Source organism: Phycisphaerae bacterium (genome assembly GCA_012729815.1).
In the GTDB taxonomy this organism is placed as follows: Bacteria; Planctomycetota; Phycisphaerae; order JAAYCJ01; family JAAYCJ01; genus JAAYCJ01.
The window spans coordinates 1-57671 of sequence record JAAYCJ010000133.1 but is presented as its reverse complement, the minus strand read 5'-3'; the positions used below and the strand labels follow the sequence as shown (position 1 = coordinate 57671).

Below are 57671 nucleotides of genomic sequence, written 5' to 3'. Positions count from 1 at the left end.
CAGTCGTCCGCCCCGCAGGTAGGCGTTGCGGAGCCGCTTGTTGCTGCCGATGGCATGCATGGCGGTGATGGCCGGCTGAAGCGGGTGCCGGACGATGCCGGCGCCTTCCTTGATCTGGCGAAGCGGGATGGAGCCGAGATGGAAGACGACCACATCGAAGGGCATGGCCAGCTTGTTGAGGATGATTGGATCAGCGGCCGAACGGATCATGTCGGCCACGCCCATCACGAAGTTCCACGCGCCAAACCCGGTGACCTGCCGGGCGGCCGACCATCGGATGTCGTGGAAGGAAAACCGCAGGGCGGGAACGAGCCGGCGGGAGACGGCGAGGCGGACGAAGAGGCGGACCAGTTGAGCGGTGACCTCGGCCACCACCACCCAGATGATCCGTGGGCTGACGCCCAGGAGGAGCACCAGCAGCAGGGCCAGGCGAAAGAGTTCGGCGACGACGTCGATGCTATTCCAGATCACGAACTTCTGCCGGATGTACATGCCGACGCTGAACGGAGCCGCGGGCAGCCGGGCGGCCAGGGAGAGCACCAGCAGGGCCATCATGATTCGGGCGTCCCAGAGCCGTTCGGGAGGGATGCTCAGGACACGATCGACATACCAGGCGAAGGTGCAGCCGCCGGTCAGCAGCACGAGGCCCGCGGCCAGGAGCAGAGGGAACATGGTCGAGACGATCTGGCGGACCCGGTCTTCGTCGCCGCGGGCGTAGGCCTCGACGGTGTAGCGTCCCAGGCCGCTGGTCAGGATCATGGTCAACAGCGGAGCGAAGGCGATGACCGAGATCAGGACCGGATAGAGGCTGTATTCGGCATCGCTGATGTGCGCCAGCAGGTACTGGTTCATCCAGACCAGAACCGAGACATTCAGAATTCGGGCCCCCAGCGAGCTGGCCGAGTTGATGGCGGTGAGGCGTTTGCTGATTTCGACGCGTTCTTTCATTGCGGTTCCGGTTCTGCAGGCCCGTGACGAGGACGGGCACCAGGATGTCAGCGGCTCCGGTCATGGTCGTTCGTGGCCTCGACCTTCGGAGGGTGCCGACGGTCAGCCGTCGCTCCCGAGGCCGAGGGCCTCCCGGATGGCGGTCCACATTCGACGCTGGGTCAGGTCCCAGGTGAAGCGGGATTCGGCCAGCGTGCGGCCCTGCCGTCCCATTTGGCGGCAGCGTTCGGGATTCGCCAGCAGTTGGTCCAGCCGCGCCGCGAGCATATCGACATCCAGAGGTTCTACACCAAAGCCGGTCTGTCCGTCAATGATGTAGTCGGGAGTGGGACCGCGGCAGGTGCCGACGACGGGCAGGCCGTGGTGCATGGCCTCCAGATAGACCATTCCCATCGCTTCGCGGTGGGTCGGCATGCAAAAGATCGCCGCCCTGGCGTAAAACTCGGGAACAGCGGCAGGAGGCACCCGCCCGACGATTCGGACGGCCGGGTGGTCGACGTCTGGACGACAGCCGACGACGGTCAGGGTGGCGTCCGGATGGCGCGGATACAACTTGAGGAAGGCCTTGACGAGCTCCGGACCGCCCTTGGTCTCCCAGGCGATCCCCACGAAAAGGATGTTCTTGTTCTCGAACCGCTTCGGGTCGGGATGGGGATGAATGGAAACATTGGGGCCGCCTCCGACACAGACGGCTTTGTCGGCGGGCAGGCTGTAGTCCTTGACGAGAACGGATTGGGCGTGGGTGCTCATCGTGAAGACGCGGACGGCCCGCTCGAGGTACTGTTTTTCGAACGGGATGCACTCGGCCCAGTAGTCGACCCGTTCCTGTCCGATGGTGAAATAGCGGTTGCCCAGGACCGGCTGATCGGTGTAGACGAAGACCGGCCCGTGGGCGGGAGGGATGGGCGTCATCGTGCCGATGGAGACGACGAAGTGCGAAGGGTTCCGGCGGTAGAGCGGGAGGACGGAGCTTTCCATGCGGCGCATGAACCATTCGGAGTTTTTGACCGCGTCCATCAGACGGCCCTTGCCCTTGACCAGTACGCGAGGTCCGCCGCGCAACAGGGCGACGGGCAGAGCCCGAAGCTTGAAGGCCGGCCCGCCGAGAACCGTCTCGGTGTCGATGGCCGTCACGTCGGCCTCGGGGAGATTCTGCCGCCAGGCCCGGATGAGGCTTTCGGTGGAGCCGGAGAAGCGTCCGCGATGCAGGAACAGGACGCGCAGGTCGCGGCCGGTCCGCAGGTCGACGCCGGAGAAATCATCGCTGGGTAGAGACATGGTTTTCCACCTTTCGAACGACGTTAGCAATGTGTTCGGCGATCAGGCCTCGGTTGTAGAGGGCGGCGACCTGGCGGTGACCGGCCTCGGCGAGATCCCGCCGCTTCGATTCGTCGGCGAGCAGTTCGAGACAGGCGTCGGCGAACGCTTGCGGCCGGTCGGCCAGAAGAAGATGGCGCCGGTGTTCCAGGTCGAGACCCTCGTTTCCGACGGTCGTGCTGACGACGGGAGTCTTGCGGGCCAGCGACTCGAGAATCTTGAGGCGTGTGACACCCGCGATTCGCAGGGGCACGACGGAAATCGCGGCCTCGGCGACGCAGGATCCAATGTCTGGAACGGCGCCGAGCACGTGCACGTCGCGGCCGTTGTGGAGCTCGCGCAAAGCCGATGAGGGATTGTGGCCGACGATCCGGACGTGGGCGCTGGAGTTCCGGCTGCGAATCCGGGGCAGGATGGAACGAATGAAGAACCAGGCGGCATCGTCGTTCGGGCGATAGTCCATCGAGCCGACGAAGACCATGCGGCCGGGAACGCCAGGGGCAAACTCGACGGGGTCGGGAACCTCGACGGTATTGGGCACCACCGCCACCTTTTCCGGTCGGTTGAGGTAGCGGCGGTCGTCCTCGCTGCAGACCACGACACAGCCGAAGCGGTCCAGCGTTTCCAGTTCGGCCCGCCGCCACGCCCGGGCCTCGACCGTTGCCCGCAGCTTCCTGAACAGCGAGGTGTACACGGCGCGGGCCCGGAGTACTTTGCAGTGCTCCAGGTCATCGAGGTCCAGAACGGCGGCGGGCCCGCCGGGATGGCCCAGCGTCAGAGCGGTCCTGAGTTTGGCGATCCAGACCAGATCGTACGGGGTCTTCAACGCTTCCCGGATCTCCGGAAGCAGCGGGGTGGAGGCGATCTTCTTCTGATCGAGCGGATCGCCGCCCAGCTCGCAGAGCAGTTGGCCCAGCCGCGAACGGGCTCGGACGTTCGACGCGTTGGACTGGTCCGGACGGGGCTGAACGAACACGCGGCGGCAAAGGGAGGCGATCGGCGGCGGAATTGGGCGCGGCGCCCAAGGCAGGACAAGCAGATCGACGTCTCCGCATTGCGAGAGGCCCAGGAGATTCTGGTATTGCCGCTGACGGACCCCGGAATCGGCAGGCCAGGGATAGTCGGCGACGATGTAACAGATTCGTCGCACGGCCCGTTCTGTGGCGGCTGAAGCGGCGGTCAATCGGAACCCCCCTGTCCGAATGGAAGCGGTTGTTCTACCTGTAACCATAGCGATGGTTAAGGCCGCCCGCGATGGCGTCAAATCGGCGAAGGTCCTCCTCGGTGAGCATGGTCCGCCACTTCTCGTCCAGAGTGATCTCGGCGGTCGAGCCCAGGCGCATGGCGTTGCCCAGGATATGCTGCTGGACGGAGCGGAAGTCGCAGGCGGGGGCGGATTCGAGGTCCAGAAAACGGAAGATCCGGTCGAGCGTGTCGCCCGGAGCCCGGCAAAGATCCTCGTAATGGACCTTGAGAACTGAACCGGACGGCCGGGTGCGGAGGATGCGTTCGCACTCGAGATGGGTCCTGCGCCACTCGACGGCCGCCTTGTCCATGCCACAGTTGTAGTGCCGCATGTAGGAGTTGCTGACTCCGCGACCGTCGCGGATCAGGTACAGGACGCGGATATTCCATTGTGGAATGGTCAGGAGCCACTTGAGCCGGATGGGATCCTTGGACCCGTCAAGGAAGATCCGGGCGTCCTGGGCCTCGCAGACGACCTCGGCCAAGACGCGGTTCTTTTCGAGGATCTGTCGCAGGGCTCTGCGCGGTCCGGGCGCGACGGCCAGGGCCAGGCCCCGAAGGGATTCGGCGAACGGACCGCGGATTCCGGCGCGGAGCAGCCGATCGCCGAACGAGCCGGCCTCTCCGCGGATGTCGGTGCCGAAATCGGCCAGATCGAACGGCACGTGGCGGCGGTCCAGCTCCTCGGCGATGCGGGTCCAGAACCCGCACTGGCGGATGTTCTGTCCGCAGGAGCAGAGGTACTGGTCGATATCGCCCATCGAGGTGGCCTTCAACTCACCGATCGTCCCGATCGCCGGGTGGGTCCCGAGCAGGAAGGTCAGCAACGTGGAGCCGGAGTAGCTCGGCGAGAGGATGTATAGAATGTCGTTCACTGGATTCCCCCTGAATAGACGGCGGCGGTCGCAGACGCCGCCGCGGCGGTCCGGGCGCGGGCACGGCGGGCGGCGACCGAGAAACGGGCCGGATAGAGCCGGGCCATGACAGCCACCGGACAGATCAGCGAGAGCATGCTCTCCTTGGGATAGAAAAAGCTCGAAGCCAGGCCGAGAATGGCCACGTTGACGATGGCGACGAACGCCATGCCGCCGACGATGGCGAACAGCGGATCGTCGCGGACGCAGAACAGGCGGTAGCCCATCCAGGCGGTCGAGATAATCAGTCCGAGCACGACGGCCAAGCCGACAATGCCGTGGTCAACCATGATTTCAAGATACGAGTTGTGCGGATGGCCGGTGAAGCGGCCTTCGTTCTGGCTGATGCCGAAAAAGGCGTCGGAGCGGGCGGTTCCGCCCAGGCCGTAACCGATGATCGGCGATTTGGCGATCGCGTCGATGGCGGGCCCCCAGATGTTCTGCGTGCGCCCGGTCGTGACCGCGTTGAGGTTCACCTCCTCCTGCCGGGCCGCCTCGCCGGAGACAGCCAGGTCGAACCGTTCGCCGAGCTGGGGAAATACCACCAGCATCAGCACGGCGCCGGCCGGAAACGCCAGGAGCAGCCACCGCCAGCGGAGCACGCCGAGGATCCCGGCCAGGCCGATGTTGGCCAGATAGGCAGCCAGCGAGTGGCAACCGATCACGCACGGCAGGATGATCACAGCCATGGCGGCTGCGCCCCTGCGCCACCGTCCCCGCACCGCGTAGGCGACGACGATGCTGGACCAGAAGGCCATGGTGACCAATCCGGCCAGATCATTGGCGTGCAGACCGATGAGCTTGTCGAAACGGCGTTTGGCGTCCTCGTAGGTGCCGGTGAAGACGTCGGGCCCCATCGTCTTGTACATCATCAGGGCGTGGAGCAGGCCGAAGAGCAGGATGGTTCCGATGCAGATGGCGGCCCGCTTCCGGGTCCGGCAGCCGTCGTACATCATCACCCCGACCAGGATGTACTTGAGGGGGTTGAACAGGAGGTCAAAGAGCATGTGCACGGTGTCCGGAAAGACGCCGCGCTGAATGATGGTCTGGCGGTCGACGAAAGCCCGCCCGAAACCGACCGTGATCAGCAGGACATAGCCAATCAGGAACAGCAGGAAGTAGTTGGGAGGTTTGGGAAGCGGATCGCGCTGCCGATGCACGATCCACGCCAGGATGACTGCGGCGAGCACGGCGTTCCAGGGGTTCAGGCCGGGAATGCCAAAAAGCCGTTCCGGCATATCGTGGTGCTGCGAGAAGGTGGTCAGCAGCACCAGCCCGCAGAGGGAGATGAGCCAGTCCTTCCAGGCGTAGGCGACCAGGAGGGCGACGACGACGTACAGAATCGCAACGCGAATCGACATGATTGAATGCGGTCGTTAGGGAAAAGTTCTCCGGGTCTGGTCAGATGGTCCGGCCGGGCGGCCAGGCGTGCAGGATCCAGCCCATGTGATAGGGCCGGCTTTCGTAATCGATCCGGATCGGCGGAAACAGCAGGTCGGGCGCGGGCAGACGCAGGCGGGGGTGCATCCGACTTAAGCCGGCTTGAGCCGCGCGGACAAGTCGGCCAGGCTCGCGCCGGGCGACCTTTCGCCAGATCACGGCGGCCCGCTCGTCGATCAGGGACTCGGCCATCTCGGCCGGCGCGGTCAACCACTGGAGGCTGCGTCGGATGGCCGGACGAAAATCCTCGCCGCTGACCGCTGCGCACGCGAAGAGGGCCATCGGGGCCATCGCGTCCTGGTGGACGGCGTAGACCGGGTAGCGTTCCACGACGCGGCCGGTCCGCACGTCGTAGTGCCACCACCACTGTCCGGCCGGGCCCTGAAGCTCGCCCATCCGTTTGGCGCAGGCCGTCGCGGTCTCCAGGGCCGCTTTGTCGCCGGAGAAACGGTGGAAATGGGAGAGGGCCTGGATCGGGTAGACCAGATCGGCAAAGCAGCTCACGTGCCCGCGCAGCCCCGAGGCGTGCGAACCGACGGGCCGGTGAGGGAACAGGTTCGACCGGTGATTGAAAGACGCGACCAAGCGATCGGCCACCGCGCGGGCCAGGCCCGCATCGGTCGGCGCATGGCCTTCGAATGCAAGGGCCGTCAGCGACCACGCCAGTTCGACCGTCGGCACGTCGGCCCGGGCGGGATCCAAAGCCCGCAGACGACTCAGCACGCGGCCCGCTCCGTCATGGCCAAGGGCCCGGATCGCCCAGAGCGTCAGGGCGACTTCGCCGAGGTCCCGCATCGAGTCGAGGCGATCGACCAGGCGATCGCCGACGATGTCAGGACTCAGGCCGCTCAGGACGCAGCCGGCGGTCTGCGCACTCTCGCTCGCCAGTCCGATCAGGACGGTGGCGGTGTAGCGGATGCTCTCGCCCTCGAGCGCCGGATCGCCGGAAGTCCGCCGCAGCCGAAACGCATGAAGCCCCCGGTCCGGGCGGAACATCCGGGCCAGGGCGTCCAGGGCGATCCGGCGCAGACGCTCGACCGTCTGATCGGCCTGGGTCTGTCCGGACGCGGAGCCCACGGTGGCGGTTTCCGACATCAGCGATCCCCCGAAAGCGGGTGCGTCGTCGCCGTTTCCGGCGGCGTTATTTGTCCGAAGCGTGGTAGTAATAGTAGCTGTTGTAGGCCCCGCCGTACCCGGCACGGCGCTGGGCTCCGATGTAGACGGTGCCGATGAGTTTGCCGCCCGCGGTGGTCAGACAGGCGAGGGCGTCGACGATGTCGCTTCTCTGGCAGTGCCCTTCGCGAACGACCATGATCGTCCCGTCGACCATGCGGGAGAGAATGCGCGCGTCGGCCACCGGCAGGACGGGCGAGCTGTCCAACAGGACGATGTCGTACTGGCGGCGCCAGCGCTCGAGGCACGAGGAGAAGGCGCCGTCAGCCAGCAGTTCCGGGTCCGCCTGGTCGCCGTTGCCGCAGGCTCCGGCGGTCAGGACACTGAACCGGGCGGTGTCGGTCTGGCGGATGGCCTCCTGGTCGGAGGCTCGCGAGGTCAGTACCGCAGCCAGACCCGGCGCGTGGTCGATTCCCATGCGGCTGGAGACGCTGGGGTTGCGCATGTCCACGTCGACCAAGAGAACCTTCCGGCCGCAGTGGGCCAGGCTCCGGCCGAGCATGACGGCGACCGTGGTCTTGCCGGCTCCGGCGTCGGCGCTGGTGATCTGGACCACGCTGCCTTTGCGTCCGCCCATCCGCTGGAGCAGCGCCGTGCGGACCATCCGAATATACTCGCTCTGCATGGGATCGTCGGTGAGGTTGCGGCCCTTGGCGTTGCGGACCAGAGGCAGTTGCCCCAGGAACGGGCCCTGCACGGCGTGCTGCACGTCGTTCACCTCCTGAATGGTGGGACTGACGTTGGCCCGGACGTAGGTCAGCACCAACCCCACACCCAATCCGGCCAGGAGAGCCATGCCGGTGAAGACGAGGCGGCGATCCTGGGAAGGTTTGGTCGGCGGCTCAGCCTTGGCCATCAGTTCGATCGAGCCGGGCACGTTGCGTTCCATGTCCTTCTGGTCGAGGCGGCGGCGCACGTCGTCGAAGATCTGCCGCCGGTGCGTAATCAGTTCGTTCTCCTTGGCCAGCAATTGGGCGCTGCTGAAGGCCCGGTCGAACTGGTCGCGTTCTTGGTCGAGACTCTTGAGGAGAATCTGCTCCTGGTACTTGAGCAGGCTGATCCGGCGGTCCAGCGAATGCAGGTCTCCGGCGACGCGGACACCGACCTGGGCGGGCGAAGGCCCCTGTTCGGTCGGCAGCACCGGCTGTTCATCCAGCTGGCGCTGGCGTTCGTCAAGCCGCTCCTGACTGAACTTGATCTGCTCGTTGAGGGCGACGATCCGGGGATGCGACTCGCCGAACTGCTGCAGGGCCAGTTCCTTTTCGTGTCGGGCCGTTTTGAGGGCCAGGTCCAACTGGCGCCATTCGTTGTCGTAGACGTAGCGGAGCCGGTCGGCCTCCTCGAGCGTCTGCTCTTCCGGCGTTCCATCCCGCTGCTCGATCAGGCCGGCCAGTTCGCCTTTCTGCCATTGGGCGATATCCAGTTCGCGGTGCAGCGCCTCGAGTTGGGCCTGCATCTCGTCGAGGCGGACCCGGCGCTTGGAGATCAGCTCATCCGGCGTGCCGGTGCCGAGCTTCTTGCGCAGCTCGGCGGCGAGACGTTCGTGGTTCTCAATTTCCTTGCCGAGCGCGTCGTACTGCTCGGTGAGCCGCCGATACATCATGTCCTCGGTGCGGCTGGAGCTTTCGTGGCTGACGGCCAGGTAATTGTCAATCACGGCGTTGACGATGACCGCGGCGTCCGCGGGGTTCCTGGTGGACATGACCAGGTCGAGATTCTCGCTGCCGCGTCCGGTCTGCACCATCAGTTCCTCGCGCAGGCGTTCCATGTGCGAGATGGGATGGCGTCCGACGAGGGTCACCGCGGGCGTGCGGTACCATTCGGTCGCCCGGACCTTCGGGTCGTCCAGCACCCGCTGGAGCACGGCCGGCCCCTTCATCACCTGCACCTGGTGGTTCTTATAGGAGTCGTAGAAGGGCACGGCCCCGCTGTCCTCGGTCTTGTAGACCAGGTACGGCACGATCGGCCGGACGTGAATGATTCCGCGGGCCCGGTACTCGGGCCGAACCAGCAGCCAGACCGCGGTGACGGCGGGAATCGCCACCAGGAGAGACGCGAGCACCATCGTCCATTTGTAGCGCAGCATCCGGCCGAGGCGGAGATGGCCGATCGGACTTTCCTCCTCCGCGGCCAGCGGGCCCAGGCCGTTGGCGTCTTCCGATCCGCGGACGGGGCCCATCAGGTCCGACGCGACGGCCAGTCCGGCCGGCCCCGCGCTTCGCGGAGGCGGAATTCGCCGTACCGGCAGCCGCAGGGCCGACGTCTCATCCGGCGAAGGCATGCCGTAGTCGGTCTCGTCCAGACCGCGCGGCGACTCGGAACCGAACTCGTCGGCGTAAACGGTTTCCCGCACCACCGGATCGGACGCCCCGGTCTGGTCGTGGAACACGATCTGGATCGAGGCGGCGCAGACCACGTCGCCCTCGTTGAGCACGTGGGACTTGATCGCCCGACCCTGGTAGAAGGTCCTGTTCCGGGATCGCAGGTCGCGCACGACCCACCGGCCGTCACGGGTGCGTTTGAACTTCACGTGCCGCCGCGAGATCACCGTCTCATCGACCCGGATGTCGGCCTCTTCGCCGCGGCCCATGATCAGGGCCTCAGCGTCCAGGGCGAATCGCTCGATCTCGCCGCTGGAGCGGTGCACTTCAATAAACACGCGTGCGTCTTGAGTCATCTCGGTTTTTCCGTTCGGAAACGATCTGGCTCGACCCATCCGATCCCGTCGCGATCGGACGGCCGCCTGCTCAAAAACATACCATGACGGCGACGGCGCTACAAGGCGCCTCACCGAGGCGATCAGGCCCGCACTTCGCGCGACCGCCCGCCCAGGAGCCTGGCCCGGAACACCCTCAGGGCGAACAGGGGCAGCAGGACCTGGCGGCGCCAGCGTTTGGGTTCCTGGATCAGCCGGTAGAGGAACTCGGTGCCGGTCTTGCGGAAGAAGCGGGGCGCCCGCTTGACCTTGCCGCTGAGTACGTCAAAGGTCCCGCCGACGCCCATGCAGAACGGGACTTCCAACTGCCCCCGGTGCCGGTGAATCCAGTACTCCTGCTTCGGCGAGCCCATGGCTACAAAGAGCAGGTCGGGACGGGCCGCGTTGATCTCCTCAACCACCTCGTCGGAGTTCTCGAAGTACCCGTCGCGCCGGCCGGCGATCTGGATCGTCGGGTGCTTTTCGAGCAGTTTCTCGTAGGCGCTGCGGTTGGAATCCGGCGAAGCCCCCAGCAGGAACACCCGCCAGCCCTTCTCGGCCGCCACGGCGGTCAGCGTCATGAACAGATCGACTCCCGTGCACCGGGCCAGTCGCGCATTTTCGAGGATACGCGCCGCCGCGACGATTCCGACGCCGTCGCAGATGCCCATGTCCGCCCGCCCCAGAAGGTCCAGCAGGTTCGGATCGTGAAGCGCGCGGTAAATCTTCTCCGGGTTGATCGCCACGCAGAAGAGCTTCCGGCGGGTCCGAATCGCCTGCTCGACGCACCAGGCGGCATGCGCGTAGGAGTCGAAAGGAGTGACGTTGACGCCGAGGATGTTAAGAGGTGATGGAAACAGATTGTCCGATGTCATGATCATAGCCCCCCACTGATCTGACGAGTTCAATTGACCGATACCGGAACCGGCGGCCTGGCCTGGACCGTCGCCCGCACCGCTTCATGCGGCAGCACGGCCAGGTTGTGCTGGTCGATCAGCCGCACGAACAGGGCCGCCCGGCGCCCCGCCGACTCCAGTGAACCATTGATGCGAACCGCCACTTCGATCTGAAGCGGCGGGCCCTGGCGCCGGTGACGGACGGGCACGCTCATGTTGACCGTCTCGTGCACGGCGAACTCCCGCTCGCCGGTCCGCCAGACCAGCGTCCGCAGTTTGCCGTCGCGATTCACCACGTTCAGGGCCAGCCAGACAAAGTCCATCTCCGCCGCCGCCGCGCAGGCCGCCTTCCACCATTCGTCGAACGTCCGGGCCTGGCGGATCCGCAATTGGACGTGCTCGAAGCTGCGCTTCTCTTCCTTGGCGTCGCGGGAGATCGCCAGGTTCTTCCTCAGGATCAGGAAGCTCTCGCGGAAATCGACCGCGCCGACGACGCGGAAGATCAGGGCCATGAACAGCACGACCGCCGCAAAGACGACAATCATGCCCTCGTCCCGGATCACCATCATGGCCACTCCCAGGCCGGCGGCGATCACCGTCACCGCGTACATCAGGATCACCGCGTGGCGGTGGTCCAAGCCCATATCGAGCAGGCGGTGATGGATGTGCCCGCGATCGGGGGCGAAGCACGATCGGCGTTCCAGGATCCGCCGCAGCATGCTGAACAGCGTGTCGAAGATTGGGATGCCCAGGGCCAGCATGGGCAGGGCCAGACCGACCACCATCGCCGTCTTGCTCACGCACATGACACTGGTGGTGGCCAGGACGAAGCCCAGGAAGAGGCTGCCGCAATCGCCCATGAACACCTTGGCGGGATTGAAGTTGAAGAAGAGAAACCCGGTGATGCTGCCGAGAAGGGCGATCATGAGGATGCCCATCACGACCTGTCCGGTGTGGAAGGCGAAGACGGCGATGACGCCGCAGGCGATGGCCGAGATGCCCGCGGCCAACCCGTCCAGGCCGTCGATGAGGTTCACCGCGTTGGTGATCCCCACGATCCAGAACACGGTGATCGGCCAGGAGAGCAGTCCAAAATGAACGACCATGTCCTGGCTAATGTCGATCTCTTCAATGCGAACGCCGAAGGCACAGACCAGCAGGGCCGCCCCGATCTGGAACGCCAGCTTGGCCCGGGCGGGCAGGTTTCGCACGTCGTCGATCAAGCCGGAGACAAAGATCAGAATACTCGCGACGATCAGACCCACCAGTTGGGTGCGGATGCCGCGGACGGCTTCGCCCACCCCGTTGTCCAGGGCCAGGATCAGGCCGGTGGTGGTGAGCATGGCGAAGACGATGGCCACGCCGCCGATGCGGGGGGTGACCGCCGCATGCACCTTGCGCACGTTCGGAGCGTCCACGATTCCCATCCGCTGACCGATGCGGATGACCACCGGAGTGGCCAGCAGGGCCAGCAGGGCCGAGGCGAAATACACCATAATGTACGTTGTCACTTGCCCTCCCCCTGGCGTCGGGCCTCACTGGCCGACCGCCAAAGAACGACGCTACCTATCCGATCGGCTCCAACAGATCGCCGTCGATCTCCATGACGGCGCCTTGGCCGAGCATACTGACTTCCAGAACGAGGCGTGCCCGATGGGTCCTCTGGACCACCACGCCCTCAAGCCCCTTGAATGCCCCCGCCTTCACGCGGCAGCGCGTGCCGACCGCGGCGTGCGGATATGGGTCCAGTTCGGCTTGGCCGGCCAGAGCCTGCTCGACGGCCGACAACTCGGCCACCAGTCGCCGCTGATCGGCCACATCGATGGTCTGGCACAGGCGGTTGGTCCGCAAAGCCCGGTGGCGGTCCTCATCGGCCCCGCAGAAGAATACGTAGGACGGAAACAGTGGCATCAGCACCCGACGCTTCCGCCCGCCCGAAATCTTGACCCGCTCGACCATGGGCAGGAAGTAGGCTACGCCCATCTCAAGTAAGTCCCAGGCAAAAGTCTTCTCGAACCGCGCCTTGGTGTGGCCTACCCACCAGTGACCGGCGAAGTCGTCAATCGGCCGGTCCTGCGGCGATTTGAGCGGCGGGTTTTCCGACAATTTCAACATTCCCGGCTATCCAGCAAAGCCGTCCGCGCGAACTCCGTCCCCGTCGGTGCACCGACGAGGTTCGCTCCTCATTCAATCTGTCAACCGACACCGGCTCGGAACCGTTTCGCCGGTCCGATCAGTCCGTGCGTCTGGCCGACCTCCGCCGCCTGTCGGGCAGCGGCAACGGCAACATTAAAAAGCCATCGCTCCGAGCAGACGAACCGCCGCGGAACGACGCTGCACCCTCGACGAGCGCACCTGTACGACCTCACGCGGTTGATTCAGCCAGTTGAAATCCCCCTCGACGCCCGGAAGGGCGACTGCTACACCCGCCGCAGGAGTGGCGGGCACTGTTCCGGCGATCTGTTCCATCGCGCCGGATCCGACATGCAGCCATGATCCGACGCCGCCAGGGGAATGACCTATGCTTCTCAGACGTTGTCTCACCTGTCAATCATCCTCTTGACCCGCATCCGTATCCATGCACTGGACCGCTCACAATCATCCCTGAAATCGTTGCCCTAGGTCTTCCAATCGTTGACCCTGTTGAACCGCACACATCCCCACCGGATACGTTGCTATCTCTACCTCTCGCGATCCAGCTCGTCGCTCTGGCGTCCCCGGCCCGTTCCCCTAGCAATGTAGGCTACAGTATTTTAATGTACGGGAAGTTTTTGTTTTCTGCAACAGAAAAGTTGCTCCCGACGTTCGAGAGTCGCTAGGCCCCTTCGCCCAGACCGTTGTGTAAGTCCGGAAACAACAAGACTATAGGACATATGCGGATTGCCATCGGGGTTTGCCGACCGGTGAACGCGGGAAATGCCCGATGGCCGGTTTGGCAGTTCTTCCTGCGGCGCAAGTGGATAGAAGCGCCAGGCGGGAAAACGCTGCCCGGAGGGAGGGTCGGCGCGTACCATTCGAGCGGACGACGCGTGTTCCATTCGCCTTGGAACTCACCGGGATACGCCCCCGCGACGGTCAGTGCGACGGCTGGTCGTCCGGCAGCCGGGGCGGCATGTCGGGCGGGGCCTCCACAGGTCCGGTAATCAGCCGGGCCCCTTCCCGAGGCGGCCCAAAGCTGCGAAGCTCCTCAGCCATTGTCCGCAGGCGGTGGTCCACCAGCCAGTGAAACGTCCCTTCCTCGTCGGGCGAACCGGCGCGGATGCCGCTGAGCACCTCCATGCCCTGATCGACGGTCTCGACCGGGTAGACGTGGAATCGCCCCGAACCGATCACCTCACGGACGTCGTCGCGGAGCAGGAGGTTCTTGACGTTGCTGGCGGGAATGCAGACCCCCTGCCGTCCGGTCAGGCCGGCTTCGCGGCAGACGTCGAAGAAACCCTCGACCTTCTCGTTGACCCCGCCGATGGCCTGGATCTGGCCCCACTGGTTGATCGAACCGGTGACCGCGATGTCCTGGCGCAGGGGCACGCCAGCCAGCCCGGAAAGCAGGGCATAGAGTTCGGTCGAACTGGCGCTGTCGCCGTCGATCCCACCGTAGTGCTGCTCGAAGGTGATACTGGCGGAAAGCGCTAAAGGCTTGTCGTCACCGTATTTATTGCGCAGGTAACCGGCCAGGATGAGTACGCCCTTGTCGTGGGTGCTTCCGGAGAGCTTGGCCTCACGTTCAATGTTGATGACCCCCTCGGAGCCCAATCCCAGCGAGGCGGTCACGCGGCTGGGCCGGCCGAAGGCATAGTCGCCGAAGTTCAGGACGGCCAGGCCATTGACCTGCCCGACCTTGCTGTCGGACGTGTCGATCAGCAGCGTGCCGTTGTTGATCAGTTCGCGGATCTTTTCGGCGATCCGGTCGGAGCGGAAGATCCGGCTTTGGAGGGCGTCGCGAACATCCTGGGCCTGCACGGCGCGGCCGTTGCCGTTGCGGGACGCGAAGAAGTTGGCCTCCCGGATCAGATCGGCGACCTCGGAGAAGCGGGTATACAGCTTGTCCTTCTGCTGAGCGGCGCGGGCGCCGAAACGTATGATCTCTCTGACCGCTTCGCGATCGAACGGTTTGAGACCTTCTTCACGAGTCAGCAGCGAGACAAAGCGGGCGTAGTCGTGCTGTTCCCGATCGCCTCTGGGCATCTCGGTGCCGAAGTCCGCCCGCACCTTGAAGATGGTGGCAAATTCCTGGTCGTAGAACCGCAGCATGTAGTAGAGCAGCGGCGAGCCGAGCACGATGACCTTGGTCTTGATCGGAATGGGTTCGGGCCTCAGGCCGCCGGTGCTGAAGGGAAACCAGGGCTCGTACGGCTCAAACTGGATCTCGCCGCTCTTGAGGGCGCGTTTGAGTTGCTTGTAGACAAACGGCTCGGTCAGGGCGTCCTCAAGGTTGAACACGAGGTACCCGCCGCTGGCCCTGAGCATAGCGCCGGCCTTGATCTGGGTGAAGTTGGTGCTCATGCGTCCGGTGCGGTCGATGGAGCGGTCAACGGTGCCGAAGAGGTTGCGGTAGGTCGGCACCTCCTCGACGATGATCGGTGCGGTCTCGGAATGGCTGTGATCGACGATGACGTTGACCTGGTATTCGACGAAGTCGGGCTCCGGCGGCTGGCCCAACATGAGACCGGGTATTCCGGTGGGTTGGCCGCCGCCCTGCCTGCCCGCCTCGCGGAAGTCGCCGAGGTCGTCCAGCACGTGCTCGGTGACGCGGTCGAGGTAGTCGAGGACCTCCTGGCGGTCGCGGTAGGAGTCTTTGAGGGCCTCGACCATTGGTTTGACCACGTAGGCCCCAAAGCGTCGTTCGACCTCGCGGACCTCGTCGCTGAGTTCGGACATCATGTGCCGGTGGCCGTCCATGATGCGGGCGGCCTCGCGGCTGAGTTCCTTCTGGGCCTCCTGGATGCGTTTCTGTTCCGCTTCGGGCAGACCCTGGAGTTCCTCCTCGGTCTCGGGCAGTTTGCCGTCGATCAACGGAATGAAGAAGAGCTGGCCCTGGGGCCCCGGTCGCAACTCGAACCCGCGATCCCTGGCCAGCGACGAGAGCCGCTCCATCTGCTGCTGGAATCGGGCCTGGTACTTCTCGCCCAAGCGTTCCTTTTCCTGGCCGAAGTCCTCCTGGCGAAACGCCTTGGGCAGCGATTCCTGGAGGCGTTCGACGAGCCGCTCCATATCCCGCTTGAGCTGGCGCCCCTTGCCCGGCGGCAGGCACATCGAGATCGGGCGGTCGGGCTCGTCGAAGTTGTTGACGTAGACCCAGTCGCAGGGCACCTCGCTGTCCTTGAGGCGGTCCTGAAGGCTCCGGCGGATGGTCTGAGTCTTGCCCGTGCCGGTCAGGCCGGAAACGTATATGTTGTAGCCCTGCTGGTCGATTCCGAGCCCGACGTCCAGCGAAGCCATGGCCCGCGGCTGGCCGATGACGCTGTCGAGCGGCTCCACGTCGGCGGTGGTGTCAAAGTCCAGCACGCCGCCGTCGACGTCCACGTCGGTCTCTTCCGCGGTCAGTTCGCGGAGCGGACCGGCCTCCTTCAAATCGCTTCGGGTGTACTCCCCCACCAATACGCGATCATCCCCCATGACGTTCCTCCTTATCGTATCTGCGCTTCGGCAGCGTCAGCGTCAGGACTCCGTTGGCGTATTTCTTCTCCATGGCCCCGGTATCGATGGGAAAGCGGAATTCGAAGGTCCGGGCGAACTGGCCCTCCGGCCGTTCGCAGACGTGCACGCATGTCCCAGCCGCCTGGGCGCGGTGCGGGCGCCGCCCCTTGACCAGGAGCCGCCCGTCGCGCACAGCGATGACGATGCTCTCCTCGTCCACTCCGGGCAGATCGATTTCGACAACAAAGGCGTCCTGCGTTTCCGTCACGTCCACTTCGGGCGCCCACTCGGCCCGTCCCCACGCCTGGTAGATCAACTCCTCGAACAGCGAATCCACAGCGCGACGGTACGAAGGGATTTGCCCGACGGAAAACCACTGACGGTGAACGATCCGGATGTCCCCACGGCTGTCCCCCGACCCCATAGGCTTGCTCCTTCCTCTTAAATATGTATTAATGCCAACGGAAACGGAATGCAAGGAAAAAGTCGTTTCGCGGCCGCCGGACCGCAGCGATGTGGGGTTTGTCTTGCTTTTTGGCTGCGCCTGGCGTATTGTGTTAATGGGGATCGCGTTACGCTGATGATTTTCAAGGGGGCCAAGCTGCCTTTCGAGAAGCGGGAGGAACGCCATGTTCGGAAGAGGGATTCATCTTTTCACCCTGTTCGGTTTCAAAGTGAGCCTCGACCTGAGCTGGTTGATTCTGGCGGTGCTGGTGACCTGGTCGCTGGCGGCTGGGCTGTTCCCGATGTGGTTCGAGGGTTTTTCCACCGCGACGTACTGGTGGATGGGTCTGGCCGGAGCGCTGGGCCTGTTCTTCTCTATCGTGTTCCATGAGATGAGCCATTCGCTGGTGGCCCGGCGCTACGGCATGTCGATGAAGGGGATCACGCTCTTTATTTTCGGCGGTGTGGCTGAGATGACGGAGGAACCGACTACGCCCAGAGGCGAGTTCTTCATGGCGGTGGTCGGCCCGATCTCGAGCGTCGTGATCGGCCTGGCCTGCTACGGTGTTTACCTGGGCGGTCAGGCGGCCAACTGGCCGGAACCGGTCAACGGCGTGCTGATCTACCTGGCGGTGCTGAACTGGATACTGGCGGGGTTCAACCTCGTGCCGGCGTTTCCGCTGGACGGCGGCCGCATCCTGCGGTCGATCCTCTGGGCGGCCAAGCGCAACCTGCGGTGGGCCACCCGCATTTCGTCGCAGATCGGCTCGGGTTTCGGCATCTTCCTGATCGTGATGGGCGTGCTGTTTTTCATCAGCGGCAACTTCATCGGGGGGGTCTGGTGGTTCCTGATCGGGATGTTCGTCCGCTCGGCCGCCCAGATGTCCTACCGCCAGCTCCTGGTGCGCAAAGCCTTTGAGGGCGAGGAGGTGCGGCGGTTCATGAAGGCCGACCCGGTGACCGTCTCGCCGGACATCACCACCAAGGACCTGGTGGAGAACTACTTCTACCGCCACCACTACAAGATGTTCCCGGTGACCCGCGACGGCCATCTGGTCGGCTGCGTCAACTCATCGCAGATCCGCCAGGTGCCGCGCGAGGAGTGGTCGGAGCATCGGGTTGACGAACTGGCCGAGTCATGCCTCGAAGAGAACACCATTCCGCCCGACGCCGACGCTGTGCAGGCGCTCTCGAAGATGAATCAGACCGGCAAGAGCCGCTTGATGGTCGTCGAAGGCGATCGGCTGGTCGGGGTGATCGCGTTGAAGGACATGCTGCGGTTCCTCTCGATCAAGATGGACCTGGAGGGTGAAGGCGAGAGGCTCGGGCGAGACGAAGAGGAATAGACGCACCACATCGTCAACGGTCCGCGTCGCCGTTTGGCTGCACGTTTGGTCCGAGATGCTTTTGCCCAACTCGGCCGGTCAGACTTTCCGCGGCCAGAGCTGCTGGATTTCCTTGGGCAGCATGTTGACCACGTCCTCGACTTCGCCCTCGGAGATGCGATTCCCGATCACCCCGAACACGGCGCTGCAGATGCATTTGCCGTCGATGTCAGGGTAGTTGACGAAGTAATCGGCCACGACGCCGGCGAATTCGTCCACGTCGCGGATCTTGACCGGCTTGTCCGCGGGCGTCCAGCCCTCGTAGTACAGGCCGCGGATCAGCATGGGAAGTTGGGCGCCCAGGTGCACCGCCTCATCGACGGTCAGGCGGTCGCGAAGCGTGTGCAACACCGCCCGCAGCGCCACGTACGCCCGCTGCTCGTCCTCCCAATCCATCTGTCGGCGGATATCCTCGAGCCAGTGGTGCGTCTTCTGCAGCGTGGATTCGAAAATCTCGTGGGTCTTGAGCGTCATGGAAGGCCCCCTTTCAGAGTACGGACTTCACCTCCACGCCCAATTCTTAGCCGTCTGAGGTGGAATCTCAAGCAACTCGCATCCGACGTTCCGGATTCGGAGAACGGCTTGGGCGTCTACGGGAACCGCACATTCCCGCGTCCCTCCTGCGGCGTATCGATGGCCGGCGAAAGGGTGGCACTGAAATTCAATAACAGGCACTTGACCCGCGACCCGTCCGCAGACGACGAATGCGATTGCCGTGGGTCATTCGCTTGCAAGACGGCGTCCACATCGGATATAATTGGTGTCGTGGGGAATGGTACGGTACACATCGGACGCGCCAGACGGTATGGTATCGAAAGGTCTTTGCTCAAAGACCGGTTAATCCATCTTTTCGAGGGGTCATACCATGAATCTGTTGCAGATCGACGAACTCAAGACACTGATCGAGCAGGCCGAATCTCCGTGCGTCTCAATCTACATGCCGACGCATGAGGCGGGGCAGGAGACGCAGGAGGACCCGATCCGCCTGAAGAATCTGCTGCGACGGGCGGAGGGACAGCTTCAGGAAATGGGCATGGCGGCCGAGAAGGCCGGATCGCTGCTGAAGCCCGCCTCGGACCTGTTGCTCGACAGCATCTTCTGGCGGCACCAGAGCGACGGGCTGGCCATCTTCGTCTGTCCGGGCTTCTATCGGCACTACCGGTTGCCGCTGAGTTTTCGCGAGGTCGTGATTGCCGGTTCGCACCTGCACCTTAAGCCCCTGATGCCGCTGTTCACCGGCGACGGGCGGTTCTACGTGCTGGCGATGAGCCAGAACGGGACGCGGATCCTGCAAGGCACCCGCTACAGCGTTCGTGAACTGCGGGCCGACGAACTGCCGGCCAGCCTGGCCGAGGTGCTGCGGTTCGACGTGGCGGAAAAGCAGCTCCAGTTCCACACCGCTCCGCAAGCCCGCGCGGGCACTGGAGACGCTATATACCACGGCCACGGCAGCGGCATCGACGACGCCAAGCACAAGAAGGATCTGCTGCGGTACGTCCAGGCGATCGACCGCGGCCTGCAGAAGATGTTCGCGACGGACAAGGCCCCGCTGGTGATCGCCGGAGTCGAATACCTGCAGGCGATCTACCGCGAGGCCAACTCGTACCCGCACCTGGTGCCGGAAGGGATCGCGGGCAGTCCCGACAAGCTCTCGGCCAGACAGCTTCACGAGCGGGCCTGGCAGATCGTCGAGCCGATCTTCACCCAGGGACTCGATGACGCCATCGGCCAGTACGGCCGGCTGGCCGGCACCGAACGGGCCTCGACCGACATCAGCACCGTGCTGCCGGCCGCCCTACAGGCCAGAAACCAGTACCTGTTCCTGGCCCCGAACCATCAACAGTGGGGACGCTTCGACCCGCAGGCCGGAACCGTCGAACTGCACGAGAAGCCGGCCCGCGGCGACGAAGACCTGGCCGACCTGGCCGCCATGTACACGCTTCTGAACAACGGAACGGTCTACGCGGTGGATCCGGGCAAGCTGAACAACGGCCACCGCATCGCCGCGGTGTTCAGGTACTGAGACGCATCGCCGAGCGTAACGCCGGACCGGTCCGCCGTCGTTGGGCCGGTCCGGCTTCTCTCTGCGCCGGACAGGCTGAGCCGGCTACGCGGGCGTCATTTCACCGTGCCGAGGCGGATGTTGACATCTTCGCGGCGTTCGAGGCGGTCGATCGCTCCGTCCTTGATCCAGAGGATGCGATCGGAGATGTCGAGCATCTTATGGTCGTGCGTGGCGGTGATGACGGTCACGCCGGTCTCGCGGCTGAGCTGCTTGAGCAGGCCGATGATCTCCTCGCCGGTGTGCAGGTCGAGGTTGCCGGTGGGCTCGTCGGCGAGGATGATGGCCGGCTGATTGGCCAGGGCCCGGGCGATGGCCACCCGCTGCTGCTGGCCGCCCGACAGCTCGTCCGGCCGGTGGGTGACGCGATGGCCGAGGCCCACCTGGGCCAGGACCTCCTTGGCCCGCTCGACCGCCTCGTCATAACTCCTGCCGCTGAAGATCATGGGCAGCGCCACGTTGTCGATGGCGTTATAGGCGGGGATCAGGTTGAACGTCTGGAAGATGTAGCCGATGTGGTTGCCGCGGAAGTAAGCCAGTTGCCGGCTGGTGAGCTTGGTCAGGTCCACCCCAGCCACCGTAACCTGTCCGCTGCTGGGACGATCCAGGGCCCCGATCATGTTGAACAGCGTGCTCTTGCCGGAACCGGAAGGCCCCATGATCGAGAGGTACTCGCCGCGAAAGATGTCGAGGCTCACGTCCTTCAGGGCTCGGACCACGATCTTGCCGAGGTTGAAGGTCTTGTTCAGGTTCCGGATTTCGATCAGATTTTCGTCGCTCATTACGCTATCCGTCTAGAACGGCATTTGAATGACGGCCTTGCTGAGGAACGTGATGCCCACGCCGACGGTGGTGATCAGCCCCTGCCCGCAGAAGAAACCCGCCGCCACCACCGGGATGTACTGCCGCCACTTGAGTCCCAGCTTCCGCTGGAAATAGTAGCGTCCGATCAACGCCCCGATGAACTGCGGAATGATGGCGTGCGGCATCGCCTGGCCCAGGCCGCGGATAAAGCCGTAGATGAAGAACACCGGCGTTCCGAAGAACGTCATCACGGCGAAGAGACTCAAGCCAAATCCCGCCCCGGCCGCCACGTACCAACCCTTGAACGCCTCCTCGAAGATCGAGAAATCGCCCAGCGTCGAGGAGTACATGATGCTGCGATTGGCGGCGTCGAGTTCCCACCATTCCTGGGCGAAGGGATACACCGCCGAAGGCACCTCAGCCAGACCCCAGATGAAGTTGGCGAAGAAGATCGAGGTCAGCAGGATGATCGGGTAGAGGATGATCTGGGCCTTCCAGATGCTGGTGAACTTGGTCCCGGTCAACTCGCACTGGCGGTAGAAGACCGTCATCGACCCGTAGTTGGCCATCGGAATCGGTATGAACCATACCGCCACGCCCTGGTACCCGCTGAGAATCAGGCTGGCCTCGCGGATCATCGGAATTTCGACCACCTGCCCGACCATGCCCTCAAGACGGGCGGTCACGTAGCTGATCAGCGGCGTGTAGACGAAACCGAGGAAGAACAGCACCACCATCACCCACGGATGCCAGTCGATCAGGAAGCCCGAGACGATGATGTACGCCATGGTCACGATGATGTATGACGCGACGATCAGCCACCCCTTGATGTCGCCGCGGCCCTTCGGCACGGCGGAGGCTTGTCGGACCGAGACGCCCTGTTCCCGGGCCTCGCGACGGCGTCGCTTGATCCCTTTGTAGACTTCCCAGAAACCGGCCCCCGCGATCGCGATGGAAATGCCGATCCCGAAGCTGAAGTAGAAGTCCACGTTGTTGACGAACAGCGTCTCGATCGTCCCTTGGTCCCGCGTCCACGAGTGGAGAATCCGGATGTCCGGGTGGTGCAGGATCGGGTTGACCACGAACGTCGCCACCAGGGCGATGAAGCTGCCGAGCATCCCGAAGAACGGCAGCACCATGCCGGTGATGAGCTGGCCGAAGTCCCAGCTCATGCCGGTCGCCACCGCGGGCAGCCAGTCGGCCGTCTTGGTCGTAAAATCGCTCCACGGGATCGGGAAGATCATGATCGGCTCGCCGGTCAGCGCGCCGGTCAGCGTCGGAAGCAGCAGGTAGACCGCGCCGAACGCCAACCCCAACGCCCCACCGATCGCGAACACCCGCCATCGCCAGTTGCCCTCGGATCCCTTCTCAGCCTTCTCGTCAATGTCCTCAGCCAGGGCCAGAATGCCCTGGGCCCCGATCGGGGCCATCGGGAACGGCAGCTTTTCAATGTCGCTGGTCAGCCGGAACAACCCGTAACCCAGCACCATGTTGTTAAGCTGCCCGAAAAACGCCCCGAAAATCAACAATCCGATCGCGGGCAGCCAGTCCCAGTGGAAAAACGTCCGCGACGCGTATGACGGCGAATCCGCTGCGGGAGCGAACCAGGTGGGCAGCAATTCAGCGATGCCCATGTTGATCGCCGAGTCGCTGCGAACGTAGAACTGATTCCACAAGAGACCCTGAATCTGGCCGCCCATGCCCACGCTGAGCATCATCGCCCCGGCCATGAAGAACAGCACGAACACCTCAGCCCCTTTGAGCTGCCGGTGGGCCCGACGCGCGACCTCGATGAACAGGATCACCGTCACCCACTGGGCGGCCGGCCCGATCCCCTGCCCGGCCAGCAGGGCCATGTACATCGCACCGGGCACCATCAGGAACCCGATGAACAACGCGCCGAGGAACGACGACCAGTTAAAGCCGTCCTCGAAGGTGGACGGGGCCTGCATGACCCCGCGAAACTCTTCCAGTTCCCTATCGATGCGTTCCTTTGCCATTGCCTGAAGGCCTCACTGCAATCGCGCCGTCAACTCCTCGCCGCGCCGCCGCTTGTTCCCAACTCCGCCAGCACCCGGTGGCGGTACATCTCCATCGTCTCGTGAGGCAGCGACCGCCAGATCAGGAACTGCTTGCGCAGGTCGTCGAGCAGCACCTTGTTGAGCCGCCGCCAGTCCTTCGGCTGGCCCGACTTGCGGACGAGCCGGATCTTGACCTCGTCGATCCCCTGAATCTCGCTGGGCGCACTGGACAGCTCGAACCGCTGGGTGACTCCCAGGTCGAACGGAGCCAGCGCCACCTCGCTGCTCAAACCCAGGCTGCCGTTGCGGCGCACCAGTGCGGTGCCCCGCGCCATGAATACGCCCAGCCCGGTGTCGCTGTAGTTGTCGAAGTGTTCTTTGAGGAAGCTGACCACGCCGGTAATGTCGTATTCCGACACGGTGAACGGAAACACAATGTCAAAGACGTCGCCGTCCGGGCTCGGCAGCCGCCACGAACGCAGGATGCCCGGGTTGGCGCTGCGAGACGCCTTGATCGCCGGGTAGATCGCCGAGATCAGCACCGTGCACATTACGATCAGGATGGTCACCACCGCGTTGGTCGACGAGTAGTTCATCTCCGGCACGCGGACCAGACCATAGCCGGCCAGCACCGAGAGAATCTTGAGCGACCCCTGGGCCAGCATGTACCCGCCAAGCCCGCCGATCACCGAATAGACCATCGCCTCGGCAAAGAACAGGCCCGCCACGTGCGGCGGCGCCAGACCCAGGGCGCTGAAAGTGTAGATTTCCTTCTCGCGGTCGGCGACCGATCCCAGCATCGTCCCGAAGATCACCAGACCGCCCAGCAGGATCGGGAACAGCAGGTCCTTGGCCCCGCTCGCCTCGACCACCGGACCCAGCAGGTGCCGATAGACCCCGTCCTGCCGGGTGGCGCTGACCGGGATCGGCATGATCCGCGCCAGGTCCTCAGCCGCCTCGATCGCCGCCTTCGGGTTCGCGGTGTACAGCGAAATCGCCCGCAGCGACGCCCCCATCCGCATCGCCGCTGCGTTCCCCGTAATCACCACTGAGTCGATCGGCAGCGTGGACCAGTTCTGGCGGTACTGGATGATCAGCGGGTCTTCCTTGACCATCTCGTCCATATCCTCCGTGGTGGTGCTCTTGAGCTCCACCAGGTCGACGGGCAGAATATCGCTGTCGTCCATGTCGCGGGTGATCGACACCTTGACCGGGTCCAGCAGCTTGCCCACCTCCAGCCGCTGTCCGCCGATCAGAACGTGATCGCCCGGCGCGACCTTCAGCCGCTCGGCCACCGCCTGCGTCATCCAGACCCGCTCGCCCATCTCCTGGACGCCCAGCAGCTCGGTCAAATCCTCGCGGTGCGCCAACTCGCGATCGTCAAGCCCCAACACGCCCCGCAACGCCACCACCTCGGTCCCGTCCTCGCGCGAGACCAGCGGCCCGGTCACCTGGTTCTCAGCCTCCGGAGAAAGCCAATAGCGCCGACACACGGTGGCGCTCTTGCCCCACCGCCCCATCAGCACGTCCTGGACCTCCGGGTTCATCTCGCGCCAGTTCACGTGGTGCATGAACGCGCCCGAATAGCCCGGCGTGGGCATCACGAACAGCGTGATGATCCCCTTCTCCGTTCCGAACGAGGCAAAGCACAGGATCGTGAAGGTCAGCAGGATAATCGTCACCGCGGTCAGCGCCGTCCGCAGCGGACGCCGACGCATGGTCGAAATGCCCATCGCCATCGCCGCCATGATCGTGCCGAACCGCGAAACGTCGGCCGCGTGCACCGTCGAGGTCAAACCCTGAAGCACCTTCAGCTCCACCTCGAACTTGCGCATGATGATGAAGATCACCAGCGACGAAAGCACCACCACCGCGAAACCCAGGAAGATGATGATCGGGGTCTTGGACACCGCGAACGCCGGGTGCGTGAAGAACAGCACCAGGAACGTCAAGGTGAAGATGAAGACGAACCACAGGATCTGCCGGTAAACGTTGGTCGAGCCGATCAGCAGCCGCTCCAACGCGAACGCGAACGGCACCGACAGGGCCAGCAGCACCAGCACCGCCCGCACCAGGTCGTCCAGCGTCTTGCGCGTATCGACGTAAACCGGCAGCTCAGCCATGCCGCACGAGGCGGCCAGGGCCTCGCCGACCTCGATCGGCTCGGTCCCCTCGGCCGCCGTCATCAGGTCTTCCGAGCGGCCGTGCAACTCCTCGATCGAACTGTTCATGATGTCCCGCGACCGCAGCACCGCCAGACGCGCCTCGTTGAGCCGCCAGAGGTCCGAACTAAACCGCCGGCTCGCGTCCACCGTCATCCACGGGTCGTCGGTGGGCAGTCCGTCGCCAAGGTACTGATCGTCCTTGATCAGGTCCCGGTAGTTCCCCTCCAGCGACTCGGGACCGTTGACGAACAGGGCCTGCGACCGCTCGCCGAACACCTTGACCGATCTGACCTTGTCCTCGCAGTACCAGAACACCACGCCGTCGGAGGTGGCGAAAAAGGACTTGGACGGATCGAGCAGGCTGTTACCCATGCCGTCCAGCGGCTTGGCCTCCAGGATCTCCAGCAGCGGCGGCAACAGCACCCGGCCCCACCGGCAGGGGAACATTTCCAGCCGCGTCTGAGCCTCGATGGCCGACTCCTGTGTGCTGGCGTACGTGGGAAGCCCGCGCGAATCGAACATGAGGGCCATACCGCTGGGTAGCAGCGCCAGGTCGATGATCGGACCGAAGGCGTAGCAGCCGTTCTGGTCGGTCAGCATCACCTGAAAGTTGTCAAAACCGTACGATTTGCAGGGTTGGTACATGTAGCGGGCGCCCGGCTGAGGCGGCAGCTTGACCACCGCCCCGGTCATCGGCTTGGTCGGCATCGAGCTGCCCGGAGGCTTGCCCATTGCCATCGCCCCTTCGGCGCGGTTGCCGCTGAATTGCGGCCAGATGTATCCCCGTTCCTGCGCCACCGATCTGTGCTGCGAGAGCCCCTCCTCGCTGGCCACCGCCCCCAGCAGTTCCGAAGCCTCCCCGATCTGGCTCGCCATCCGCGCCAGGTCAAGCCGGTCCAGCGTGTCGTCCGGAGTGCCCTCGCGCGACAGGTCCTCCTGGACCGTACCCAGGGCCAGGTTGTAGATGCCCATCCGCCCGGCGATCTCCCCGCTGTGGATCAGAAAGGGCGCGGTCAACAGCAGCCGCGGAGCGCTCAGCATCCCGTCGGCCGAGGCCCGCTCGAAACTTCCAATCTCACGTCCGCCCGCCTTGAGGCCGTCGCAGGCCGCCAGGAAGTCCCGCTGAACGCTGCTGTAAAGGCCCGGGTTATCCTTGTCCGAATGGAAGTACGAGTCGCCTCCGATCAGCAATCCCCAGCGGGCCGTCGCGTCGCCGAACAGGAACGAGGTGTGCAGGCAGATCCAGTCGTCGCCGATCAACTCATTGAGCCGGACGTCGGCGTCAAGACCCCCCTCGTCGAAGTCGAGTTGGACCATCCGAATGCGGATGTCCTCGCGGACCTCGTCGAAGACCTGGTCGAATTCATCGCGAAGGTTCTGAGCCACCGGCGCCTTGGTATCCAGAAGAGCCCGGCGCACGTCGTTCCACTCGTCCTTGCGCTGCTCCGCCTCGTCGATCCGGGCCTGGATTTCCTGGTACTTCGGCGAGTCATTCTCAAGCGCCTGCCGCTGCTCGCGAAGCCCGGCCAGCCGGTCGGTCAGGTCATAGGCGTGTTCCTCAGCCTTCCGCTCGAGCCGCTCGGTCAGTTCTCCACGCACCGCGGACGGGGCAACGGCCTGGAGGGGCTCGGCCTGGGCAAGCACCTTTTCGATCGCGGTCAGAAAACTCCGCTCACGATCCAGATAGCCTTGGCGGGCTTCGGTGGTCACCTTCGCATGCCGTTTGTCCAAGGCCCGGTAGAACGCGCAGCTTCCCATGTGCCCGCGGGCCTGGGCGTCCAGAAACGCGACCAGCACGTGCCGCCTCGGGCGGTTGGTCTTGATGTGCTCGGCGAACGCGAGCAACCCGGCGCAGTTGGCCGCGCCGCGGGCGCCGGGACTGATCTGCGGCGCCTCGCCAAAACTGTCCAGGTTGGCCGCCGCCACCAGCACCTCATCAGCCCCCATCGCGAACCGCGGGTCGGTCCCGCGGAAAAATCCGAACACATTGCGCCCGGCCACCCGCTCCCAGACCACCTCGCTGTGGATGGTGGCCTTGGCCCCTTCGGGCAAGTCCTGCCGCGAACCGTTATAGTAGAACCGCAGCAGGTTGGTGTCGGCGGACAGCACGTGCGACTCCGAGGCCCGCAGGTCGCCCTCGCGGACGAAGATCACCGCCTTGGCCCCCAACCGAAACGCCCGCAGCCACTCCCGGCCGCTGTTGTAGTCGAGCACGACGATGCACCCGCGCGGGCTGCGGGTTCCGTAGTGCTCGGGCCGCCCGGTCCCGGCGTGGAGGATCGGCCCCGTGATCCCGCCCTCCGGAGTCACCGGCGGCACGATCCCGTTCGGGCGGATCGCGAACAGCTCCAGCCGCCGCGTCCCGCCGTCCTCGCCGCCGGCGATCTGAATCTCGCAGCGGTTGGTTCGCGTCTGGGCCGCGGGAAATTCCTGGACCACCACCGCGTCGGCCCCGATCCCCTCAAGCCGCCCACGAACGTATTCCGCCGCCTGACGGTACTCCTTGGTTCCGGTCAGCCGATGGGGCGAGGCGGTCAGCTCGGCGCAATCCTTCTGAAACTGCGCCACATCCGCGCGCCCCCGCGCCACCGGAATCACAGACAGCGCGATCGCAACGGCAATCGCCGCGCTCCGCGAGAGGGTCCCATTCGTGTTGGTCGTTTTCCGCATGGTCTCTAGTGCTCTTCGTCGTCGATCGCTCCGACCTCGATGTGGACCTCGTCGCGCCGGGCGATCCGCTCGATCTGCCCGTCGCGAATCCACATCAGCCGGTCGCAGATGTCCAGCATCCGGTGGTCATGGGTCGCGCAAATGATGGTCACGCCCCGCTCGCGGTTCAGCCGCTGAAGAATGGTGAGAATCTCCCGCCCGGTGTGCAGGTCCAGGTTGGCCGTCGGCTCGTCGCACAGCAGAATGCTCGGGTTGTTGGCCATCGACCGGGCGATCGCCACCCGCTGCTGCTGGCCGCCGGACATCTCGATCGGGCGATGGAACCACCGCTCCTTGAGGCCCACGATCTCCAGCAGCGACATGCCGCGAACCCGCGCCTCGTCCGGACCGACTCCGGCGAACGCCATCGGCGTGGTCACATTCTCCAACGCCGTCATGTACTGAATCAGGTTGTAGCTCTGAAAGATGTAGCCGATCTTGCGGCAGCGCAGAAACGCCAGCTCCACCGCCGTCAACTGCGCCACGTCCACCTCGTCGATGAACACCCGCCCGCTGGTCGGGCTGTCCAGAGCCCCGATCATGTTGAAAAACGTGCTCTTGCCTGAACCCGACGGCCCCATCACCGAGATGAACTCGCCGGTGTAGATCTCGACGTTGACCCCTCGCAGGGCCTGCGTCTCGACCTCCTTCTGCATATAGGACTTCTTTAACGCGATCGCCCGGATGATGACCCGCCGCTCATCGCCGCCGGACCTGGCCGCCGGTTGCGGCTGGGTCTGGGCCACAGTCGCGACCTGCGCCGTTCCGCCCTTTTCGCTCGATGTCCTGGTTGCTTTGTTTTTCTTCGCCATCGTCAACCGCACTTGGGTTTGGTGACCGAAGCCCTCCGAGGCCCCGGATCCGTTTCGCTACTCGATGCGCATCGCCTCCATCGGCGCAAGCCGCGCCGCCTTGAACGAAGGATAGACCGCCGCGACCGCCGCCAGCACCACGCCCACCACCGTGGCTGCAATCGCCGCCGCCGTCAGGTCGCCCGCCGGAGTCGCGCCGAACATCAATGATCCGAACGAGCCGATCATCCGGCCCAAAGCGATCAGCACGCCGCCGACCGCTCCCATCACGCCGCCCACCACGCCCAACAGGGCCGCCTCGAGCACGAACATCAGCATGATCGAACCGTCCAGCGCCCCGAGGCACTTGAGCGTCGCGATTTCCCGAAACCGTTCCGTCACCGACATCAGCATGGCGTTGGCGATGCCGACCACGCAGACCAGCATCGAGACCAGCATCAGCCAGGTCATCCGTTCGCCGACGCCCAGAAATCCGCCGCTCAGGTCGCCGCCCAGATGCTCAGCCCGCACCAGGCTCGCGAACTCAGCGTCCACGCCCGCCAGTTCCACTGTCCGCTCGACGGTCAGGCCCGCCGTGTCCAGTTCACCCTCCCGCATCTTCGCCAGGTACCACTCGGCGTTCTCGCGGCTGCCCACGAAATCCCAAAGCGTCTGAACCGTCACGTCCGCCGGCAGCACGTCCAGCCGGGATGACAGCGCCTTGCGTATCGCCGGTTTGTTCACGCTGTCCTCGAGAATGCGAACGTCCACCATCCGCCGCGCCTCGCGGGCCACCGCGCCGGCCTCATCCTCACCGAGTCGAAAACCCGCCGCCCGGACCGCCTGGCCGAACTGACCCGTCGCGTCGGTCAGCGCGTCCACCACCGGACGCCCATCCAGAACCTCCCGCACCTGCCGGATGGCCTGCCGACGACCCTCCCGAATCCGCTGAACGCGGCCTTCGATCTCCGGCCACTGACCCACGAAATCCCTGAACTGCTCAATCGTTCCCGGAAACCGCACCGACTTCATGCCGGCCAGGGCGTCCTCGAACCGCTCCATCCGACCGGTCTCACGGAGGCTTCTGAAGATATCCGAACCCTCGGCGCCGGCGACCATCCGGCGTCTCCGGCCGTAGTCCAGCTCGCCGAAGAACGTCAGGTACTCCGCCGCCCGGCAAACCTGCTCGTGAACTGCCTGCATCTCGCCGGGGTCGAATCCGGCCAGGACCTGCGATTCCTGGTAGAGTGGAGAATCCGGCTCGGCCTTGCCCAGATTCAAAATGATGTCCTCGGCTGTGCCCGGCACCGAAAGCCGCGCAGCCCAGACCGCCGCGTGCCGCAGTTCGCGCAGGCGATCGGCGCTGTTCTCCAGCACCGATTTACGGATCAGACTCTCCCCTACGATATTCATCAGAAAGGCCACCGCCACCGCAATGACCACCACCGTCACCAGCGAGCGAAACAGCCGATAGCGAATCCCGATGATGGTGATCGAAAGGGTTCGAGAAAACCCCATCGTCGGCTGCTGCTGAATGTCGATGACCTTCATTAAGTTCTGGTTCCTGTCGGTGTCGCGTGTCCTATCCGAGCACCAGGGGCCTTCGCTCCTGCGGCGTCGCCCATCCACCTCGTCCGACGGTCGGACAGGCCCTCCAGCATACCTCGCAACTCCTTCGAGAGCAACCGGTTAAATGCCCGCCATGCTGCCTCTGACGGGGCCGGACCGAAACATCACTGCAACTGCTCAGACTTCACCGCCGCAGCGGTCGCTGACCGCATCAAGCCTCTTCTACCATCGCCAACGCACCGCGCTGCACCAAAAGACGCAAATATCCGGTGATCGAAACGCGGGATTCGTGAAAAGACAGGCTATGGCGGGCGGCGAAGCAATCGGTCACCTCCTCAACCGTCCGACGGCCGTCGCACAAATCCCATACTTCCGCCCCCAGCCCTTCGAGCACCAGGGACTTGCTCGCCGCGGGCCGGACCATCCAGGAAATCGGCGGAAACAGATACCACGGCCGAAGGTTGGGAATCGCGATCCGCAGGCAGCCGTCGCTGCAGGCCGACACCTTGGCCGCTGCGTTCCGCACCGGCCGGGCCAGCAGCATCTTTTGCCACGACTGGTCCGGTTCCTGTGCCGTTACTTTTCTTTTAGCCATAAGTCTCGCTCAAGCTTTTGCAGCAACAGAGCCGGCCGCCGGCCAGGGGAAGATTGTCGGAGGTTCTGGCGGTCGGCCGCCGCTCGGAAATCCGGTAGAGACGGCCGTCGGTCGGACAAATCCACGCCGCCGTCCGGTAGCAGCCCCCCCTGCCGAACCAGCTTCGACCGCCTCGACGGTTCGTCGAATCCACCAATACCGTTTCAATCTGGTGATCGGCAATCCGGTCCGTAGCAGCCTGCGGCTCGCGCGCCTCGACTTCAAGCCGGCCCAGCAGCCACTCGCGCACCGTCCCATTCAGCCAGTGCGAGACCATGCCGATACGCTCGAAGGTCTCGCGGAACTTCTCGGAATTCGGCCGGCCGAAGACCAGCTTCGCCAGACCCGGTTCGACCTGGCAATCCTGAAGGCTCAGATCGTCCGAAGCCAGCACGTTCATCCCAAACGCCCGCCACGGCCGTAGACCGTCTGATCGGACCGGCTCTTCGCCGATGCTGGCGAGCACCAACCGTTCCAGTCCCTTGTCGCGGTCCTGCGGCCAGACAAAGACCGCCTCGAGCAGCAGCGACTCGGTCGGTGCGTACCATCCAAACCGGCTTGTCATCTGCGACCCGATCCGTCCCTCGAGCCCCTGCCAGCCGGCAGTGGCGATTCGCCGGCTGTTCTCCATCCCCCGCTCGCGCTCCAGCTTGGCTTGGTAATCCGAGAGCATCCGGTTGTAGTCCGGCGGACCGATCACCTTGCGCCAGCTCAGCTCCAACCGAAACTGATACCGGTCGGCGAAGCCGCACCGGCCCACGTCCGTCTTCCGCGAAAACTGGAGCATCTCCCAGTCGTCGGGAAGCTCAATCCGAATATGCCGCCATGTCCATAACGTCATTCACACCGCCCGATCGTCGGCCATCAGTCTGCGTGAAGGCCGTCCTGGATGCCAGTGTCCAACCAATCGTATGCCTGCCGTCACCGGTATCATCATACACTACCGTCTTGCCTCGCGACCACCGTTTTACACCGCCTATAGCGGCAGGACAAAAAACCGCCTCGGCGGTTCGCCCGTCACCAGGTAGCAGATCGCCCCGATGATCACCGGCACGAACCCGCCCAGCAGTTCACCGGCGATCAGCCCGAACATCAGCGGCTTGACCTTCTGGTAGACCGCCGCTCCGCCGTACCGGGTGATCGCGCTCTTGATGAACCATCCGACCAAAAACGAAAACGCGAAGTTGCACGCGCCATAGCTGTTCCACACCAGAAACATCACCGGGTGCAGCGGCCAGCGGGCAACCCGCAGCCGACCGGCCGTCATCACCAGCACCAGGGCCATCCCGACGCCGAATACGGCTACGTACCGCCAGCCGGGCGCCATCTCCGCAAATCGCGACCAGCCCGAAACCGCTTCCGATCGTTCGAGAACGCCCTGAGCGGCCAAACGATGCTTGACGTTGAGCACTTCCTTGTACGGCATGCCGGGCAGTTGGTCCGCGCGGGTTGCCCATGCGTCGGCCATGTTGGCCCCGCGGTCATACTGAAAGTACAGCGTCGTGGGAACCGCGATCGCCAACCCGACCACCAGCGCCACGACGGCCAAACCGGCCGTCCGACCCACGCTGACCCGCCGAAGGTCCACGATCTTGAGCGAGTTGATCGCAAACGGCATCAGCGTCTCCCGCGGATCGGCCAGCAGCACCGCCGTCAAGACCAGCAGGATCAGCAGCGCCTGCGGCCCCAGCGCCACAGCCCCGAACACGCCCCAGAGAATCACGCACGGAAAGCAATACGCCTGGATGAAGAACATCCCCGTCTCCGCGATGATCCGGCCCATCACCAGGTAGATGACCACCGCGCCCGCCGCATACAGAAACGCAAGCGGCCAGTCCAGGCCGGCCGCCGCCAGCATGGTCACGAACGCCGCCAGGCACGCCAGAAATACCCGAGCGCCCCACACCGAGTGCGACTCGACCGCCTGCGCCGAAGGCAGCAGCAGCGCCCGGCGGAATACGTGGCTGTAGTAGTGCCGCCCGGTGTAGATCAGCACCAGGAACAGCCCCACGTACGCGCCGAAATTCAGAAACGTCACGGCCTGAAGCGACAGATACCCTCCGCCCGCCAGCGAATAGCCGGACGCTGCGGTCAAACCCAACACCCACGGCCAGAGGTACGGCCCGATCCCCAACGACAGCGACACGTCCGTCGCCAGCAGATACGCAAAACCGATCACGATGAAATACAGGTGAGGCGTGACCAGATAAGGCCCGCCGAATCCGCCCAGACCGAGCTTGAACGTCGGAAACAGGTCCGCCAGCGAACGGATATCGACCTGAAGCTGGATCGGAACCAGGTGGGCGGGAGACCAGAACGCAGCGTAGTTGTACAGGTGAATCGCCGCCACCGCGCAAAGCCCCAGCCAAAACAGGCGACTGCCCAACACCTCGCCCCACATCCCCCCCTGACCCGGCAGCAGCGAATCGGCGAACCGGGCCACCGGGTATGGCAACTGCTCGTGGTCCGACCACTGCCGATGAACCACCAACGCCAGCCCGATCAGCCCCACCCACAACGACAGAATCAGAATCAGCCAGAAACCCAGCGAATCCCGCCAAGCCGACCACGGCACCTGGTCCAGACCGATGTGCCGCGTCCCCTTTCGCATCCCGCTTACAAATCCATTGATCACCTTCTCGTCCGCCGTCTCCGGCAGCATGACCTCCGGCAACATCTCCAGCAGCCCCTGCTCCGACCAGCCCGGCTGCGTGCGGGCGTAGTGCTGCGGCATCATCAAATTCGTGGTGAACGTCCGCAACAGACCCGACCCCGGAATGCAGCAGGCGACCAGCGTCAACGCCAGAACCACCGCCAGCTCGCGCCCCGAAAGCGCCAGCCGCCGGTGAAGCCAGAACAGCACCGGATTGGCCGCCAGGACAAAAAGCAGCAGCCCGCCATAGGCCGAAACCGGCATGTGGTTGCCGATCAGCATCGTCTGGAGCATCACCGAGTCGTTGAAATAGGTGAATCCGCAGAAGACCGCCCCGCCCAGCAGTCCCAACAACACCGCCCGCAACGTCATCCGTGATCCTCTGCTCCAACCGTCATCAAACCAATAGCCCGTCCGGTCCCGTCATGGCCCTGCGCCGCCGTGCAGCCGACCGGAGTGGAGGATCATTATACCAACGCGCCTTCGGCTGGTTCCGCCCAAAAAACCCGCGTTGCCGCCTTCCCACGCCAATCCGTCCGCCTGCTGACCGCAAGCCGACGCAATTCCGCGTTCGGCTGCAAGCCCTTGCCATCGCCGGGATCAGACCCTATCCTCAGAATCTGACAGGAAGAACCGGCGCTGCTTTTCGAGGATTCTCCCATGAACCGCCACAGCCCGATCGTATGGATCGCCTCCGCCCTCTTCGCCCTGACAGCCATCCCAGCGACCGCGGCGGCGGCGGAACAACTCGGCCCCGCTCCGGACGGAACGTTCAGCATCGTGGTCATCCCGGACACCCAAGCCTACCAACAAAACGACTCCGCCTCGGACCCAAATGGCCGGCGGCGGCTCAAGAACGTCATCTTCAGAAACCACGTCCGCTGGATCATCCGGAACCTTGAAACCCAGAAGATCGTCTTCGTCACCCACGTCGGCGACATCGTCGACGTGGACAGCGACCAGCAGTGGAAGGTCGCCAAAACCCACATGGACACGCTGCGAGGAAAGGTCCCCTTCGGCATCAGCCCCGGCAACCACGACATGAGAGCAACCGGCGACAGCAGCCTGTTCCAGAAGCACTTCCCAGCCGACAGTTTCGCCGAATTCCCCTGGTACGCCGGTTGTTATCCCAGCGACAAACCTGGATTCTGCGGCAACAACGCCAACAGTTGCCAGCTCTTCAGCGCCGGCGGCATGGACTTCATCTTTTTGCATCTCGAATGCAACGCGCCGGACCGAGTGCTCGAATGGGCAGACGACCTGCTCACGAAGCATGCCGACCGCAAAGCCCTGATCACCACGCACATGGTTCTCGGCCCGATCGACAAACCCGTCAAACCCGACGAGTTCATCACCGGCGCCAAGGGCTGGATGAAGTGGCACAAACGCCACCGCGACGGCAACAGCGCCGAGCAGATGTGGGACAAACTATTCCGCAAACACGCCAACGTCGGCCTGATCTTTTGCGGCGACCAGTCGCGAACCCAAGCCCTTCACGACACCCGCACCGCCGATTACGGCAACCGCGTCCACGCCCTGCTCTCGGATTACGGCACGGGCGGCCTGAGGGTGGTGCGGTTCGCCCCGGACAAGAACGTCGTAGAAGTGCGGACTATCGACTCAGCGACCGGAGAACTGATCCTTACAACCGACAGGGTTCCCAACCCGCAACAGCACCAGTTCGAACTGCCGTACCAGATGAACGCTGAGCAGACTTCACCGACCACCCGATGCGCTGGTTGACCGGGTCCGGCCCGACCAGGCCCAGCAACGCAGCATAAGTAGCTGAATTCACATCAGTTAACACAATAGCTCTACCGTTGGCTGTCCCACCGCTAGTTCCTTGCCCGAAGAATATGACATTAATGTTGACAATTATGACTATAATGCGCATTTTTGGAGGATATGGGAAACCTCGGTAATACGTATAACAGCAAAGCGGTGCGGCTGAGCGATCGACTTCTGGAGGACATCCGGGAGTCTCGCTACCAGGCCGGGGCCTTGTTGCCGGCAGAAAATGAGATGGCTGAGGCCTACGGTGTCTCGCGGGCCACCATGCGGCGGGCTTTGGACATGCTGATCGAGACGGGGTACCTGGTCAAGCGTTCGCAGCGGGGGGTCTGGGTGCCGCTGGCCACGGAGGCCGATGGCGACGGTTTGCCCGGGGATTTCGAAGCAGTCGGCGGCAAGCTGGCGTTGGCCGTCGTTTGGGCGGGATCAACCAACTATCACAACACGCACATCCAGCAGGGGGCGGTGGAATACGCCAAGGCGCACCGGATCGACCTGCACGTCCATCGCTCAACCAAGGGCCACGAGGACGCCCTGCGGACCCTGGAACAACTCCCAAAATTGGGCGTCGAGGGTGCGATCGTCTTCCCGTACGCCCGCGGGGACTACGGTGAGGCGATCCGACGGCTGCAGGAGACAGGCATGCCGCTGGTGGCCCTGCGGAGCTTCAGCGAACTGAACCTCAGTACGGTCACCGCCGACGACGCCGGGTCAACGCAACTGCTCACGCACTACCTGATCGAGAGGCACCGTCGGCCGGTGTACTGCATCGGCTCGGCCCCCAAGTACGAGGACGTGCGGGAGCGCTATGCGGCCCACCGGCAGGCGATGACCGAGGCGGGGTTCGGCGAACTGGTCGACTCGCACACGTACCAGTTCGGCGACGACGACAGCGATCCGACGTTCTGGGACGCCGAGAAGTGCTGGCTGACGTCTTTGGCAACCGCCCAGCGCCTGCTGGCGGAGAGCCGCCCGCCGATCAGCGTGCTGTGCCTCAACGACTACATCGGCCGGGCGGTCTACGAGGCGGCCCGACGGCGCGGGCTGCGGATCGGGATCGACGTGGCCGTCGCGGCTGAGGGGGCCGACACGCCGATGGGACGGTGCCTCGCTCCCCCGCTGACCACGGTCGAACTGCCAAGCCGCCGCATCGGATACACCGCCGCATCCCTGCTGCACCGCCTGACCGTCGACCGCACCGTCGGACCGGTGCACATCCGCATCCCGGTGGAAGTGATCGAAGGACAATCGGCATGAACGATCGCGACAAGTCTCTGAAACACGGTCCGCGGGGCCGCACGGCCTGTTTCACGTTGATCGAGCTTCTCGTCGTCGTGGCGATCATCGCCGTGCTGGTGGCCATCCTGCTTCCGGCTCTGGCCGCAGCCAGGGAGCGGGCGAGGCTGATCGCCTGTGCGGGCAACTTCCGCAGCATCGGGCAAGGCGAGGTGATCTACTCGGGGATGTACAACGACTTCTTCACGCCGCTGTTCCGCATCTACGGACCCAACGGCGAGTCGCCAGTCGGCCCCTACAACGACGCTCCGGAGCAGTGCTCGCGGTGGGACGTCAGCGGCTACGCCGACGGAGCGACCGGATACGGACCGGTGCCGATCAGCGCGGGGCTGCTGACCTGCGACGACCGGACGACCCTTCGGGGCATCCGCGCCCTTCCCGGCGACGCCTACGGCGATAAGTCGCCCTGTTTGCTCGATCCGTCCGAGCCAAACCTGCCGGGCCCTCCCAACTGGATGCACTACCCAGCGGTCTGGATCCACGGCTCGGTCATCCGCACGAGCGAAGCCAACGCGGGCGATCCGATCTTCACCTGCAACATCGGCCAGGCTGGGGCGCTCCTCTCGCCCGGCCCCCACCGGATCGCGTGCAACGTGAACTACCTCGACGGCCACGTGCGGACCTGGCAAGTCGACCACTACCGCGGCAAGTACGGAGCCGGGGCGTGGTCGATCGGTCTGCCGGATGAAGCGGGCGTCTGGGCCACGATCTTCAATGACTACTAATCCCGTCTTCAAGGACCTCCACATGCCAGCCAAAGCTGCTTTCCTGCTGTGCCTTGTCTGCCTGTTTTCCACACTGGCGAGGGCCGAGGCGCCGTCCCAGAAGGGAATTGATCTGGTCGTCAACGGCGGATTCGAGCAGGGCGAAACCAACGGCGTGCCTGACGGCTGGACGTGGGGTTCCTCGTCGCCCAAGGCGAACGCGACGATGGAGCTTTCGACCGACCATCCGCATTCGGGCGAGTACTGCGTGAAATTCACGGCCGACCAGCCGGTCGAACCGCAGGTCTACGGGACGTTCCACCAGACCATCCCGTGCGAGCCGATGACCGAGTACATCGTCTCGCTGTGGGTGCGGGCGGTGGATCACGGCGGCAATTGCTGGTACGGCGGCGGCGCTGGTTGGCAGTGGCGTAATCCGCTGCCTCACGGCAAATACGACTGGCAGCCGCTCATGGGCTGGTACCGCACCGGCCCGGACGAGACGCAGCTTCCGATCATGATCAACCTGGAGGGCAGAGCCGAGGCGATCTGGATCGACGACGTCCAGGTGGTGGTCCAGGGCCACTCGACCGACCCGACCCTTCAGCCGCCGATCAAGGCGTGGGAGAAGGACAAGATCCTGGCCGAACTGGGCCCAATTGAGGCAAACGCAGCGGGTTGGCGGCAGAAGCTCGACTCTTTGGCCGGCGCCGGGGCGCGGGTCGACTATCCGCTGGTCCGGCTCTCGCTGATCGAATCGTTCGTCCCGCGCATCCACGACCGCGTCGAAAAGAACCAATTGCTCCAGGCAACGATCATGACGACGGAACTGGCCCAGGTGGCGAAAGACCTCGCCGAAGACCTGGCCGTCCTGGAAAAGGACCCCAAGGCCTTCCCGCCCGCCCTGCGATACCGGACCGGCCCGATCGAGATCGACGGCTACGCCCAGATCGGCAACGTCCTGGACCCAGCCACGGGTCGGATCGTGCGCCGTCCGGTCATCTTCACCGGCTACGGGAATTTCTTCACCATCGTCCGCGAGATCCCGCAATGGCCCGACCGCGGCGGCAATGTGATCGGACCGGAGATGGGTCCGGGCAGTTACGGGGCCGGCGACGGCGGCGAGGCGGTTCGCACCGTTGAGCCGCAACCGGACGGCACACTGCAAGTCAGCACAAGCGCCATCGCGGGCGTGGTCGAGATGCTCAACCAAGCCGCCGAGCACAACGTCGCGGTCTCGCTGCTGATCTCGCCCCACTACATGCCCGCAGAATCCGGCGGAGCCTGGAACACCGACCATCCCGGCGTCTGGAGCGTGTTCGAGGCCTACATGCACGCCCTGCTCCCAGCGATCCGTGACATCCCCTCGCTGCACAGCATCATCCTGAGCAATGAGCCGCATCATACGGCCATCCCTAATGACAAGTTCTTCATGCGGCATTGGTTCGCCTATCTGCAGCACCGCTACAAGAGCATCGACGACCTGAACCGGGCCTACGGCGGCGCCGAGTACCGGAGCTTCTACGAGGTCCCGCTGCCTCCGCAGGACAAGATCCGCCCCGGCTACTACGCTGAAAAGGACCGGCCGTGGCTCTACGACCGCAACCAGTGCAACAACCTCTACTTCGCCGACTGGCACCGGCGGCTGGCCGACATCATCCACACCCTGGCTCCCAACGTGAAGGTGCACGCCAAGATCACCGGCGGCTACATGATGGGATGGGGCCTGCCCGTGGGCGACGGCTGCGACCCCGAGATGTTCGCCGATTTCACGAACTATTGCGGCTTTGACGACGTCGGCGGCGTGCGGATCACCTACGACGTGTTCCCGTCGTTCCTCAAGGCCCCGCAGGTGAATTCCGAAAACCACATCCACATCCCCGACGGCAACTTCAACGCCATCGAGCCGCAGCGTTACTACGCGGACCTCTTCGCCCAGGCGATGCACGGGCAGACGGTCAGCATCGCCTGGTGCTACGAGCCGAACTGCGGCCCGATGGCCGACTGGGACCTTTCGATCCGTCCCGCTGCGATGGCCGCGATCGGGCGGTGCGGCCTGGACCTGATGCGGGCAGCCCCGGCGATGGCGGCGATCCAGGAGGCCCCGCGCCGGGTCGCGATCATCTACAGCCCAGCCTCGTTCTACTACCACGACGAACACCACGCACTCTGGCGGGCGGCGTGGGAGGCCTTCTTCGCCACCGGGCTGCGCGTGCGGTTCCTCTCGGAGAACCAGATCGCCCGCCGCGAGTTCGGCGACGTGAAGGTGCTGATCCTGCCCGAGGCCCGCGTGGTCGAACCGCGGACCGTTGAGGGACTTGGCGATTTCGTGAAAGCCGGCGGCAAGGTCATCAGCGTGGGGCGGAGCCTGGAATTCTGCACTCCCGGCTGGACGCCGGTCGATCCGAAGCGGGCGGAGACGCTGCTCTGGAAGCGGATTGACAGCCAGGGCCGCGATTGGGCGAGGCAAATCCTCGCCGCCACGAGTGAAGCGGGTGTGCAGCCGGCGGTCGAACTGGCCCTCGCCGATGGGCAGGAACCTTCGGGTGTCCACTGGCTTTGCGGCACAATGGATGGCAAGAAGGTCGTCGCCGTTCTCAACATGTCCGGCAAGCCCGTCGATCTGACCGTGCAACGGCTGGAGACGAAGACCGTCATCGATCTGATCGCGGATCGTCAGCGCACGCTGCCGGTGCCCGTTTCGAATATCGGAGCGGCGGTCTGGCAGTTGCCCTGAGAGTATTGCCGAGGGCCCGCAAGGCGCGGTGATGGTCGTCTTGCCGGCTCAACCGCGCGAGGCCGTTACCTGCCCGGCTGGGTGGCCGTCGCGGCTCGCAGGGCCAACCAGCGAGTGAAATTGGGGATAACCGCCGTTTCGCCGTTCAGCACGCGAAGCATCTCGTAAGAACCCAGCTCGTGCGTTTGGCCGTTGACGCTCAGGTTCACCGGCTGATCGGCGTGGTTGACGTAGAGGTCCAGGCCCGGCCACGAGGTCCGGCTGACCCGGTCGTAGTCAATCACGTATTCGAAACCGGTCATCCGCCGGCCGAAGTAGTGCCGGACCACTTCCTGCTGCACGTGGTGCAGGTACTCCAGCCAGTCGCGTTTGTCGGTCTTGACGTCGTTGAAGGTGATGTACAGGCCCATGCCCATCGCCACGCTGTCGGCCAGCATCTCCGGCTCGAAGATCGGCGGGCCCAGGTTGTGCGGATAGACCATCGCCAGGCCCGAAGCCAGGGCGCTGTTGTACGGGAACAGCCGAATCTGTTGTTCAGTCGCCATCGTCTTCCAGCGATCGTCGTAACCGTCCGCCGACTTCCACGGAAGGTACCCGGTGAACTTGTACTTGACCTTCAGGAAGAACTGGAACATGCCCCAGAAGTTGGCTGAGTGAAGGTCGTCACCGCCCTCGGTGGTCATCGGCAACACGCGGGCCATCGCCTCGCCAAGCCGGATCATCCCGCCGAAGTGCGCCCGCGGGTTCGGACACGACGGCGCGAAATCCCACGCCTTGTGCGAGTTGCCAACGATGTCCGCGAACACGGCGTCGCAGCCGAACTCCTTCAGCCGCCGCAGAACCTCCTCCGCCTTCTCGACCACCAGCGGATGCCACGGCGTGGCCCAGTAATTGACCCCGTAGTGCGGCCGGCCGTCGTAGATGTACGGCTCGCCGTCCGGCCCGCGCGATGCGACCTGCGGGCCGACCTTCTCGGTAGTCGGAGCCCCAAGGCTCCAGTGGCCGGGGCTGACAAACGGCATCACGACGTGCCCCATCGCGTGGGCGTCGTCGATCATTTTGCGGAAATCATCGTCCGTCCCCAGTTCCGCATTGATCGGGAAGTAATCCGGATAGTGGTCATCAAACTTCGACGGCCACCAACTGACCGGCTCGATGATCAGCGGCGAGGGCAGCGGGCCCACCATCGAGGTGAACTCGCGAATCGCCTTCTTCTCGTGCCAGTCGCACTCGTACTTCATCACCACCGCCCGGGCCGCCCGGTCGAAGGCGTCGCCGAGTTTGGCCCGCAGATCCGGCGCCCGGTCCAGGCCGATCTCGCGCCGATACCGGTCCAACGCCTCGAACACATCGGCAACCGGCAGCACCCGGATCGACGGCGAATGCCACGTCACGTCGGCGGGAATGTGAGTATGAAACGTGTGGCGAAACGCTCCGCGGTGCTCGCCGACGTGGCCGAACCAGATGTGCGACGGCACGAGCAGCCGCTCGACGTGCGGACAGAAGAACGCCAGACTCCCCCCGCCGTCCTTGCCCTGGGCCACCAGCAGATCGGCGTGGGCCGTCGGATACGGAATGCCGTCACCCAACGAACCGCCGCGACCGAACCACCGCTCCATGTCGATGGCCACGCCGATGTGATCGCCCGCGATCAGCTCGCGATACCGCTGCTCGTCGACGACCACCGCCAGCGGGAAATCGATCCGTACGATCGGCCGATCGGATGTCTGGTTCACCGACATCCGCATCGTCAGACCGTCGTCATCAGAAAGCCGAAGCTCGACGGTCACCTGTCCGGACCGTGTCAACCACTCCAACGCGATCCAATGGGCGTCGCGCTCGACGCGGACCCGAGGCCCGTCCTGTTCGCCGACCTCGCAACAAACACCGTCCTGATCGTGAAGCCGGAACCAGACGTTGCCGTCCTCGACGATCGTCCGACCGCTCGTCCGATCGACCAGCTTCAACCCGCCGCCGTTCTCCTGGAGGCCAAGCCGATACCGGCCCGTCTCCAACACCACTTCCTCAGCCGGCGCAACGCCACAAAACAACACCATCGCCGACAACACAAATACCGCTCGCCGCATTGAAAACCTCCGCCAAAGCCGCAATACCCTTACGGCGTCCAGCCGTCATACGGAATGTACTGGTACCGGTCGCCCTCCCAAAAACCGACCGCCTCGGCGTGCCCGTCGCCGAACAGCACACCCACCCGCTCGTGATGGGCCGGAACCAGATAGCGTCTGGCCGTCGGGGCCGCCGGCGGCACGTAAGGCACGTTGGCCCAACCCGAGTTCCACCACACACCGCGGTTGGGGTTACCGTTGGGGTAGGGAAGCCCGACCGCGTTGGCGCTCGGCCACTCCGACAGCAACACCGTGTTGCCCGGATACCGCAGATCGTCGGGCTTGAGCGGCTTGGAATTGTCCGCCCCGCTGATCCACCGCCAGTCATTGTACACGTACGACCGGTCATGCACCCGCCGGTTATTCTGGTCCATCGACACCACCGGGTGACAGATCGGGCAAACCAACACGCTCGGCGTCTCGACCATCACGTAGCCGCCCGAAACCCCCGCTACCAACACGTAGCTCCACGATCGCGTCACGCCGCCGCTGATCGGTCCCTGGTCAAACGGCGGAAGGCACTCGTAATGATCCGCGGCGTAGTGATTGAAGCCCAGCCCGATCTGCCGGTAGTTGTTCAGACACGTCATCGCCCTCGCGGCAAACCGCACCTCGCTCAGCGCCGGCATCAACAGGCTGACCAGAACCGCGATGATCGCCACCACGACCAACAGTTCGATCAATGTAAATGATTTCGAATCTGGGATTCCGAATCTCGGATTTGGAGAAACCGTATGACCGCTCATCTTCTTCTTCCTCAAATCAGCAATCAACAATCAGAAATCAGCAATCCCTCACCGCTCCCGTCGACTCGCGCACCACCAGATCCGGCGCCAGCACCCGCTGAATCGCCGGCGTCTGGTCGCCGTCGAGCCGCCGCTCGATGATCTCGACCGCCGCATGCGCCATCGCCGCCGTGTCCTCACGGATCGTCGTAAGCGAAGGATGGTACACCGCCGCCTCCGGAATATCGCCGAACCCGACCACGCTCACCTGATCCGGTATGCCGATCCCGCCGTCGTGCAAAGCCTTGAGTGCCCCGATCGCACTGCCGTCGCTGACCACGAACAGCCCGGTAAACGTGACGCCCTCACGCTCGATCTCCCCCTTGAGCACCAGGCACGCCCTCAGCGCCGCCGACTCGCCCGGCTCGACGTGTCCATCAATCACCCGTGGCGACGCCAAGCCGCTTGCCTCCACCTGCCGGCGGAAACCTGCCACCCGAGCCTCCAGCGTCACTCCGCGCGGCTCGCAGACCAGCACCGCCAACCGCCGATGGCCCAACTCGATCAGGTGCGAAGCCGCCAACGCCCCGCCCCCCTCGTTGTCCGGCCCCACGCAGTCCATCACCACGCCCGGCACCAGCCGCTCCATCAGCACCACCGGAACGCCCATGCGGCTGATCCGGTAGATATCTTCAGGATGGAATTGCGTTCCCGTCGGCACCAGCACCAGCCCGTCCAGCCGTTCCAGAGTCAACCCGCGCGGCACCCGATCCCGCCAGGAATACCGCAGAAGCCTGACCATGTGCCCCGCTGCGTCCACCTGACGCATCATATGCCGGGCGTAGCTCTCATACACCGGTGAAGGATAATCGGGAATGGCGACGCCGATCCGCCGCGTCGAAACCTCTCGTCCCGGCTCATCATCGCCGGCGATGAAGATCCCCCGCTTGGGCCGCCGAACGATCAGACCCTCCTCGCTCAACCGATCCAACGCCCGATCCACCGTGACCTGGCTGACCCCCAACTCGCGAATCACCTGCCGGACCGAAGGGAAACGCATGCCCCGGTCCATCGTCTCGACCCGCTGCCGCAATTCCCGATATACCCGCTCAGCCTTGGTCATCGAACCGCCCATCAATACAGATTCCAGCCAATCTGTATTGCAGTATACTGTCTGTACCGGTTTACGTCAAGCCCTTTCTGGTCGGGCATTCCTATCCTTTCCCCGATCCGATACAATCCTGGTACGTCAGCATCATTCTGCGCCGAGAATCGCCACAAGCCCTATGCCTGAACTCCCGGAAGTCGAGTTTGCCCGTCGCCAAGCCGAAAAGGCCCTGCTCGGCCGGCGCATCGTCCGCGTCGCCGTCGACGACGACCGCATCGTCTTTGACGGCATCCCGCCCGCCCGCTTCGCCTCCGCCCTCACCGACCGCACCGTCCTGGCCATCGGCCGGCGAGGCAAGCACCTGTGGATCGAACTCGATCGCCGCCCCTGGCCCACCTTCCATTTCGGCATGACCGGCTATTTCGAGACCTACCGCGACCCAGCCGACCGCCCGCGATTCTGGAAGGCTGAACTGCTCACCGATGACGGCCTGTTCTTGACGATGGTCAACAAACGCCGCCTCGGCCGCATCCGCCTGCGGCACGACCCGCCCGCCGAGCCGCCGATCAGCCGCCTGGGCTTCGATCCCCTCGCCGATCGCCTGTCACCCAGCCGCTTCGCCGCGATGCTGACCCGTCGCAACGCCACGATCAAAGCCGTCCTGCTCGACCAGTCGTTCATCGCGGGGGTCGGCAACTGGATCGCCGATGAAGTGCTCTACCAGGCCCGAATCGCCCCCGCCCGCATCGCCTCCGGCCTCACCCCACAAGAAGTTTCTCGAATATTTTCAAAGCTCCGCTCAATTATCCGCAAGGCGGTCGAGCTCGATGCCGACAACGAACGCTTCCCCAGAACATGGCTGTTCCATCACCGTTGGGGCAAAAACGCCGAGGCCCGCACCCATCGCGGTGAGAAGATCATCCACCAGACCATCGGCGGCCGAACCACCGCCTGGGTGCCCGCCCGCCAGAAATAGCTCCGGAAGTATTGTGGAAACCAACATGTTTGGCGTAATATAAGATAGCGGATGCCCCTTTGAACCCATGAAGAGACCCATGAGCAAAATCAGTGCGGCATTCTGGTACGCCAGGGCCCGCCTGCACGAACGAGGCGGCCGGTTGGAGCAGGCCCTCGCCTGTCTCGACCGTGCTCTGGAGCGCAGTCCGCGCGATCTTCGCAGCCTGACCGACCGGATGTTCCTGCTGGCGGACCTCGGCCGGCTTGATGAGAGCATCGCCTGCTCCGATCGGATCATCGCCCTCGAACCCCATCACGTCGAGGCCCTGGGCAACAAGGGTCACTGCCTCAACCAACTCGGACGGTTCGAAGAGGCGGTTGATTGCTTCAGCCGCGCCCTCGAACACGACGGCGGCGACCCGTGGCTGTGGACCAACAAGGGCTACGCCCTCGGGCAGATCGGGCGTGACGACGAGGCCCTGAGCTGCCTCGACAAGGCCGGCGAACTCGACCCCGACGACCTGTCGATCTGGTCGAACAAGTCCTACGTGCTGGCCAATCTCGGCCGGTACGAAGAGGCCATCCACTGTTGCGATAGGGCCCTGGCCATCGATCCGCTGGACGGCTGGAGCTGGACCAACCGCGCCCGCACCCTGTGCGAACTCGACTGCTTCGAGGAAGCCTCACGCTGCTGCGACAAGGCCGTCGAGATCAACCCGCAGGATACCGAAGCCCTGCTCGCCAAGGGCCACGCCCTCTCCGAGATGGGCCATCTGGAAGAGGCGCTGGCGTACGTCGATCGGGCGCTCTTGCTCAAACCTCAGGACGCATGGATCTGGGGAACCAAGGCCAAAGCCCTCAACGACATGGGATACTTCGAGCAGGCCCTTGAATGCTGCGACAAGGCGCTGCAATACGATCCGCACAGCGCCTGGCCGTGGGCGGCCAAAGGCCGCGTCCAGTGCGACGCCGGGCGATTCGAAGAGGCCCTGAGCTGCTGCGAGAAGGCCCTGCGGATCGACGCGAATCATCTCGACGCCCTGCAGACCCGCGGCTACGCCCTCAGCGAACTGGGACAATACGAAGACGCCGTCGAAGCACTCGATCGCGCCCTGGAAATTGAGCCCGGCAGCGCCTGGACCTGGGGAACGCTCTCCTGGTCGCTCTGCGAGCTTGGCCGGTATGAGGAAGCCGTCGAGGCCTGCGACCGCGCGTTGAAGCTCGATCCGCAGGACAGCTACTCGCTCCAGAACAAAGGCTACGCCCTGGGCGCCCTCGGCCAATACGACGAAGCCCTCGACGTGCTCGATCGGGCGCTGAAGCTCGATCCCAAAAGCGCCTACGCCTACGCCACCCGCGCCCGCACGCTCGGCGAGATGGGCAGCTTCCACGAGGCCCTCGACGCCGCCGAACGGGCCCTCCGTCTGGACCCGCGCCACGCCTGGGCCTGGGCGACCAAAGGCTGGATCTGCGCCGAACTCGGGCAGCTCGACGAAGCCGTCCAGTCGCTCGATGAGGCCCTGCGGCTCGACCCGCGCCAGCTCGACGCCTGGGCCAACAAGGGCGAGATTCTCAGCTCCCTGTGCCGCTACCGCGAAGCCCTCGACTGCTACGACCGCATCCTCCGCGCCGACCCGCAGGACGTGGAAATCTGGCGGCTCAAAGCCGAGACCCTCGAATCCCTCGGCCGTGAGAAAGAAGCCGCCGTCTGCTTCGCCCGCGCCGACGAACTCGACGACCACTCCGATCACCAGAACCACGAAGACGAACTCTAGCCGCCTCTATCCTTTGACCGCCGCCTTGGGCACAAACGGCGAGATCCGCCGCAAATCCTCGATGATCGGCGGCAGATGCTCCAGCACCCAATCGACGTCCGCTTCGGTGTTGTAGCGGCTGAGGCTAAAGCGGATAGAGCCGTGCGCCGCGGTAAACGGCACACCCATCGCCCGCATCACATGCGACGGCTCCAGCGAGCCGCTGGTGCACGCCGAACCCGACGAGGCCGCCACGCCCAGATCGTCCAGCCGCAGCAGGATCGCCTCGCCCTCGACATACTCAAAGCTGATGTTCGTGGTGTTCGGCAGCCGGTGCTCGCGGTCCCCGTTGACCCGGCAGTCGCGGCACGACGCCAGCAACCCCGCCTCCAACCGGTCACGAAGCGCCCGCACCCGGCCGTTCTCCTCATCCATCGCCTCCGCCGCCAGTTCGCACGCCCGGCCCAACCCCACGATGTACGGCACGTTCTCCGTCCCGGCCCGCTTGCCGTGCTCCTGATGCCCGCCCAGCAGCAGCGGATTGACCCGCGTGCCCTTCCGGACGTACAGCACGCCCACCCCCTTCGGCGCGTGCAGCTTGTGGCCCGAAAGGCTCAGCATGTCCACCGGCGTCTTGCGCAAATCGATCGGCAGCTTGCCCGCCACCTGAACCGCATCCGTATGCAGCACGCAGCCGGCGTGCTTGACGATCCCGGCGATCTCGTCGATCGGGAACACCACGCCCGTCTCGTTGTTGGCCCACATCACGCTGACGACCGCCGTCTGATCCGTCAGCGCCGCCCGCAGCTCATCGAGGTCCAGCCGCCCGTCGCCGTCGACGCCCAGTTCCACCAGCTTGTGGCCGCGGCTCTCCAGGTACCGGCACGGACCCAGAACGGCTGGGTGCTCGACGCGCGTGGTCACAATCGCCGGACGGCCGCCGAACGCCTCGACCGCCCCGCGGATCGCCATGTTGTCGCTCTCGGTCCCGCAACTGGTGAAGATGATCTCGGACGGATCGGCCTTCAGCAGCGAAGCCACCTGCTCCCGCGCCCGCTCGACGTGCCGCGCCACTTGGCCGCCGAAGGTGTGGATGCTCGATGGATTGCCCCACAACTCCTCCAGAAACGGCTGCATCGCCCCGATTACCTCGGGCGCCACCCGCGTGGTCGCGTTGTTGTCCAGATAGACGTTTCGCGTCGACATCAGACCTTTACCTCCTCGACCACCAGATCGTCCGAAACGAACTCGCGAAGCCGCGTGGCCACCAGGTCGCTGAGCGTGAACTCCGCCACCCGGCACTGGGCGCACTGGCCGCGAAGCGAGACCAGCACCCGGTCGCCGTCCACGTCGATCAATTCGATATCGCCGCCGTCCTGGCGCAACAGCGGCCGGATCTCCCGCTCGATCGTCTCCTCGATCAGCTTGATCCGCTGGAGGTTGGTCATGCTCCGCTTGACCGTTTTGGGCTTTTCCTCCGCAGGCGCCTCGCCCCGGACCCGCGCGATGATCTTGCGGATTTCATTCTTGCAGCCGCCGCAGCCGCCGCCCGCCTTGCAGTAGTTCGTCACCTCCTCCACCGTGGCCAGCCGGTTCTCGCGAACCACCCGCTCGATCTCCGGCTCCGTCACGCCGAAACACACGCAGACCACCCGCCCCTCCAGCTCCCGCTTGCCCTCCTTGCGCCCCGTCCGGTAGTTGGCGATCGCCGCCTCAAGGGCCTCGCGCCCCATCACCGAACAGTGCATCTTCTGCTCCGGCAGCCCGCCCAGGTACTCAGCGATGTCCTGATTGCTCACCTTCGCCGCCTCGTCCACCGTCATCCCCTTGACAATCTCCGTCAAAGCCGACGACGACGCGATCGCGCTGGCGCAGCCGAAGGTCTGGAACTTGACGTCCGCGATCCGCCCCTGACCGTCCAGCTTGAACATCAGCCGCAACGCGTCGCCGCACGCCATCGAGCCGACCTCGCCCACCCCGTCCGGGTCCTCGATCGCCCCGACGTTCCGCGGATTGCGGAAATGATCCTTCACTTTCTCCGTATAGTCCCACATCGCAAATCCCTTTCTTGTCAGTATCGTCAATAATGATTCTACAACCAAAGCGAGTACTTTCCAAACCGGAACGCCCAAAACCAGCCTTGATCGTGGTCAAATCGACCGACCAACCGAAGTTGCCTCCCCGCCGCCGCTGGCTGAAGCCGAAAACGCCCTTGAAAGAGTTTGGAGACCAAATAGAATGATCGACGAAGCTCACGCCGGTCGTGAGCGGGAGCCAAATGAGAAACACCGTCAAGATACCGTTTCCTACCTCTGTGAGGACATTACCATGACCATGCGTCGAGTTGCGTTATCCCTGGCTGTTCTTGTCACTGGCGTTCTTGCCGCCGGCTGTTCCGCCGGGTCGGCGCGTAACGTTGCGGTCAATTCGCTGTTCACCGACAACATGGTGCTGCAGCGGGATATGCCGGTTAAGGTCTGGGGGACCGCTGACCCCGACGGTACGGTCGTGGTCAGCGTGGCCTCAAGGACAGCTCGTGCACAGGTGGCGCCGGATGGCACGTGGTGCGCTGTCCTGCCTCCGATGCCGGCCGGCGGCCCTCACCAACTGCGGATCGCCGGAGCACAGACGCGGACGTTGACCAACGTGATGATCGGCGACGTCTGGCTCTGTTCCGGTCAGTCAAACATGGAAATGGTCGTCGCCAGTTGCCTGGACAGCCAAGCCGAGACAGCCGATGCCGCCAATTACCCGAATATCCGGTTCTTCAACGTCGCCAAACGGGTGGCGCCCACCCCTCAGACCCAGGTCCTGGGAGAATGGCAGGTCTGCTCGCCTTCCACCGCGGGCGGTTTCTCAGCCGCGGGCTATTTCATGGGCCGCGAACTGCACAAGACCCTCAACGTTCCCATCGGACTGATCAACTCGTCGTGGGGCGGCACGCCCGCGCAACCCTGGACTCCGCGCGAAGGCTACGCCTACAGCCCGGACCTCATGCCCATCCTCGAGGCCTTTGATCAGAGCCTCAAAGACGCTCCCGACCAGATCGCGGAATGGACCGAAGTCAACCGCAAGTGGGAAGAGGCGATGAAAGAACTCGGCGCCACCGGCCGATGGCCCGACCCGGGCAACAAGGGCCAGCCTCTGGGCTACGCGGAGGTCGCCTTTGACGATGCCGACTGGCAAACCATGCAGATCCCCGCAACCTGGGAATCCACCGAAGGCATGCAGATCGACGGGGCGGTCTGGTTCCGCACCCAAGTGACCATACCACCCGCGTGGAACGGCAAGGACCTGATCCTCGTCCTGGGCGCGATCGACGATTTCGACCAGACGTACTTCAACGGCGTGGAGGTCGGCTCGACCGGCTCGGAAACCCCCGGACACTGGGCGCATATCCGCAGGTACACCGTGCCGGGCCAGCTTGTCAAATCAGGAACGGCTGTCATCGCTGTTCGCGCATTCGACAACTTCGGCGGCGGAGGTATGGTCGGTGGAGGCGGCGGCCCCGCGATCGCCCTGGCCCAGGCCGCCGATGAAACGATTCCGCTGGCCGGCGGCTGGAAGTTTAAAGTGGAACTGGAACTGCCCCAGATTTCGGGCCCGCCGATAGCCGGTGGCCCGGTCAGCCAGAACGCACCCACCTGCCTCTACAACGCGATGATAGCCCCACTGACCCCATTCGCCATCAAGGGCGCAGCCTGGTATCAGGGCGAATCCAATTCATCGCAGGGCTATCAGTATCGAACGCTCTTAAAGGGCATGATCACCGGCTGGCGAGAGGTCTGGGGCCAGGGCGATTTCCCGTTCCTGACCGTCCTGCTGGCGAATTTCGCCGGCCCCGTCGCGGAGCCCGGAGAATCCGACTGGGCTGAGCTGCGCGAGGCCCAGGTAATGAGCCTGTCGCTTCCCAATACCGGCATCGCCTCGGCGACCGATATTGGCGAGGCGGCTGATATTCACCCGAAGAACAAGCAGGACGTGGGCAAACGGCTGGCGCTGGCGGCCCTGCACGTGGCCTACGGCAAGACGTTGGTGTATTCGGGGCCGCGCTATGCCGGCCAGTCGATCGAGGGCGACAGGATCCGGCTGACCTTCGACCACGTCGGCGGAGGACTCGTCGCGGGACGTTCCGCGCAGGACGAAAAGCTCGCCGGTTTCGCCATCGCCGGCGCCGACCGAAAGTTCATCTGGGCCGACGCCCAAATCGACGGAACAACTGTCGTCGTCTCACACGCTACTGTCAAAGAGCCCGTCGCCGTCCGTTACGCCTGGGCGACCAACCCGGCCAATGCGAATCTGTACAACAAGGAGGGCCTGCCCGCTGTGCCGTTCCGTACCGACGATTGGCCCGGCATTACCCAGCCCAAGTAACTGACATCAAACCCCAAGCCGACAAGGGCATCTCATGAAGACCCGATTGAAGCATGCGACCCTTTCGCTGCGCGTTCCCAGCGCCTTCTGGGACACCGATCCCGGCTTTGCCGCCTTCCGCGATTTCGCCGCCAGATCCCGGTTCGTGGAAGAATACGCCTTCTTCTCCACGCCACTGATCGGCACGCCGTTTCCGGTCGAGTGGCTGGAGCGGTACTGGGAACCTTTGGGCAAACGGATCGAAAAAACTCGCAAGTTCGCCCCGCGCGTGGGAATCAACAACCTGGTGACCATCGGCCACAACCCGCATAACGAAGGGCACTACCAGTTCAGTTCCGCCCAGATGGTCAGTTCGAGGGGCAATGCACACGACTGGAAGTCCTGCCCAAGCAATCCAGCCTGGCGGGAAGAATACATCAAACCGATCTACACCCTCCTGGCCAAATGCGGCCCGGATTTCATCTGGATCGACGACGATCTTCGCCTCAACAACTTCGGCCAGAACGAACTCGGCTGCTTCTGCCCCTATTGCATGGAACAAATCCGTCGAAACCTCGACTTCAAAGGCGGTCTGCCGGAACTGAGAACCTTCCTGCAAACGGGCTCACCCGATGAATTGCGTCAGCGCCGGCTGGCGCTGCTGGAGCACAACCGTTCGGTGATGGTCGATATCTCCACCTATATCGAGCGGGTGGTGCACGCCGTCGATCCGAAAATCATCCTCGGCCAGATGGACCACATGAGCTATTGGGAAATCGATCCGGCGGCCCAGGCGGCGGCCCTCTCCGGACCCGACCGCGTCCAAGTCTGGTGGCGTCCCGGCGGCCTGAACTACACCGACCACTGCCCGGATGAGATCATCGTCAAAGCCAATTCGATCGCCGCCGGTGTCGCGCTGATGCCCGAATCGATCACGGCGATCCAAAGCGAAATCGAGAACTTCTATTTCGCGACGCTCGCAAAAAGCCGCCGATACACCTCGCTCGAGGCGCAGCTATACTGCGCCGCCTCCGGCTGTACCGGCGCAGCCTACAGCCTCTTCGACAAGCCGGCCGGCCCGGTACAGATCGACCCGCTGTCGGCCTGGGAACCGATGGCCCGCGAACTGAAGCGAAATGAAAAATTCATCGACCTGATCGTCGCCAACAACCAGCGTCTGTCGCTCAAGGGAATCTGGAACGGCATCGGCAGGAACCACTTTCTGGGCAACAACCATGCGACCGGCGAATGGATGACCAGGGATGGCGAATCGCATCCGCGATTCCACCCCTGGCGCTGCGGCGATCTGCATGTCCTCGGCCTGCCGCCCGCGTTCCGTCGGCAAGACGCCACGGTCGCCGCCATCGGCGCCCGCGAGGTCGCAGCCCTTTCCGACGACGAAATCCTCGACCTGCTCCACGGCGGTCTGTACCTGGACGTCCCGGCGCTCGAGGCGATCAATCAACGCGGGTTCGCTGAGTTCACGGGCTTTGTCAAAGTGGACGAGTTCACCGCCGACGCCGCCGAAATGCAGGTCGAACATCCCCTCAACGACTTCGGCAATCTCTACCGCCGCGATGTGATCCAGGTGTTCTGGGGTTCGACCGCCTATTCGCTCGCACCAGCCGAAGGGGCGCAGCGAATCGGACGCCTCGTCGATCCGATGCAGGAAGAATTGGCACCCTGTTCCAGCGGTGTATACGAAAACCGCCTCGGCGGACGCGTGGCAGTCATCGGCTACGCCCCTTGGCACGGCCTGGGCTACGCCCACAAAGCCGCCCAGATCAAAAAACTCTTCCGATGGCTCTCCAACGACCAACTTCCCGGCTGGGTCGACTCCTGCCACCGCGCGGGCCTCTGGCTCCGGCCGCGTCCCGACGGCGGAATCAACGCCACCGTCCTCAACGCCTCCATGGACACAGCCGCCGAAATCATCCTGACCCTGAAAACCCCCACAAAACACGCCACGCTGCACCGACTCGAGCACAAACCGATCCAACTCACCGGCACTCAAGCCGGTGACGGCTACACCCGCTTCACGCTGCCCGATCTGGACCATTGGAGCATCGGATATCTGGTCACCGCATAAAACGACGCTCTCATGCCCGAAAAAACCTCTGCACAGCCCCGAACGCACATCGGCCCGGCGTCGTCACGACCCTCTTTGCCGGTTGAGGAACTCGCGCGGCGACAATCCCGCATGCCGCTTGAAGAATATGCTTAGCGCGCAGCTTTCGGAAAAAGACATCTGACGGGCGATCAGCTTGACCGGATACCCCCTCTTGAGCAGTTCCTTGATCCGGTCAACCTTCTTCTGGGCGAACGCGGTCATCACCGGAACGCCCGTCTCCTTCTGATACCGATGGGTCAGCGTCGAAACGCTGATCCCCAGCTCCCTGGCGATGTCCTCCAGCGCGATCATGCGATCGATCTGCGTGTGAAGATAGGCGTCGATCCTCTCCGAAAGAGGGAGGTCAAGATCTTCCTCCGGACTGCCGGATACGTTAACTTTGTAGTGGTTGCCGCCGGTCGGCCGCGAAGACAGCAGCACCCCCACGATGCGGCACAGAACCGCCTGGGCGTCCCAGAACCCAAGGTCGCCGCGGCCATAGCCGATGGCGGCGCACTCCTTCATCAGCGAACCCAGAGTGTTCTCCCCGTCATCATCGAACACGACCCATTCCGACGGCTTCCGGAGCAGCCTCCTCAGTTGCGAGCATTCCGAATCGTAGAACAGCAGATAGGCCGCATGCAGCGGATTCCGGTTGATAGGAAGCTCATAGCGGTCAACATGCGGCGGATGCAGCAACGCCTGGCGCGAGGTCTGAAGGTAGATTCTCTGGCGGGGCGTATGGGAATGCCACAGATCGCCGCCGTAAATGTACAACAGCGACCACGTGGGCAGATTGTAGTCGGGCGACACCCGCGGAAGGGGCGTGTTGTGCTCAAACGCGGATACCACGCGAATGCCGTCGAGCCGCTCCGGCGTGGCCCATCCGTGCCCGTTCATGAACGTCGTCATCGTGTCCTCCTTCAAACGAGCTTGCCTGAATATATACTTTTTTTGCCGGATTCGCCATTGTCCGATCCCACAAATACCCTAAGATGAAGATAAAGAACTCATCGGGATTTCTCTGTCGCGGCGTGCAATCTCCTTCGGGGCCGGCTGGGCTCAGGCCGCCAAGGAGCTAAAATGTACCCGAGCCCCCAGAAGGAAGGAGTGGGTAATGGAAAGGCCAAGAGGTCTAGCGGTGTGCATGTTGTCCCTGGCCCTGGTGGCGGCTCTCCATCTTCCGGCGGTGGGCGCAGCCGCGGTGGAGAACGGCGGCTTCGACGACCTTTACCTTGGCGACTCGACCGTTATGTATGCCCTCCCGGACGTTCCCGGCTGGACGTTCACAGCCAACGGCGGGGAAGCGGGCATCCTCGGTGTCAACGCCACTGGGTTGTGGGGAGTCCCCGCCGACGGTCAGTGCGCCGCGATCTACGGCGGCGGAACGGTCAGCCAAGCCATCGCCGACTTCGTGGCCGGCACCACCCAGTTCACCTTTGACGTTCAGGGATACGCCAGGCCGGAATACGGCGGTCCGTTGACGGTGAAACTCGACGGCGTTGCCTTGACCTTCGGCGGCGTGGCGACGGTCGCCCCTGCCAGCGGCCCCATGGTCCAGTACACCAGCGACCCGATCACCGTGAGCGCCGGCTCCCATACGCTTGAATTCGTGGCCGGCGATTGGGCGTTCATCGACGACGTCGGCGTCACCAATGTCCCGGAACCGACCTGCTTCGCCCTGCTGGCATGCGGCCTGATCGGCGCACTGATGCGGACACGAAAAAGCTAAGTTAATTTATATACACCGGCGGTAATCGGCGTCCCCCCGGAAAGGGATCGAATGCATCAGGACGCCGTCAGCGATCCAAACGTCAGTTGGACAAAAGGTCCTTCAACGTAGCTCGAGCCTTCAGCGGTAGGCTTGAGCTACGTTATCTTAATGGGCGGCCGGGGCAACGGCGACCGCCATCCCGAAGTTCAGCAACAGACCTGTCCACGGGAGTGGAAGAAGCAGAAGAGATGGCCGCCCAGACGCCTCCTGCTGACTACAAGACCCGCCGTAACACGCAGCTTAGCTCCTCCTCGTCGTCGATCTCCTTGATCACAGCGGGATCGCACGACCAGTCAATCGTCCCGAAAAACAGACGGTCCCGGTCGATCTGCCAGCGAAAATACGCCACAAACCACAGCAAACCGCGGCCAGCGATCAACTCAATACTCAACGGCGTCGGCTTATCCAGCCCCGGACCCGGCGCCACGCCCTCCGCAGCGACAAACCGAAACTCGCGAATGCTCTCCGCCTCGAACCGAAGCGGATCATCCGAAACGGCATAGGCGGCGCGGAAATCGGAGTTCACATAGCCGGGAGGCACGCTGGTATAAACCGTGCGATAGTCATTGAACCACAGAACGTAACGGTCGCCCAGCGGATGCATCGAACACGACTCGATGTTCCCGGACGCTTCGCCGTGAGGAATGAAAAGCGGATCCGCCAGCGGTTCCCAACAGACCATATCCCGACTCGCACAAGCCGATATCCGCGCACCGCCGCTGTGCGCGGTGTAGAACAGAACCGCCCGATCGCCCCGATCGAACACGAAAGGATCCCGCCCGACCGCGCATTGGATCGGCCCCTCCTTCCACCGCGCCCAGCGCTCAAGGTCGGTCGAGGTGGCGTACGACATGAACGTCTGACCCCGTCCGCTGCCCATGTAGAACATGTAGTACACGCCCGCCCGCTGATACACGAACGGCGCCCAGACGTGTTCGCTCTCCCACGACCGCTCTCCGACCGCCAGTGGCATCGGGTGCCGAATCCAGCGGCAAAAGTCGCTCGTGCTGGCATGCCCGAACGAAATCTCATTCCCGGTCACATAGCAGATCTCACCCGGCCGCCCGTCAATATGGAAAAGGTGCAGCCGCCCTTCCGCCATCACCACGCCAAAGTCCTTGACGTACCCGCCCGGCGGCGCGTACCCATCCGCCAGAAATCGCTTCGCCGGAAAATGATAGTCCTCAGCCGCATCGTGCAGCCGACACTCGGGCCTGATCCCATACCTCTTCGAAAGCGACTCGATCTCTTCCTGGCTCCAGATCACGGTTGCCTTCTCCTGCCGAACGACCGCTATCCGTTATCTCCAAGGCGATGCCGCGGCGATTATACTCATCTCCTGGACGCGATCACAGTATCTCGACCGCCCCGCTCACTCAGGAACCGTCAGCATCCCCAATCGCGGTCTTCTCCGCGTCTCTGCGCCTCGGCGGGAGGCACGTTTGACATCGCCGCCGCTTCCGCCTATCCTTCCATACATGCCGCTATCCGCTGGACCGCTTGGAGGACGCTCGATGACGCTCGCCCGCACCCTCACCTTGCTCGCCTGCCTGACCCTCACCGCCACCGCCGCTCGCGGCCAAACCAACATCCCGACCACCCAGCCGGACGGCCCCAACCCCTGGACCCACCTGAACTTCGCCAACGACCCCGACACCTTCCACTTCGCCGTCCTGGCCGACCGATCCTACAAACCGCGAGCCGGCGTTTTCGAGGACGCCGTCCGCAAGCTCAACCTCCTTCGCCCCGACTTCGCCATCTGCGTCGGCGACCTCATCGAGGGCGAAACCCATGATCCAAATCAACTCCGCGCCGAATGGGACGAGTTCCAAGCCATCGTGGCCAAACTCGATGTCCCCTTCTTCTACGTCGCCGGCGGCCACGACTACTTCGACGGCAACATGGCCGACGAGTGGCAAAAACGCTTCGGCCGCGACTACTACCACTTCGTCTACAAAAACTGCCTCTTCCTCGCCCTCAACCCCGCCCGCGGACGCGAAGGCTACCTCTCGGACGATCAGATCGAGTATGTCCGACAGGCCCTCGCCGACAACCCCGACGTCCGCTGGACCTTCCTCTTCTTCCACAACCCGCTCTGGATCGAGGAACTCCACTGGAAGGAATCCGGCTGGGAGAAACTCAAGCCGCTCCTCGCCGACCGACCGCACACCATCTTCGCCGGCCACTTCCACAACTACATGAAATTCGAACGCGACGGCAACAAGTACTTCATCCTCAGCGTCACCGGCGGATACGCCCCCAAAAAAGATCAGGACCCCGGCCAGTTCGACCAGATCGCCTGGGTCGCCATGACGCCCGACGGCCCGCGTTTCTCCAACCTCAAGCTCGACGGCATCCTCGATGAAAACGTCCGCACCGAAGGCCAAGCCGCTGTGATGATGAAAATGATGCTCGACCCGCCGGTCGTCGCCGCTCCCGTCTTTCTCACCGCTGATGCTCTCTCCTCCGCCAAAGCCACACTGCGCGTCAAAGCCCCCCTGCCCCTCCCCGTCGAGTTCAAAGCCCAAATCCAGCCGAACCCGAAACTCAAGATCGATCCGCAAACCGTCGAAGCCAAAATCCTCCCCTTCGGACCCAAAACCTTCCAATTCCACCTCCAAGCCGACCCGCCGCTCCCGCTCTCCGAACTCGGCCCGATCGTCATCGACTGGTCACTCGCCGCCGGCTCGATGAACCACAAAACCACCAGCCGCATCGAAATCCGCAAACCGCT

39 protein-coding genes and 1 pseudogene (1 of these 40 running past the window's edge) are annotated in these 57671 nt (G+C 64.1%); 12 read left to right on the top strand and 28 right to left on the bottom strand.

The features are described 5' to 3' along the window. From GXY33_09185 to GXY33_09130, 12 genes are all read right to left on the bottom strand, one after another. Window positions 1-948 carry the 5' portion of an oligosaccharide flippase family protein gene (locus GXY33_09185; protein ID NLX05304.1) on the bottom strand. The gene continues 621 nt to the left of window position 1, outside the view, so the window shows 948 of its 1569 coding nt (coding positions 1-948); it begins with the start codon at window positions 946-948; the stop codon falls past the left edge of the window. A gap of 102 nt (window positions 949-1050) precedes the next feature. Beyond that, on the bottom strand, window positions 1051-2226 hold the full coding sequence (locus GXY33_09180; protein NLX05303.1) for a glycosyltransferase family 4 protein: 1176 nt from the start codon (window positions 2224-2226) through the stop codon (window positions 1051-1053). Further along, window positions 2207-3415, bottom strand: coding sequence for a glycosyltransferase (locus tag GXY33_09175; GenBank protein ID NLX05302.1), 1209 nt, complete (start codon window positions 3413-3415; stop codon window positions 2207-2209). The genes GXY33_09180 and GXY33_09175 overlap by 20 nt, the downstream gene beginning before the upstream one ends. A 67-nt stretch (window positions 3416-3482) precedes the next feature. Beyond that, window positions 3483-4385, bottom strand: a complete 903-nt coding sequence (locus tag GXY33_09170; GenBank protein NLX05301.1) for a sulfotransferase — start codon at window positions 4383-4385, stop codon at window positions 3483-3485. After that, a complete protein-coding gene (locus tag GXY33_09165; GenBank protein NLX05300.1) occupies window positions 4382-5785 on the bottom strand; it encodes an O-antigen ligase family protein in 1404 nt (467 codons plus the stop codon). The genes GXY33_09170 and GXY33_09165 overlap by 4 nt, the downstream gene beginning before the upstream one ends. 40 nt (window positions 5786-5825) lie before the next feature. Further along, window positions 5826-6959 carry a hypothetical protein gene (locus GXY33_09160; GenBank protein NLX05299.1) on the bottom strand — a complete coding sequence of 378 codons (1134 nt, stop codon included), beginning with the start codon at window positions 6957-6959 and terminating at the stop codon, window positions 5826-5828. Window positions 6960-7005: 46 nt separating this feature from the next. Beyond that, window positions 7006-9714 carry a polysaccharide biosynthesis tyrosine autokinase gene (locus GXY33_09155; GenBank protein ID NLX05298.1) on the bottom strand — a complete coding sequence of 903 codons (2709 nt, stop codon included), beginning with the start codon at window positions 9712-9714 and terminating at the stop codon, window positions 7006-7008. Window positions 9715-9836: 122 nt separating this feature from the next. Next, window positions 9837-10607, bottom strand: a complete 771-nt coding sequence (locus GXY33_09150; GenBank protein ID NLX05297.1) for a WecB/TagA/CpsF family glycosyltransferase — start codon at window positions 10605-10607, stop codon at window positions 9837-9839. Window positions 10608-10636: 29 nt separating this feature from the next. Further along, window positions 10637-12139, bottom strand: a complete 1503-nt coding sequence (locus tag GXY33_09145; protein NLX05296.1) for an undecaprenyl/decaprenyl-phosphate alpha-N-acetylglucosaminyl 1-phosphate transferase — start codon at window positions 12137-12139, stop codon at window positions 10637-10639. A gap of 55 nt (window positions 12140-12194) precedes the next feature. Then, a complete protein-coding gene (locus tag GXY33_09140; GenBank protein NLX05295.1) occupies window positions 12195-12743 on the bottom strand; it encodes a hypothetical protein in 549 nt (182 codons plus the stop codon). Window positions 12744-13703: 960 nt separating this feature from the next. Then, window positions 13704-16244 (bottom strand): AAA family ATPase, encoded by a 2541-nt coding sequence (locus tag GXY33_09135; GenBank protein NLX05294.1) that lies wholly within the window; start codon window positions 16242-16244, stop codon window positions 13704-13706. After that, entirely contained in the window at window positions 16234-16689 is a 456-nt protein-coding gene (locus tag GXY33_09130) for an Hsp20/alpha crystallin family protein (GenBank protein NLX05293.1), read from the bottom strand. The genes GXY33_09135 and GXY33_09130 overlap by 11 nt, the downstream gene beginning before the upstream one ends. Before the next feature lie 205 nt (window positions 16690-16894). On the opposite strand from GXY33_09130, the gene GXY33_09125 reads away from it, so the two are divergent. Then, on the top strand, window positions 16895-18055 hold the full coding sequence (locus tag GXY33_09125; GenBank protein NLX05292.1) for a CBS domain-containing protein: 1161 nt from the start codon (window positions 16895-16897) through the stop codon (window positions 18053-18055). A 78-nt stretch (window positions 18056-18133) separates the two neighbouring features. On the opposite strand, the gene GXY33_09120 is transcribed toward GXY33_09125, so the two are convergent. Beyond that, the gene (locus GXY33_09120) at window positions 18134-18568 is read right to left on the bottom strand and encodes a DUF2267 domain-containing protein (GenBank protein NLX05291.1); all 435 of its coding nucleotides are present in this window, start codon (window positions 18566-18568) and stop codon (window positions 18134-18136) included. A 391-nt stretch (window positions 18569-18959) separates the two neighbouring features. Between GXY33_09120 and GXY33_09115 the strand changes: the two genes are divergently transcribed. After that, window positions 18960-20117 carry a hypothetical protein gene (locus tag GXY33_09115; protein ID NLX05290.1) on the top strand — a complete coding sequence of 386 codons (1158 nt, stop codon included), beginning with the start codon at window positions 18960-18962 and terminating at the stop codon, window positions 20115-20117. Window positions 20118-20212: 95 nt separating this feature from the next. On the opposite strand, the gene GXY33_09110 is transcribed toward GXY33_09115, so the two are convergent. The 8 genes from GXY33_09110 to GXY33_09075 all read right to left on the bottom strand — a co-directional run bounded on the left by GXY33_09110 (window position 20213) and on the right by GXY33_09075 (window position 33874). Further along, entirely contained in the window at window positions 20213-20938 is a 726-nt protein-coding gene (locus GXY33_09110) for an ABC transporter ATP-binding protein (protein NLX05289.1), read from the bottom strand. A gap of 12 nt (window positions 20939-20950) precedes the next feature. Continuing rightward, entirely contained in the window at window positions 20951-22960 is a 2010-nt protein-coding gene (locus tag GXY33_09105) for a peptide transporter (protein ID NLX05288.1), read from the bottom strand. A 29-nt stretch (window positions 22961-22989) separates the two neighbouring features. Then, a complete protein-coding gene (locus tag GXY33_09100) occupies window positions 22990-27714 on the bottom strand; it encodes a hypothetical protein (GenBank protein ID NLX05287.1) in 4725 nt (1574 codons plus the stop codon). Window positions 27715-27821: 107 nt separating this feature from the next. Beyond that, on the bottom strand, window positions 27822-28511 hold the full coding sequence (locus GXY33_09095; GenBank protein NLX05286.1) for an ABC transporter ATP-binding protein: 690 nt from the start codon (window positions 28509-28511) through the stop codon (window positions 27822-27824). A gap of 213 nt (window positions 28512-28724) precedes the next feature. Next, complete coding sequence (locus GXY33_09090; protein ID NLX05285.1) at window positions 28725-30197, bottom strand: ABC transporter permease; 1473 nt, start codon at window positions 30195-30197, stop codon at window positions 28725-28727. Window positions 30198-30426: 229 nt separating this feature from the next. Further along, window positions 30427-30810 (bottom strand): PqqD family protein, encoded by a 384-nt coding sequence (locus GXY33_09085; protein NLX05284.1) that lies wholly within the window; start codon window positions 30808-30810, stop codon window positions 30427-30429. Next, on the bottom strand, window positions 30803-31690 hold the full coding sequence (locus tag GXY33_09080; protein NLX05283.1) for a hypothetical protein: 888 nt from the start codon (window positions 31688-31690) through the stop codon (window positions 30803-30805). The genes GXY33_09085 and GXY33_09080 overlap by 8 nt, the downstream gene beginning before the upstream one ends. A 135-nt stretch (window positions 31691-31825) precedes the next feature. Continuing rightward, complete coding sequence (locus tag GXY33_09075; GenBank protein NLX05282.1) at window positions 31826-33874, bottom strand: hypothetical protein; 2049 nt, start codon at window positions 33872-33874, stop codon at window positions 31826-31828. A 288-nt stretch (window positions 33875-34162) separates the two neighbouring features. Here GXY33_09075 and GXY33_09070 point away from each other — a divergent pair, with 288 nt between their 5' ends. The 4 genes and pseudogenes from GXY33_09070 (at window position 34163) to GXY33_09055 (ending at window position 40030) form a co-directional block, all read left to right on the top strand. Then, window positions 34163-35245, top strand: coding sequence for a serine/threonine protein phosphatase (locus tag GXY33_09070; GenBank protein NLX05281.1), 1083 nt, complete (start codon window positions 34163-34165; stop codon window positions 35243-35245). Window positions 35246-35407: 162 nt separating this feature from the next. Continuing rightward, window positions 35408-36550 (top strand): substrate-binding domain-containing protein, encoded by a 1143-nt coding sequence (locus GXY33_09065; protein ID NLX05280.1) that lies wholly within the window; start codon window positions 35408-35410, stop codon window positions 36548-36550. Beyond that, window positions 36547-36696, top strand: a pseudogene (locus tag GXY33_09060) (prepilin-type N-terminal cleavage/methylation domain-containing protein). Before GXY33_09065 ends, GXY33_09060 begins: the two are co-directional and overlap by 4 nt. Window positions 36697-37336: 640 nt before the next feature. Further along, window positions 37337-40030 (top strand): hypothetical protein, encoded by a 2694-nt coding sequence (locus GXY33_09055; protein NLX05279.1) that lies wholly within the window; start codon window positions 37337-37339, stop codon window positions 40028-40030. 65 nt (window positions 40031-40095) lie between these two features. On the opposite strand, the gene GXY33_09050 is transcribed toward GXY33_09055, so the two are convergent. From GXY33_09050 to GXY33_09040, 3 genes are all read right to left on the bottom strand, one after another. Beyond that, window positions 40096-42117: a hypothetical protein gene (locus GXY33_09050; GenBank protein ID NLX05278.1), complete on the bottom strand. Its 2022-nt coding sequence runs from the start codon at window positions 42115-42117 to the stop codon at window positions 40096-40098. Window positions 42118-42146: 29 nt separating this feature from the next. Beyond that, complete coding sequence (locus GXY33_09045; GenBank protein NLX05277.1) at window positions 42147-42839, bottom strand: DUF1559 domain-containing protein; 693 nt, start codon at window positions 42837-42839, stop codon at window positions 42147-42149. A 100-nt stretch (window positions 42840-42939) separates the two neighbouring features. Beyond that, window positions 42940-44016, bottom strand: coding sequence for a LacI family transcriptional regulator (locus tag GXY33_09040; protein ID NLX05276.1), 1077 nt, complete (start codon window positions 44014-44016; stop codon window positions 42940-42942). 151 nt (window positions 44017-44167) lie between these two features. Here GXY33_09040 and GXY33_09035 point away from each other — a divergent pair, with 151 nt between their 5' ends. Together GXY33_09035 and GXY33_09030 are read left to right on the top strand one after the other, a co-directional pair. Beyond that, window positions 44168-44965 carry a hypothetical protein gene (locus GXY33_09035; protein NLX05275.1) on the top strand — a complete coding sequence of 266 codons (798 nt, stop codon included), beginning with the start codon at window positions 44168-44170 and terminating at the stop codon, window positions 44963-44965. Between the two features lie 79 nt (window positions 44966-45044). Next, on the top strand, window positions 45045-46721 hold the full coding sequence (locus GXY33_09030) for a tetratricopeptide repeat protein (protein ID NLX05274.1): 1677 nt from the start codon (window positions 45045-45047) through the stop codon (window positions 46719-46721). A gap of 6 nt (window positions 46722-46727) precedes the next feature. On the opposite strand, the gene nifS is transcribed toward GXY33_09030, so the two are convergent. Further along, window positions 46728-47906, bottom strand: coding sequence for a cysteine desulfurase NifS (nifS, locus tag GXY33_09025; GenBank protein NLX05273.1), 1179 nt, complete (start codon window positions 47904-47906; stop codon window positions 46728-46730). Then, window positions 47906-48754, bottom strand: a complete 849-nt coding sequence (gene nifU, locus GXY33_09020; GenBank protein NLX05272.1) for a Fe-S cluster assembly protein NifU — start codon at window positions 48752-48754, stop codon at window positions 47906-47908. Before nifU ends, nifS begins: the two co-directional genes overlap by 1 nt. Before the next feature lie 820 nt (window positions 48755-49574). Here nifU and GXY33_09015 point away from each other — a divergent pair. Both GXY33_09015 and GXY33_09010 read left to right on the top strand, forming a co-directional pair. Further along, the gene (locus GXY33_09015; protein ID NLX05271.1) at window positions 49575-51074 is read left to right on the top strand and encodes a 9-O-acetylesterase; all 1500 of its coding nucleotides are present in this window, start codon (window positions 49575-49577) and stop codon (window positions 51072-51074) included. 34 nt (window positions 51075-51108) lie between these two features. Then, on the top strand, window positions 51109-53142 hold the full coding sequence (locus tag GXY33_09010) for a hypothetical protein (GenBank protein NLX05270.1): 2034 nt from the start codon (window positions 51109-51111) through the stop codon (window positions 53140-53142). A 63-nt stretch (window positions 53143-53205) separates the two neighbouring features. Here GXY33_09010 and GXY33_09005 read toward each other — a convergent pair whose 3' ends face one another. Further along, a complete protein-coding gene (locus tag GXY33_09005) occupies window positions 53206-54075 on the bottom strand; it encodes a helix-turn-helix domain-containing protein (protein NLX05269.1) in 870 nt (289 codons plus the stop codon). Between the two features lie 205 nt (window positions 54076-54280). On the opposite strand from GXY33_09005, the gene GXY33_09000 reads away from it, so the two are divergent. Next, on the top strand, window positions 54281-54895 hold the full coding sequence (locus tag GXY33_09000) for a hypothetical protein (GenBank protein ID NLX05268.1): 615 nt from the start codon (window positions 54281-54283) through the stop codon (window positions 54893-54895). A 256-nt stretch (window positions 54896-55151) separates the two neighbouring features. Here the strand turns inward: GXY33_09000 and GXY33_08995 are convergent, their stop codons facing one another. After that, window positions 55152-56204, bottom strand: a complete 1053-nt coding sequence (locus tag GXY33_08995; protein NLX05267.1) for a hypothetical protein — start codon at window positions 56202-56204, stop codon at window positions 55152-55154. A gap of 247 nt (window positions 56205-56451) precedes the next feature. Here GXY33_08995 and GXY33_08990 point away from each other — a divergent pair. Next, window positions 56452-57671 (top strand): hypothetical protein (locus GXY33_08990; protein NLX05266.1); only part of this gene is annotated, 1220 nt, incomplete at its 3' end.

Excerpts from the sequence above, each read along its gene's own strand:
- GXY33_09180 (NLX05303.1), bottom strand. The coding sequence starts at position 2,226 with ATGTCTCTACCCAGCGATGATTTCTCCGGCGTCGACCTGCGGACCGGC.
- GXY33_09165 (NLX05300.1), bottom strand. The coding sequence starts at position 5,785 with ATGTCGATTCGCGTTGCGATTCTGTACGTCGTCGTCGCCCTCCTGGTC.
- GXY33_09160 (NLX05299.1), bottom strand. The coding sequence starts at position 6,959 with ATGTCGGAAACCGCCACCGTGGGCTCCGCGTCCGGACAGACCCAGGCC.
- GXY33_09155 (NLX05298.1), bottom strand. The coding sequence starts at position 9,714 with ATGACTCAAGACGCACGCGTGTTTATTGAAGTGCACCGCTCCAGCGGC.
- GXY33_09150 (NLX05297.1), bottom strand. The coding sequence starts at position 10,607 with ATGACATCGGACAATCTGTTTCCATCACCTCTTAACATCCTCGGCGTC.
- GXY33_09140 (NLX05295.1), bottom strand. The coding sequence starts at position 12,743 with ATGTTGAAATTGTCGGAAAACCCGCCGCTCAAATCGCCGCAGGACCGG.
- GXY33_09135 (NLX05294.1), bottom strand. The coding sequence starts at position 16,244 with ATGGGGGATGATCGCGTATTGGTGGGGGAGTACACCCGAAGCGATTTG.
- GXY33_09130 (NLX05293.1), bottom strand. The coding sequence starts at position 16,689 with ATGGGGTCGGGGGACAGCCGTGGGGACATCCGGATCGTTCACCGTCAG.
- GXY33_09125 (NLX05292.1), top strand. The coding sequence starts at position 16,895 with ATGTTCGGAAGAGGGATTCATCTTTTCACCCTGTTCGGTTTCAAAGTG.
- GXY33_09120 (NLX05291.1), bottom strand. The coding sequence starts at position 18,568 with ATGACGCTCAAGACCCACGAGATTTTCGAATCCACGCTGCAGAAGACG.
- GXY33_09115 (NLX05290.1), top strand. The coding sequence starts at position 18,960 with ATGAATCTGTTGCAGATCGACGAACTCAAGACACTGATCGAGCAGGCC.
- GXY33_09110 (NLX05289.1), bottom strand. The coding sequence starts at position 20,938 with ATGAGCGACGAAAATCTGATCGAAATCCGGAACCTGAACAAGACCTTC.
- GXY33_09105 (NLX05288.1), bottom strand. The coding sequence starts at position 22,960 with ATGGCAAAGGAACGCATCGATAGGGAACTGGAAGAGTTTCGCGGGGTC.
- GXY33_09095 (NLX05286.1), bottom strand. The coding sequence starts at position 28,511 with ATGCAGAAGGAGGTCGAGACGCAGGCCCTGCGAGGGGTCAACGTCGAG.
- GXY33_09090 (NLX05285.1), bottom strand. The coding sequence starts at position 30,197 with ATGAAGGTCATCGACATTCAGCAGCAGCCGACGATGGGGTTTTCTCGA.
- GXY33_09085 (NLX05284.1), bottom strand. The coding sequence starts at position 30,810 with ATGGCTAAAAGAAAAGTAACGGCACAGGAACCGGACCAGTCGTGGCAA.
- GXY33_09080 (NLX05283.1), bottom strand. The coding sequence starts at position 31,690 with ATGACGTTATGGACATGGCGGCATATTCGGATTGAGCTTCCCGACGAC.
- GXY33_09075 (NLX05282.1), bottom strand. The coding sequence starts at position 33,874 with ATGACGTTGCGGGCGGTGTTGTTGGGACTGCTGGGCGGGGCGGTCTTC.
- GXY33_09070 (NLX05281.1), top strand. The coding sequence starts at position 34,163 with ATGAACCGCCACAGCCCGATCGTATGGATCGCCTCCGCCCTCTTCGCC.
- GXY33_09065 (NLX05280.1), top strand. The coding sequence starts at position 35,408 with ATGGGAAACCTCGGTAATACGTATAACAGCAAAGCGGTGCGGCTGAGC.
- GXY33_09055 (NLX05279.1), top strand. The coding sequence starts at position 37,337 with ATGCCAGCCAAAGCTGCTTTCCTGCTGTGCCTTGTCTGCCTGTTTTCC.
- GXY33_09050 (NLX05278.1), bottom strand. The coding sequence starts at position 42,117 with ATGCGGCGAGCGGTATTTGTGTTGTCGGCGATGGTGTTGTTTTGTGGC.
- GXY33_09040 (NLX05276.1), bottom strand. The coding sequence starts at position 44,016 with ATGGGCGGTTCGATGACCAAGGCTGAGCGGGTATATCGGGAATTGCGG.
- GXY33_09035 (NLX05275.1), top strand. The coding sequence starts at position 44,168 with ATGCCTGAACTCCCGGAAGTCGAGTTTGCCCGTCGCCAAGCCGAAAAG.
- GXY33_09030 (NLX05274.1), top strand. The coding sequence starts at position 45,045 with ATGAGCAAAATCAGTGCGGCATTCTGGTACGCCAGGGCCCGCCTGCAC.
- nifS (NLX05273.1), bottom strand. The coding sequence starts at position 47,906 with ATGTCGACGCGAAACGTCTATCTGGACAACAACGCGACCACGCGGGTG.
- nifU (NLX05272.1), bottom strand. The coding sequence starts at position 48,754 with ATGTGGGACTATACGGAGAAAGTGAAGGATCATTTCCGCAATCCGCGG.
- GXY33_09015 (NLX05271.1), top strand. The coding sequence starts at position 49,575 with ATGGGCCGCGAACTGCACAAGACCCTCAACGTTCCCATCGGACTGATC.
- GXY33_09010 (NLX05270.1), top strand. The coding sequence starts at position 51,109 with ATGAAGACCCGATTGAAGCATGCGACCCTTTCGCTGCGCGTTCCCAGC.
- GXY33_09005 (NLX05269.1), bottom strand. The coding sequence starts at position 54,075 with ATGACGACGTTCATGAACGGGCACGGATGGGCCACGCCGGAGCGGCTC.
- GXY33_09000 (NLX05268.1), top strand. The coding sequence starts at position 54,281 with ATGGAAAGGCCAAGAGGTCTAGCGGTGTGCATGTTGTCCCTGGCCCTG.